The organism is Streptomyces sp. NPDC013157, from assembly GCF_042899865.1.
In the GTDB taxonomy this organism is placed as follows: Bacteria; Actinomycetota; Actinomycetes; order Streptomycetales; family Streptomycetaceae; genus Streptomyces.
On sequence record NZ_JBIBAK010000015.1, the window covers coordinates 56,150 to 113,820 of the forward strand.

General features: G+C 72.9%; 36 protein-coding genes (2 of these 36 running past the window's edge). 23 read left to right on the forward strand and 13 right to left on the reverse strand.

Annotated elements, in window-relative coordinates:
• The 11 genes from ACFY6U_RS36095 to ACFY6U_RS36145 form a co-directional block, all read left to right on the forward strand.
• Positions 1-810, forward strand: the 3' portion of a protein-coding gene (locus tag ACFY6U_RS36095; protein WP_390045106.1) for an MFS transporter. The gene continues 486 nt to the left of window position 1, outside the view; the window shows 810 of its 1,296 coding nt (coding positions 487-1,296); its start codon lies off the left edge, out of view; the stop codon is at positions 808-810.
• A gap of 34 nt (positions 811-844) precedes the next feature.
• Positions 845-1,600 carry an SDR family NAD(P)-dependent oxidoreductase gene (locus ACFY6U_RS36100; RefSeq protein WP_390045108.1) on the forward strand — a complete coding sequence of 252 codons (756 nt, stop codon included), beginning with the start codon at positions 845-847 and terminating at the stop codon, positions 1,598-1,600.
• A gap of 52 nt (positions 1,601-1,652) precedes the next feature.
• On the forward strand, positions 1,653-1,955 hold the full coding sequence (locus ACFY6U_RS36105) for a YciI family protein (RefSeq protein WP_390045110.1): 303 nt from the start codon (positions 1,653-1,655) through the stop codon (positions 1,953-1,955).
• Positions 1,956-2,070: 115 nt separating this feature from the next.
• Positions 2,071-3,414: a PLP-dependent aminotransferase family protein gene (locus tag ACFY6U_RS36110; protein WP_390045112.1), complete on the forward strand. Its 1,344-nt coding sequence runs from the start codon at positions 2,071-2,073 to the stop codon at positions 3,412-3,414.
• On the forward strand, positions 3,411-4,676 hold the full coding sequence (locus ACFY6U_RS36115; protein ID WP_390045114.1) for an ATP-grasp domain-containing protein: 1,266 nt from the start codon (positions 3,411-3,413) through the stop codon (positions 4,674-4,676). Before ACFY6U_RS36110 ends, ACFY6U_RS36115 begins: the two co-directional genes overlap by 4 nt.
• 141 nt (positions 4,677-4,817) lie before the next feature.
• The gene (locus tag ACFY6U_RS36120) at positions 4,818-5,927 is read left to right on the forward strand and encodes an LLM class flavin-dependent oxidoreductase (RefSeq protein WP_390045116.1); all 1,110 of its coding nucleotides are present in this window, start codon (positions 4,818-4,820) and stop codon (positions 5,925-5,927) included.
• A 110-nt stretch (positions 5,928-6,037) separates the two neighbouring features.
• Positions 6,038-6,514: a flavin reductase family protein gene (locus tag ACFY6U_RS36125; protein WP_390045118.1), complete on the forward strand. Its 477-nt coding sequence runs from the start codon at positions 6,038-6,040 to the stop codon at positions 6,512-6,514.
• Positions 6,515-7,068: 554 nt separating this feature from the next.
• Positions 7,069-7,998, forward strand: coding sequence for a ScbA/BarX family gamma-butyrolactone biosynthesis protein (locus tag ACFY6U_RS36130; protein ID WP_351499429.1), 930 nt, complete (start codon positions 7,069-7,071; stop codon positions 7,996-7,998).
• Between the two features lie 247 nt (positions 7,999-8,245).
• Positions 8,246-10,555, forward strand: coding sequence for a hypothetical protein (locus ACFY6U_RS36135; protein ID WP_390045120.1), 2,310 nt, complete (start codon positions 8,246-8,248; stop codon positions 10,553-10,555).
• A gap of 119 nt (positions 10,556-10,674) precedes the next feature.
• On the forward strand, positions 10,675-11,649 hold the full coding sequence (locus ACFY6U_RS36140; protein ID WP_390045122.1) for an alpha/beta hydrolase family protein: 975 nt from the start codon (positions 10,675-10,677) through the stop codon (positions 11,647-11,649).
• A gap of 160 nt (positions 11,650-11,809) precedes the next feature.
• Positions 11,810-12,904, forward strand: a complete 1,095-nt coding sequence (locus ACFY6U_RS36145) for a helix-turn-helix domain-containing protein (protein ID WP_390045124.1) — start codon at positions 11,810-11,812, stop codon at positions 12,902-12,904.
• A 61-nt stretch (positions 12,905-12,965) separates the two neighbouring features.
• On the opposite strand, the gene ACFY6U_RS36150 is transcribed toward ACFY6U_RS36145, so the two are convergent.
• The 5 genes from ACFY6U_RS36150 to ACFY6U_RS36170 all read right to left on the reverse strand — a co-directional run bounded on the left by ACFY6U_RS36150 (position 12,966) and on the right by ACFY6U_RS36170 (position 19,348).
• Complete coding sequence (locus ACFY6U_RS36150; protein WP_390045126.1) at positions 12,966-13,715, reverse strand: D-Ala-D-Ala carboxypeptidase family metallohydrolase; 750 nt, start codon at positions 13,713-13,715, stop codon at positions 12,966-12,968.
• A 25-nt stretch (positions 13,716-13,740) separates the two neighbouring features.
• Complete coding sequence (locus ACFY6U_RS36155; protein ID WP_390045128.1) at positions 13,741-14,166, reverse strand: hypothetical protein; 426 nt, start codon at positions 14,164-14,166, stop codon at positions 13,741-13,743.
• A 24-nt stretch (positions 14,167-14,190) separates the two neighbouring features.
• On the reverse strand, positions 14,191-15,903 hold the full coding sequence (locus tag ACFY6U_RS36160) for a GH25 family lysozyme (RefSeq protein ID WP_390045130.1): 1,713 nt from the start codon (positions 15,901-15,903) through the stop codon (positions 14,191-14,193).
• Positions 15,904-16,161: 258 nt separating this feature from the next.
• Positions 16,162-18,954, reverse strand: a complete 2,793-nt coding sequence (locus ACFY6U_RS36165; RefSeq protein WP_390045132.1) for a tetratricopeptide repeat protein — start codon at positions 18,952-18,954, stop codon at positions 16,162-16,164.
• Entirely contained in the window at positions 18,941-19,348 is a 408-nt protein-coding gene (locus ACFY6U_RS36170; RefSeq protein WP_390045134.1) for a hypothetical protein, read from the reverse strand. Before ACFY6U_RS36170 ends, ACFY6U_RS36165 begins: the two co-directional genes overlap by 14 nt.
• A gap of 670 nt (positions 19,349-20,018) precedes the next feature.
• Here ACFY6U_RS36170 and ACFY6U_RS36175 point away from each other — a divergent pair.
• Both ACFY6U_RS36175 and ACFY6U_RS36180 read left to right on the forward strand, forming a co-directional pair.
• The gene (locus tag ACFY6U_RS36175; RefSeq protein ID WP_390045136.1) at positions 20,019-21,905 is read left to right on the forward strand and encodes a hypothetical protein; all 1,887 of its coding nucleotides are present in this window, start codon (positions 20,019-20,021) and stop codon (positions 21,903-21,905) included.
• Positions 21,906-22,059: 154 nt separating this feature from the next.
• The gene (locus ACFY6U_RS36180) at positions 22,060-22,860 is read left to right on the forward strand and encodes a hypothetical protein (RefSeq protein ID WP_390045138.1); all 801 of its coding nucleotides are present in this window, start codon (positions 22,060-22,062) and stop codon (positions 22,858-22,860) included.
• Between the two features lie 90 nt (positions 22,861-22,950).
• Here ACFY6U_RS36180 and ACFY6U_RS36185 read toward each other — a convergent pair whose 3' ends face one another.
• Positions 22,951-24,576 carry a protease pro-enzyme activation domain-containing protein gene (locus ACFY6U_RS36185; RefSeq protein ID WP_390045140.1) on the reverse strand — a complete coding sequence of 542 codons (1,626 nt, stop codon included), beginning with the start codon at positions 24,574-24,576 and terminating at the stop codon, positions 22,951-22,953.
• Positions 24,577-24,703: 127 nt separating this feature from the next.
• Entirely contained in the window at positions 24,704-27,778 is a 3,075-nt protein-coding gene (locus tag ACFY6U_RS36190) for an AAA family ATPase (RefSeq protein WP_390045142.1), read from the reverse strand.
• 195 nt (positions 27,779-27,973) lie between these two features.
• Between ACFY6U_RS36190 and ACFY6U_RS36195 the strand changes: the two genes are divergently transcribed.
• Positions 27,974-29,293 (forward strand): alpha/beta hydrolase, encoded by a 1,320-nt coding sequence (locus tag ACFY6U_RS36195; RefSeq protein WP_390045144.1) that lies wholly within the window; start codon positions 27,974-27,976, stop codon positions 29,291-29,293.
• Between the two features lie 92 nt (positions 29,294-29,385).
• Positions 29,386-29,997: a DJ-1/PfpI family protein gene (locus ACFY6U_RS36200; protein WP_390045478.1), complete on the forward strand. Its 612-nt coding sequence runs from the start codon at positions 29,386-29,388 to the stop codon at positions 29,995-29,997.
• Positions 29,998-30,018: 21 nt separating this feature from the next.
• Here ACFY6U_RS36200 and ACFY6U_RS36205 read toward each other — a convergent pair whose 3' ends face one another.
• Positions 30,019-31,767: a dolichyl-phosphate-mannose--protein mannosyltransferase gene (locus tag ACFY6U_RS36205; protein ID WP_390045145.1), complete on the reverse strand. Its 1,749-nt coding sequence runs from the start codon at positions 31,765-31,767 to the stop codon at positions 30,019-30,021.
• A gap of 253 nt (positions 31,768-32,020) precedes the next feature.
• Here ACFY6U_RS36205 and ACFY6U_RS36210 point away from each other — a divergent pair, with 253 nt between their 5' ends.
• The 3 genes from ACFY6U_RS36210 to fxsT (ACFY6U_RS36220) are packed head-to-tail and all read left to right on the forward strand — an operon-like array spanning position 32,021 to position 39,164.
• Entirely contained in the window at positions 32,021-33,475 is a 1,455-nt protein-coding gene (locus ACFY6U_RS36210) for a hypothetical protein (protein ID WP_390045480.1), read from the forward strand.
• Positions 33,472-34,572, forward strand: a complete 1,101-nt coding sequence (locus tag ACFY6U_RS36215) for an AAA family ATPase (RefSeq protein ID WP_390045147.1) — start codon at positions 33,472-33,474, stop codon at positions 34,570-34,572. The genes ACFY6U_RS36210 and ACFY6U_RS36215 overlap by 4 nt, the downstream gene beginning before the upstream one ends.
• Complete coding sequence (fxsT, locus tag ACFY6U_RS36220; protein WP_390045149.1) at positions 34,572-39,164, forward strand: FxSxx-COOH system tetratricopeptide repeat protein; 4,593 nt, start codon at positions 34,572-34,574, stop codon at positions 39,162-39,164. The genes ACFY6U_RS36215 and fxsT (ACFY6U_RS36220) overlap by 1 nt, the downstream gene beginning before the upstream one ends.
• Before the next feature lie 66 nt (positions 39,165-39,230).
• Here fxsT (ACFY6U_RS36220) and ACFY6U_RS36225 read toward each other — a convergent pair whose 3' ends face one another.
• Positions 39,231-40,559 carry a cation:proton antiporter gene (locus ACFY6U_RS36225; RefSeq protein ID WP_390045151.1) on the reverse strand — a complete coding sequence of 443 codons (1,329 nt, stop codon included), beginning with the start codon at positions 40,557-40,559 and terminating at the stop codon, positions 39,231-39,233.
• A 294-nt stretch (positions 40,560-40,853) separates the two neighbouring features.
• Between ACFY6U_RS36225 and ACFY6U_RS36230 the strand changes: the two genes are divergently transcribed.
• The 4 genes from ACFY6U_RS36230 (at position 40,854) to ACFY6U_RS36245 (ending at position 45,089) form a co-directional block, all read left to right on the forward strand.
• Positions 40,854-41,912 (forward strand): hypothetical protein, encoded by a 1,059-nt coding sequence (locus tag ACFY6U_RS36230; RefSeq protein WP_390045152.1) that lies wholly within the window; start codon positions 40,854-40,856, stop codon positions 41,910-41,912.
• Complete coding sequence (locus ACFY6U_RS36235) at positions 41,909-43,000, forward strand: caspase family protein (protein WP_390045154.1); 1,092 nt, start codon at positions 41,909-41,911, stop codon at positions 42,998-43,000. The genes ACFY6U_RS36230 and ACFY6U_RS36235 overlap by 4 nt, the downstream gene beginning before the upstream one ends.
• Positions 43,001-43,090: 90 nt before the next feature.
• A complete protein-coding gene (locus ACFY6U_RS36240; protein ID WP_390045156.1) occupies positions 43,091-43,270 on the forward strand; it encodes a hypothetical protein in 180 nt (59 codons plus the stop codon).
• A gap of 22 nt (positions 43,271-43,292) precedes the next feature.
• Entirely contained in the window at positions 43,293-45,089 is a 1,797-nt protein-coding gene (locus ACFY6U_RS36245; protein WP_390045158.1) for an HEXXH motif domain-containing protein, read from the forward strand.
• A gap of 131 nt (positions 45,090-45,220) precedes the next feature.
• Here the strand turns inward: ACFY6U_RS36245 and ACFY6U_RS36250 are convergent, their stop codons facing one another.
• Together ACFY6U_RS36250 and ACFY6U_RS36255 are read right to left on the reverse strand one after the other, a co-directional pair.
• Positions 45,221-45,475: an FG-GAP-like repeat-containing protein gene (locus tag ACFY6U_RS36250; protein ID WP_390045159.1), complete on the reverse strand. Its 255-nt coding sequence runs from the start codon at positions 45,473-45,475 to the stop codon at positions 45,221-45,223.
• Positions 45,476-45,501: 26 nt separating this feature from the next.
• The gene (locus ACFY6U_RS36255; RefSeq protein WP_390045161.1) at positions 45,502-50,325 is read right to left on the reverse strand and encodes a family 43 glycosylhydrolase; all 4,824 of its coding nucleotides are present in this window, start codon (positions 50,323-50,325) and stop codon (positions 45,502-45,504) included.
• Between the two features lie 528 nt (positions 50,326-50,853).
• Between ACFY6U_RS36255 and ACFY6U_RS36260 the strand changes: the two genes are divergently transcribed.
• Complete coding sequence (locus ACFY6U_RS36260) at positions 50,854-51,789, forward strand: anti-sigma factor RsbA family regulatory protein (RefSeq protein ID WP_390045163.1); 936 nt, start codon at positions 50,854-50,856, stop codon at positions 51,787-51,789.
• 23 nt (positions 51,790-51,812) lie between these two features.
• On the opposite strand, the gene fxsT (ACFY6U_RS36265) is transcribed toward ACFY6U_RS36260, so the two are convergent.
• The gene (gene fxsT, locus ACFY6U_RS36265) at positions 51,813-56,567 is read right to left on the reverse strand and encodes an FxSxx-COOH system tetratricopeptide repeat protein (RefSeq protein WP_390045165.1); all 4,755 of its coding nucleotides are present in this window, start codon (positions 56,565-56,567) and stop codon (positions 51,813-51,815) included.
• 167 nt (positions 56,568-56,734) lie between these two features.
• On the reverse strand, positions 56,735-57,671 hold the 3' end of the coding sequence (gene fxsBH, locus ACFY6U_RS36270) for a radical SAM/SPASM protein FxsBH, inactivated beta-hydroxylase extension form (RefSeq protein WP_390045482.1). 1,178 nt of this gene lie beyond the right edge of the window; only the last 937 of its 2,115 coding nucleotides appear in the window; its start codon lies beyond the right edge, outside the window; the stop codon is at positions 56,735-56,737.

A 57,671-nucleotide genomic window follows, 5' to 3' on the forward strand; every position in this document is an offset into this window, starting at 1 on the left:
GTCTGGGCGGTCTCCAGCCTCGTCTACGCGGCCCTGGTCTTCGCGGTGCCCGCCGACCCGCGGCCCGCGCGGGACGCCGACCGGCCCGCCGGGGCCGCGGCCGCCCTGAAGTCGGCCGCGCGCGGCATCGCCGAACCCTTCCGCACCCCCGTCCTGGTCGCCTTCCTCCTGCTGACCTTCCTGCTGGCCTGCATCTACCTCCAGGTCAACTCCGCGCTGCCGCTGGACATGCGGGACAGCGGGCTGACCACCGGGGACATCGGGTTCGTGTTCGCCGTCAACGCCGTACTGTCGGTCCTGCTGCTGCCGCTCGTGCCCCGCCTGGTCGGCCGGCTGCGCGCCCACGTGCCGCTGGTCCTGGCCGCCGGGTTCATGGCGCTCGGCTTCGGGGCCAACGTCCTCGCCGACGGCATGGTGACCTTCACCCTCGCCACCGTCCTCTGGACCCTCGGCGAGGTGCTGTGGGCCCCCATGTCCGCGACCTTCATCGCCGACCGGGCTCCCGCCGGACGCACCAGTACCTACCAGGGCTCGTACTTCTTCGCCTGGAACGCCGCGTTCGTCGTCGGCAGCCCCGCCGGACTCGCCTTCGCCCACGCCCACGGCTACGGACCGCTGTGGCTGTCCGTCCTCGGCCTGGGCCTGGCCGTGGCGCTCGGCTTCGCACTGCTGCCGAGGCTGACCGGCTTCGCGGCCGGGACCGCCCCCGAGTCCGAGTCCGAGTCCGAGACCGAGTCCGAGACCGAATCCGACGCCGTCCCGTCGGGCGCCGTCCCGTCGGAGGCCGTCCCGACGAGCGACCTCCGCTGAAGAAATCCCGACCACAGAGACAAGGTGATCCCACATGTCCGCACCCACCCCCCGCACCGCACTCCTCGTCGGAGCCGCCGGCGGCATCCTCACGGAGGTCTCGCGCAAGCTCGCCGAAGAGGGTCACACGCTCGTCCTGTTCGACCGGGACGCGGAGGCCGTGGGCCGGCTCGCGACGGAGCTGGGGCAGATCACGAAGGTCGAGGCCGTCGTCGGTGACATCACCGACATCCCGGCGGCGGAACGCCAACTGACCGACATCGTCGACCGGTTCGCCCCGTCGATCCTCGTCAACGGCGTCGGCGGCGACACCCGGGTCATCGGCTACGCCGACCTCACCACCGACCACTTCGACCAGTCGTTCCTGGAGAACGTGGTCAGCAGCTGGATAGCGGTCAAGGTGTGCGCCCCGCGCATGGCCGCCGACGGCTACGGCCGCATCGTCAACTTCGCCTCGGCGGGCGGCCGTACGTACAGCCACTTCAACAACGCCGCGTACGTCGGGGCCAAGGCCGCCGTCATCGGCATGACCAAGCAGATGGCGTACGAACTCGCCCCGACCGGGGTCGTCGTCAACGTCGTCGCCCACGGTCCCGTCGCCACCGAGCGGGTCGCGGGGGCGTTCGAGCGGCGCGACCCCGCGCAGCGGGCGGCCGTCCTGGCCAAGCTGCCGATGGGCCGCTACGGCACCGTCGCCGAGGCCGTCGGCAGCGTGCTCCACCTCTGCTCGGAGAGCGCCGGCTACTCGACCGGGTCCGTCATCGACATCAACGGCGGCCTCTACATGTGAGCCCCGCCCCCGTCTCCACCCCCGCCCCCACATCGTGACAACGGAGGTTTCCATGGCGCAGTTCGTCGTCGAGTTCGAGTACAACGTCGACCGTGCGGGCCGCGAGCACCTGCACCCCGCCCACACCGACTACCTGCGGGCCCTCACCGACAGCGGCGTACTGCTGCTCGGCGGGCCGCTCCAGGACACCAACGGCGGTCTGCTGGTCTACGAGGCCGAGGACCGGGACGCGCTGCAGCGGATCCTGGACGCCGAGCCCTACGTCACGGGCGGCATCGTCCGCCGCATCCGCATCCGGCAGTGGGCCCCCGGCAAGGGGTCCTGGGTCGCGGGGCAGTCCCGGACGGCGGCCTGAGCCCGACGGCCTTCCGCCCCCCCCCGCCGACCCCACCCGTTCCCGCCCTCCCCGGGGGCTGCGCTCCCAGACCCCCGCGTTCGCTAAGCGACCTTCCCCGAAAGGACCGACTGACGTGCTTCTGACGCCAGTGCCGCAAGCCGCCACACCTCTGCGCCGTGAAGCGCTGCACGCCGGCATCGTCGACCCCGACATGGACTCGATGCGCCTGCTCAGCGAGACGGCAATGAGGTTCCCCGAAGCGTTGTCGTTCTCGTCGGGGGCGCCCCACGACGGTACCCACGACCTCGCGAGGCTCTCCTACTACGTCGACCGCTACATCGCGCACCTGCGGGAGAAGGGGGTGCCCGAACAGCGCATCACCCGGCTGCACTTCCAGTACGGACCCGTCAACGGGTTCATCCAGGAAGAAGTCGCGCGGATGCTCGCCAAGGACGAGGACATCGTTGTCTCGCCCGAGGCCGTCATGATCACGCACGGCTTCCAGGAGGCGGCGCTGGTCGCCCTGCGGGGGCTGTTCCGGTCGCCCGACGACGTGCTGCTGTCCGTGTCCCCGGCGTACGTCGGCATCCGCGGCGCCGCCCGCATGCTGGACATCCCGGTCAAGGGCGTCACCGAGGGGCCCAACGGGCTCGAACCGGAGGCCGTGGCCGCCGCGGTGCGCGCCGTGCGCGCCGAGGGCAAGCGGCCCGCCGCGCTCTACCTGGTCCCCGACTTCTCCAACCCGTCCGGCACGGTCGTACCTCTGGAGGCGCGGCGGCGGCTGCTCGCGCTGGCCGCCGAGGAGGGGTTCACCATCCTGGAGGACAACCCCTACGGGTTGTTCGCGAGCGCCGAGGAGCGGCTGCCCACGCTGAAGTCGCTGGACACCCGGGGGGACGTCGTCTACCTCGGTTCCTTCGCCAAGTCCGCCTTCCCCGGCGCCCGGCTCGGCTATCTGGTCGGCGACCGCGAGGTGGTCGGCGAGGACGGCGTCCGGCGCACCCTCGCCCAGGAACTCTCCAAGGCCAAGGCGATGTTCACAGTGGGCTCGTCGTCGCTCTCCCAGGCGGCGATCGGCGGCATCCTCGTCGACGCCGGCCACGACCTGCGCGCCGCCACCCGCGATCTGGCCGCCGTCTACCAGAAGCGGCTCGCCGCCACCCTCGACGCCCTCGCCGAGCACTTCCCGCCCGAGCGGTACGCCGAGCACGGCGTGCGCTGGAACCGGCCGCGCGGCGGATTCTTCCTGGTCGTCGAGGTGCCCTTCGAGGCCGACCTGGCCGCCATGGAACGGTCGGCGCGCGACTACGCCGTCAGCTGGGCGCCGATGAGCATGTTCCACCTCGAAGGCGGCGGCGAACGCGCCCTGCGCCTCGGCTTCAGCAACCTCACCCCCGCCGCGATCCGCGAGGGCATCGCCCGCCTGGCCCGCTTCATCGAGGACGAGTCCACGTCCACCCCGGAGGCCGTCTCATGAACAGGACACCCACCCGCCCCGTCGCCGTCGTCGTCGACGGCTACTCCGCCGGCAACTTCTACCCCGCCGCCTTCGCCGCGTACGGCACGGACGTCGTCCACGTCCAGTCCACCCCGGCGCTGATCCCGACGATGGCGCCGCCGGACCTCACCGCGTACACGGAGAACATCGCCGGCCACGGCGACGAGTCCGCCCTTGCCGAGCGGTTGCGCGCCCTGCACCCCGTGTGCGTGATCGCCGGGCAGGAGTCGTCGGTGCCGCTCGCCGACCGGCTGAGCGAGGCGGTCGGTGTCCCCTCCAACGGCTCGGCGCTGTCACCGGCCCGCCGTGACAAGTACGAGATGATCGAGACGCTGCGCCGGGCCGGGGTGCGCTGCGCGCGGCAGTTCAAGACCGACGACCCGGACGCGGCGGTGAACTGGGCCGAGGAACACGGCAGTTACCCGGTCGTCGTCAAGCCGCTCAGCTCGGCGGCCTCCGACGGTGTCGTCGTCTGCGACGGCCCCGACGCGGTGCGCGCCGCGGCCCGGACCGTGCTCGACGCGCCGAACATGTTCGGCCTCGCCAACACCGAGATCCTCGTGCAGTCCTATCTCAAGGGCACCGAGTACATCGTCGACACGGTCAGCTGCGGCGGCGAGCGGTACGTCTGCGGCGTCTGGGAGTACGAGAAGACGCTGCTGCCGTCCGGGAAGAACATCTACAACCGCGACCTCCTCGCCGACCCGGACGACAACCCGGTGGTCGCGGCGCTCACCGGGTACGTCGACGAGGTCCTCGCCGCGCTCGGCGTCGCCTGGGGACCCGCCCACGCCGAGGTCATCGTCACCGACGAGGGCCCCGTCCTGGTCGAGATCGGCACCCGGCTCAACGGCAACATCAACGCCCCCTTCCACGACCTGTGCCTCGGCCACAACCAGGCCGCGCTCACCGCGCAGGCGTACACCCGGCCCGACGAGTTCCGCGCCGAGCGCGCCGGCCGGACGTACGCCCGGCTGCAGCCCGCCGTCGTCTACAACACCCCGACCGAGCTGGACGGTGTCGTGGAGTCCGTCGACGAGACGGCCGTCGCGGAGATCCGGTCCCTGGAGAGCGTGTTCTTCGCGGCCGTCAAGTTCGGCCCCGGCGCCCGCATCAAGCCCACGGTCGACCTGCTGACCAGCTCCCTGCGGGTGTTCCTCACCGCACCGGACGAGGCGACCCTGGCGGCCGACTACGAGAAGGTCCGCTCGCTGAAGGACGCGGTGTACCGCGTCGCCTGACCGTCGCCCTGCTCCCTCTGTTCCTCGCACCTCTCCCGCGCACATCCCGCGCGCACATCCCGCGCACCTCTCCCGCGCACATCCCGCGCGCACTTCTCGCGCGCACGACTCACTTCCCGTCACTTCCCGGAGGCTTCTGTCATGCACAGCCGTATCGGTCTCTTCCTGTCCCCCGTCCACGAGACCGGCCAGGACCCGCACCTGGCGATCCGCCGCAACCTGGACCTCGTCGAGTACGTCGACGACCTCAACTTCGACGAGGCGTGGTTCGGTGAGCACCACACCCTGGGCTGGGGGCTGGTCGGGGCGCCCGAGACGCTGATAGCCGCCGCCTCGCAGCGCACCACCCAGATCAAGCTGGCCCACGGTGTCGTACCGCTCTCCGGCCACCACCCCTTCCACGTGGCGAGCCGCGCCGTCCACCTCGACCACCTCACGCGCGGCCGTTACATCCTGGGCGTCGGCCCGGGCGTGCCCTTCGACGCGAAGATGTTCGGCCTGGAGCAGCCGGTGCAGCGCCGCCGCCTGGAGGAGGCCCTGCCGACGGTCCTGGAACTCGTCAACGGCGACGAGCGGATCACCCAGCAGACCGACTGGTTCGACCTGCGCGACGCCAAGCTCCAGCTGCCCCGGTTCAGTCCGCAGGGCATCGAGGTCGCCGTCGCCACCTCCGGGACCTCGCAGTCCAGCCCGCGCCTGATCGGCCGGTACGGGCTGAGCATGACGTCGTTCGCGCTCCCCTTCGCGCTGCTCACGCCGGGCGCGCCCGCCCACATCAACCTCGCCCACCAGTGGAAGTACGCGGAGGAGGCCGCCGCCGAGCACGGGCAGACCCTGGACCGCGACAAGTGGCGCATCGCGCTGCCGGTGCACGTGGCCGAGACCCGCGAGGAGGCGTACGCGGACGTCCGTGAGGGGTACGACCGCTGGCTGTTCGAGTACTTCGGCAAGGCGGCCGGGCGTGACGTCCTCAGCCCCGACGTGCCGCGCGAGAAGGCACTGGAGGCCCGGGTCGAGGCGGGCGGCGCGCTCGTCGGCTCGGTGGACGACGTGGTCGCCGGCATCGAGCGGCTGCACGAGATCACCGGCGGCTTCGGCACGCTGCTCGTCTACGTCGCCGACTGGACGTCCTGGGAGAAGACCAACCGCAGCATGCAGCTGCTGGCCCGGCACGTCGCGCCGCGCATCACCGGTTCGGCGGTGCGCCCGCAGGAGGCGGTGGACTTCGCGATCGCCAGCCGCGGGAAGTAGCCGGGCCGACGGGCCCGACGAGGCAGGCGCGCCCCTCACGTCACTCACGTCGCGTCCGGCCGGGCCGTCTCGCCGGCCCGGCCGGGCATCCACCCGATCGGAAAGAACTCATGCTGGAGCAACGCTCGTTCCGCGACATACTCGGCCGGTTCACCACGGGGGTGGTACTGGTCACCGCAGACACGACCGAGGGCCCCAAGGGCATGGCCGTGAACTCCTTCACCTCCGTCTCGCTGACCCCGCCGCTGGTCGCCCTGTGCGCCGCGGACACCTCCTCCACCTGGCCGGCCATCCGCGACACCGGTTCCTTCGCGGTGACGATCCTCGGCGACCGGCACGCGGAACTGTGCCGCCTGTTCAGCACGAAGGGCGCCGACCGCTTCGCCGCCGGCGACTGGTCGACGACCCGTGCCGGGCACCCCATCCCGGCCGACGGCCTCGCCTGGCTGGACTGCCGTATCACCGCGGTCCATCCGGCGGGCGACCACGAACTGGTCATCGCCGAGGCTCTGGAGGGGTCCCTGAGCGAACAGGCGGACCCCCTGGTGTTCCACGCCGGCCGCTTCACGGCCCTGGCAGTGGCCTGAGCCGGACGAACACCGACGCGATTCGGGTCGATTCGCCTCGGTTCTCCGACGCGGGGTACGTGTCCGGCCGCCCGGCCGGGTCCGGGCCTCGGCCCGCGGCCCGCGGCCCGGTCCGGCTCCTGGCGCGGCGACCCGGCGACCGGCCCGGGGCCCGGCTCAGGTCCTGGTCTCCGTCCGGGTTCCGGTTCCGGCTGGGACGGCCCGGTTCGGTTCCGCCGCGGCCCCGTGGTCCGGCGGCCGGTGCCGGCCTCCGAGCCGGCTCGGAGCCCGGCTTCGTGCCCGGCCCCGCGGCCCGGTGTGGTTCCGGTCCCGGGCCGGCGGTCCAGGGATCTGGCGGTGTCCGGCGATCCGGGTCGGTGCGGGACCCGGCCGACGGCCGCCCGTCACCGCCCGACTCCTCCCGTCCACCGGGCCGAGGCCACCGGAGTCCTCGGCCCGACCCGGCCCGGTCCGGTCCGCCCGGCAGGGCATCCGCACCGCTTCCGGTCCGTGCCCCCGCGTCGACGCCCACGAGAAAGGCAACCTGCGTGTCCTTCACCGATCCCACACTTACCGTGCCTCTGCCGCCGGATGCCCTGGACGAGGCCGACCTTCACTTCGTGCGGACCGCCCCACGCCATCTCGTCGACCGCAGCGCGGTGGCCGAGGTGCTGATCACGGACTGGCGGCGGCTGGGCCCCGACGCCTTCCGGCTGGGCGCGCAGTGGCCGCGCGGGCACCACTTCTACGTGCCCATCGCCGGTGCCTGGTACGACCCCCTGCTCGCCGCGGAGTCGCTGCGGCAGGCGTCCGTCCTGGTCGGGCAGACGTACTACGGAGTCCCGGCGGACCACGGCTTCACCATCGCAGAACTGGAGTTCGAGGTGGTGCCGGGTGTCATCCTGCTCGGCACCCGCCCCGCCGAGGTGCGCCTCGACGTCGCGGTCATGGACCTGCGGCATCACCACGGCACCCCGAGCGCGCTCACCCTGGAGGCCGACCTGCTGCGCGGCGGCGACTTCGCTGGCGCCGGGCGGCTGACCCTGCACACGAAGGCGCCCCGCGACCCCGCCGCAGGGGAGGGCGGCGGGTACCCGCCCCTGCCCGACCCCGTTCCGCCGGCGATCGTGGGGCGGCTCGACGAACGCGACGTCGTCCTCGGCGTCCCCGGCTCCGCCGGTGCCCGCCGGGGGCTGGCCTGGGACCTGCGGATCGACCCCGGTCACCCGGTCCTCTTCGACCATCCCACCGACGAAATCCCCGGGATGGTCCTCCTGGAGGCGGCCCGCCAGGCCGTCCAGGCGGCCTGCGCCCCGTACCGTGTCCTCCCGGTGGAACTGCGCAGCGCCTTCCACTTCCCCCTGTCCCTGTCCGCTCCCTGCCGTATCTCCGCGACCCGGCTGCCCGCCCAGGACGCGAGCGAGGACGCCGCCGTCCGGGTCACCGCCTGGCAGTCCGGCCGCCTGGCCTTCGACAGCCTGGTGGTGGCGAGCCTGTGCGACTGAGCACGGGCCCGGGCGCTACCGGCGGCGGGGCGCGGCCGGGTGGGTGACCGCCTTCGCCGTCGGCGGCCACCGGTCCGGTACCGCTCACGGCCCGTCGGGTCTCCTGAAGAGGCGCCCGACGGGTCTTTGCCGTCGTGCGCCCGCTCGGTGTCCGCGACGTCGGCCCGGCGCTGAACTCGCGACGGCCCCGTGTTACGTTGCGCCCCATCGATCGTGAGGGTTGTGTGGGGGGCCTTTCATGAAATCCGTGCGGTTCTTGCCGTCCGTCGCCGTCTCCGTCGCCGGGACGCTGGTCCTCGGGGCGACCGCCGTGACCGTCGTCGGTCCCGGTGCGGGGGACTCGTACGCAGCGTCGGACGTGGCGCTGCCGATCGCGCACTTCGCGCACCTGGTCGTGGACGCCCCGCACGGGCACCTGTACATCAGCGGCGGCGCCGGTACCGACGGCATCCTCGTCACCGATCTCGACGGCGGCGACCCGACGACGATCAGCGGTGAGCCGGGGGCGACCGGGCTCGCCCTGTCCGCCGACGGATCCGTGCTGTACGCGGCTCTCCCGGGCGAGGACGCCATCGCGGCGATCAGTACGGCGGACCTGACCGAGTCGGCCCGCTACGGCACGGGCGCCGGTACCCGCCCGGACTCGCTGGCCGTCGCCGGGGGCACTCTCTGGTTCGGGTACGGCGCCGCGGGTGCCGGCGGCATCGGTTCCGTCGACGTGGCCGGGGCGGTGCACCTCGGGCGGGATCCGGGAGGTTGGGCGGCGGCGCCGACGCTGGCGACGACCCCGGTGCCCTCCGGCGCCCTCGCGGCCGCCGTGCAGACGGGCGACACCTCCGCCGTCGTCACGTACGCGGCCGAGGGCGGCGCGCTGACCCGCCGGGCGGCGAAGTCGCTGCCCGTGCCCGACCTGAGCGACCTCGCGGTCACGGCGGACGGGCAGCATCTGGCGATCCCGTCGTTCCACGGCGGCGTCGCCAACCGGTACCGCACCTCGGACCTGGCGGTGGACGGGCAGTTCGCCACCGCGGTGTACGGCAGGGCCGTCGCCGTGGCCCCGGACGGGACCATGGCCGGTGGCGACCGCGCACTCACCACGTTCCCGGAAACCGGCGAGGGCCGGTACACCGAGTACTACTACGCCCGCGAGCTGAACTCCGCCGCGCACGGTGTCGCCTGGGCGCCGGACGAGAGCCGGGTCTACGGCGTGGCCGTCGACGGCTCCGGGGGAACGCCGACGCTCCACATCTCCCGCGACCCGGAAACCGCGCCGGTCATGCTCTACGGAGGCCCGACCACCCCGCTCGCCCCCGGCGAGACCTACTCGTTCGCGGTGTCGCCCGATTCGCCCCTCGCCCTCGGCGCCGGCGAGTCCGTGCTCCCCGGCACCGTCCGCGTCACGCGCTACGACGACGCCGATCCGGACGGAGTGCCCGTCCCGGACCCGACGGCCACCCCGGCCCGCCCCCCGGTCGACTTCTTCGGTACCTACCAGGTCTCCGGCACCGCTCCCCGCACCGGCACCCTGGGCTTCCGGGTCGACTACTCCGGCGGCGGCCACTACGGCCCGGCCACCCGGACCTTCGACGTCCCCGTCGCCAAGTACGCGCCCACCATGACGCTGACCGGGCCGGACACCGCGGGCCGGGCCGCGCCGCTGACCGTCACCGGGCGGCTCGGCTGGCCGCACGCACACGTGGACACCGGTGCCGTGCACGTCGTCAGGACCGACCCGGCCCACCCCTCGGGCTACTCGCTGGGCACCGTGCCCGTCGCCGCCGACGGCACCTTCGCCCTCCACGACACCCCGCAGACCGGCGGCACGAACACCTACTCCTTCAGCTACGACGGCGGCTCCTCCTACCTCCCGGTCACCGCGGCGCGCACGGTCCAGGTGTCCCGGGCCACCCCGGCCCTGACCGTGGCGACCGACGCGAAGTCGTACCGCTCCGGCGCGACCGTCAAGGTCACCGCGCACCTGGGGACCACGTACAACTCCCGCAGCCTGACGCTGTACGCCCAGCCCGCGGGGAAGCCGCGGACGGTCCTCAAGAGCGGCGGGGCCGACGCGCACGGGAACCTCGTCGCGTCCTACAAGATCACCCGCAACACCGTCTTCACCGCGGCCTTCGCGGGCGACTACCGCTACGCACCGCGCACGGTGACCACCGGCGCGACCCTCACCCCGACGGTCCGGACGAAGCTGCAGAACGCGCTCGGGACCACCCGCATCGGATCCACCGCCTACCAGGTCTTCTACAAGTCCGAAGTCACCATGGGCTTCGAGCTCCAGGTCACCCCCCGGCAGTCCGGAGGCTGCGCGTCGGTGTACGTCGAGCACTACTCCTCGGGCGCCTGGCACCAGGCCGCCTCGCAGAAGTGCGTGGGCCTGTACTCCGACGGCTGGTACGGCTACAGCCGCGCGCTGAAGCTCTTCACGAGCAACGACCGGTACCGCGTCCACGGTCTCTACGCGCCGCCGGCCGGGGGCGCGCAGACCGGCGGTGCGCAGAGCGGGTGGACCTACTTCACCGTCCGGCCGGGCACCGTGAAGTAGCCCCGCCGACGCGGCTCGTCCGGTGTCGCTTGACAAAACGGGACGCTGTTCCGGATAGTAATCGGGACAGCGTTCCGTTTCGCCTGCCTGTGACCGGACGCAGAAGGGAACCGCTCATCATGAGTGCATCCACCGACATCGCCACCGACACCACCGCCGGCTTCGGCGCGCCCGCTCCCGTCCTGTCGTACAGCCCGGTGACCCTGTCCGTGCCCGGACGGCCCGTGGACCTCCAGGTCCGTGTCTCCGTGCCCGCGACCGGGGCCGGCCTGCCCGTCGTCCTGCTCTCCCACGGGCACGGCGGCTCCAACAACCTCTCCTCGCTGAACGGGTACGCCCCCCTCGCCAACCTCTGGGCGGCCGCCGGATTCGCCGTCGTCCAGCCCACCCACCTCAGCTCCCGGACCCTGGCCCGGCAACTCGCCGACGCCCCCGGAGCCCCGTTCTTCTGGCGCTCGCGCGCCGAGGACATGAGCCGCATCCTCGACCGGCTCGACGAGATCGAGAAGACCGTGCCGCAGCTCGCCGGGCGCCTCGACCACGACCGGATCGCGGTCGCCGGACACTCCCTCGGCGGCCACACCGCGAGCCTCCTGCTGGGTGCCCGGACCACCGACCCCGACACCGGGGCGGAAGCGGACCTGCGCGAGCCCCGGATCAAGGCGGGCGTGCTGCTGGCCGCACCCGGCAGGGGCGGCGACGTCCTCAACGGGTGGATGGCCGAGAAGGTGCCGTTCTTCCGCGCCACCGACTTCTCCACGATGACCGCGCCCACCCTGGTCGTCGCCGGTGACAAGGACGGGTCCCCGCACTTCACCGACATCGGCCCCGGCTGGCATGCCGACCCCTACCACCTCGCCCCCGCCCCCAAGACCCTGCTCACCCTCTTCGGCGCCGAGCACCTGCTCGGCGGCATATCGGGATACGACGCCGACGAAACCACCGACGAGAACCCCGAGCGCGTCGCCGCCCTCGCCCACCTCACCTCGGCGTACCTGCGCACCCAGCTCCAGTCCGACCCCTACGCCTGGCAGGCGGCGTGCGAGACGTGGACGACCGGAACCGCTCCGGCCGGAGGGGTCGAGTGCAAGTAGGCCGTGCGGGGGAGCGGCGGGTTTGTTTGACGGCTTGTCAAATTCCTTGACTGAAAAGGTCATTGTCGGTCGCATCAGGGCAACGGAAGAACGTACGCGCTCCATTTCCGCGGTGTAGCTTCTACCCGTCAGTAGAGGCTTGAGCAACGGGGGACGACGCGTGGTTGCCTCTCCGCATACCGAGAAGTTCGCCGCCCGTCTTCGGATGCTGAAGGACCGCAGCGGCCGGGGATACGACCGCCTCGGCAAGGAGGCGGGCGTCAGCGGTTCCAGCCTGCATCGGTACTGCTCCGGCCTCAGCGTCCCGGTGGACTACCGCGTGGTGCACGCCTTTGCCAAGGTGTGCGGCGCCGGCCCGGAGGAACTCCGCGAACTCCACAGGCTGTGGGCCCTGGCGGACACCGACCGGGACGCGCCGGCCGCCGCGGCCGAGGCGAGCGAGCCGGAGAGCGTGCAGGCGGGCGCCGTACCCGGCGACCTTCCCCCGCCGGAGACCGAGGTCACCGCGTCGGAGGCCGAGGTCACCGCGTCGGAGACCGGGCGGCCGCGGCGGTTCCGGGTGCCCGAGAAGCTGTCCCCGCGTGTCGCGGTGCTGGCCGCCGTGGTCGCGGTGGTGCTGGTGGCCGGCTTCGTGTGGCTGCCCGGCAGCACTCCTGACGGTGCCGCGCCGGCGTCCGGTGACAGGCTGCTGGACTCCCCGGCATGCAAGACCGTGAGCATGGGGCAGCACGACGCCTGTGTGCGCGAGGTCCAGACCCTGCTCACGCGGGCGAAGGGCAAGCTCGCCGTCGACGGCGACTTCGGGCCGGAGACCCTGCGCAGAGTGACTGCGTTCCAGGTCCTGGCCGGGCTGCCGGCCACCAACGTGGTCGACGACGCCACCAAGAAGGCTCTCTACGCGCACCAGGTGAGCATGACCACCTGGCCGCCGGCCAGGGTGGCGAAGCGGATCCGCGAGGTGTTCGTCGAGGATCCCGGCACCGCCGTGGCCGTCGCCCGCTGCGCGTCGTTCCTCGACCCGCTGTACGTACTGCCGAACACCAACGGCAGCCGCAACTGGGGCGTCTTCCAGATCTCCGACGCCCGGCTGCAGGACCTCGACGGCACCCCGCTGCGGGCGTTCGACCCGGACTGGAACATCAGGGCCGCCCACCGGCTGTGGAGCGTCCGGCACGACTTCCACGACTGGCCCTCCTGCGAGGCGGCGCTGAAGAGCACACCCGACAGCACACCCAAGAGCACACCGACGGGCTGAAGCCCGGAGCTCCGGGTACCGAAGCGGCGGTACCCGGAGCTCCGCTCCTCCGGAAGCGGCGTCAGACCGTGCCGTCCTCCCACCACCAGTCACGGCCGAGGTCGGCCCTGCTGTCGACGTGCTGGTGGTCGACGGTGTACGTCTCCAGCCCGGAGAACCCGCAGGTCTCCGCCTTCTGGTAGACGGTCTTGGTGGCCACCCCGGGCACGTCGAGGTCGGCCGCCGTGCCGTACAGGTGCATGCTGTCGCTGGCCCCGCCGATCTCGGCGTTGTGCGCGATGCTGCGGAAGCCGGAGTTGACCGTGATCGGCTTGTCGCCGAGCTTCTTGCGCAGCGCCTCCAGCTTGTACATGCAGCGCCGGACGTTCTCCTTCACCTGGGAGGCGCTCAGCTTGCCGCCGTTGAAAGTGCCGTCCGACTGGTTCACGAACTCGCTCCAGTTGAAGTGGAGCGTGGAGCCGTCCGACTGCTCCAGGGAGTTGAGCTTCGCCTGGGTGTTGGGGCCGACCTCGGCGTCGACGCTGAGACCGTACGCCGCCTGGAACCGGCGTACGGCCGCCGCGGTACCGGAGCCGAAGTCCCCGTCGATGCTCACCCGGCTGTGGCCGGCGCTGTCCGCCGCCCAGCCCGCTATCCGGATCTGCAGTTCGGTCACGTCGGCGCCGGTGGCGCCCTGGGTCAGGGTGCGTGACCAGGAATAGGCCTGAGCGGTGCCCGAGAACAGCAGCTGGCCGAAGGCGATGCCGGCGCCGGCGGCCAGTGTGCCGCGCAGCATGGTGCGGCGGTCCAGGGGACGGGAGGAGGAGGTCATGGTCGTCCTTTCGAATGCGAAGAGGTCAGTAGGCGATCTGGAACGTCACGTTCTGGGCGTCGATGTCGTAGGCGTGCACGCGCAGGACGAAGTGGGTGCCGTCCTTGACGTCGGTGGCGACGGTTCCCCACTCGGTACCGTGCGTGGTGTAGGCGTCACCGTTGTTGCACTTGCTGGTGTGGTCGACGAACACCACGCAAGCGTCCAGGTACACGCCGGGCTCGTCCGTGATGAGGCGCAGGTTGATGTCGTTGCACCGCGAGGACGTGGTGTAGGTGCCGTACTCCCTGGCGGCCGCTTGGTAGTGGTACGTCAGGGTCTTCGCGCCGCCGTAGCAGCTGGTGGCGGCGGCCGAGGCGGCCGACGTCTGTGCCGAGGCGGGCACGGCGCCCACGCCCAGCAGGGCGGCCGCGGTGCACAGGGCCGAGGCGAGCGTTCTGTTGCGGATCATGGTGGTCTCCGTACGGCCGGCGGGTCAGAAGGCGATCTGCATGACGGCGTCGTCGCCCTCCAGGGGCACGCCGTTGGGCACCGTGAACTTGGTGCCGTCCAGCACGTCGGTGGCGATGGTCGTCCAGCTCCGGCCGACCTTGGTCCAGCGGTTGCAGGTACCGGTCTTCGCGAACTTCACGCAGGCGTTCACGTAGTCCGCGGTGCCGCCGGTGACGCGCATGTTGATGTCGTTGCAGCGGCTGGTGGTCCAGTAGGGCCCGAAGTCGACGACGTCCCCGTAGCGCACCGTGACCGCCCCGCCGTAGCAGGTCGTCGCGGCCGGGGCCACCGACGCCGCGGTGGTGAGGCCGGTGGTGAGGCCCGTGGTGAGGCCGGTGGTGCGGTTGGCCAGCCGGTCCAGGTCGGCCTGGGTGCCGTTGAACACGTCCGCGGTCGCCGGGGCCTTGATGCCCGGGAACAGCGCGGCGTCGGTGTACTGCCACAACCCCCAGGTCGTCGAGCCGTTCGGCAGCGGCGGCTGGGTGATCGACTGGCGGTAGTCCGCGAGTTGCATCGGATACCGGGCGAAGGCGGTCGTCGACCCCAGGCAGTCGTCCAGGAAGGACTTCTGGGTGTAGATGATCGGAGTACGTCCGAAGGCCGCCTCCACCTTGTCGAGCCAGGCCTTGGCGTCCGCCACCGTGCCGTAGGTGGGACAGCGTCCGGTGCCGTCGTCCATGCGCTCCAGGTCGAACACCGGCGGCAGGTCGCCCGCGCGCTGCCCGGTGTAGCCGGTCGCCCGCACCGCGGCGATGAACCGGTCGGCCTGCGCGCCGCCCGTGTCGGGCGCGCTGCCCGTGTAGAAGTGGTAGGGCGCGACGGCGAGTCCCGCGGCCCTGGCCGCCGGCAGGTCGGTGGCGAGGTACTCGTCGGTGACGTTCAGGCCGCGGGTGGCCTTGACCGTCGCGAACTCGACGCCCGAGGCCCGTACGGCCTTCCAGTCGATCGGCGCACCGCCCGGGTGCTGGTACTTGGCCGTGTCCAGACCGTCGACCGGGTAGCCGGCCGGGCGCGGCGGTGTGCAGTACGCATGACGGCTCGACCAGTCCACCAGCTTCGCCCAGGTGTTGGGGCCCACGACGCCGTCGGCGCTGAGGCCCGCACAGTGCTGGAGCTCGACGACCCGGCCCTCGGTGCCGCCCCCGAAGTCGCCGTCGATCGTCAGCGGCGGGTAGTGGAAGGGCTCCATGGCCAGGTTCAGCCGGCACTGCAGTTCCTTGACCTCGACGCCGTTCGCGCCCTCGCGCAGGGTCGGGCGCGTGTCGGTGTGACCGCACACGGTCGCCTGCGCCGTGGCCGACGTGCCCTGGGTCGCGCAGGTGCGCGGCTGTGCGGCCCAGGTGTTCAGTGCGGCCCAGGTCTGCGGCCCGAGCACACCGTCCACGCTCAGCCCGGCACACGCCTGGAACTCCTTGACCCGCGTCTCCGTCGCCGGACCGAACGAACCGTCCGCCGCGATCGGCGTGTACCGGCTCGGCTTCGTCGCGAGATCGAGTTCGCACTGCGCCTCGACCGTCGGGTCCCCCGTCGATCCCCGCTGCAGCGTGGGCTGTTCGCTCGTGTGCCCGCAGACCGCGACCGCGGTGGCGGTGGTGGTCGCCGCGGACTGCGCCGCGTGCACCGCCGTGGGTCCGTACAGGGGCAGGACCGCTGCCACGGCGAGGGTCAGACCCCGCAGTAGCGTCCTCCGTCCCATCTGTGTTCCCCCTCTGTGAGTGGCCGGGAGCTCCCGGCGGGGGACATGCTGGCAGCGCCCGTCCCGAACTCCGGCCCCCTCGCCCCGGATCGGGACGCCGGGACGGTCGCGCGCCGGTGACCTGCGGGGACGGAGTGCCGCTGGGACGGGCATGGGACACGGCGGGATGTGACGGGCTGCGGAGGGAGTGGGTACATCGCGCAACTGCGTGGACGACGGGCGGAGACGACCCGGGCCGGGGGATGAGTGGGGCGCGGCTCAGGCGGTCGGACGGCGGTACCGGTTCCGCAGGGCGGTGCGGACCGGGCCCGGGCGGAGGGTGGTCTTCGCCAGGTGGAAGAGAGCGTCGTTGAGCTGCTCCGCTTCCTGGTCGTCCCGCCGCACGATCCCGATCACGCTCGTCAACGACCAGAACATGTCGGTGACGCGCCACGCCTGCCGTTGCGCGGTGGCGACCGCCAACAGGATGACGCTCGCCCGGCCGCGCGTGTCGTTCTCCGGCAGACCGGACAGCACCCAGTGGTACGCGGCCATGGTCCGCTCGGCCCGTGGCGCGTCCCGGGCGGGCAGGCCCAGGTCGCCCAGTGCCCTCCGCTCGCACCAGGTGTCGTCCAGTTCGCGGTAGCGGCCGATCGCCGCGGCGGAGGCTTCCAGGGCCCGCGCCCGCCGGCGCCCGCTGCGCAGCGTCGTCGCGAGGCGTTCCAGTGCCTCGGCCTCCTTGTGCAGGTCACCACAGGCCTGGAACAGCGCGATCTCCCGTTCGTGCACCTCGGCGGCCTCGGTGAACCGGCCGGCCGCGCACAGGGCGCTGCCGAGGTCGCGGAGCACGCCGGTCAACTGGGTCTCCTCGTCGCGCTCCTCGTGGATGGCCGCCGCCCTGCGGTGGGCCGTGACGGCCTCGTCGTACCGGCCGAGCCGCTGGAGCCTGTCGGCCAGGGCTCTCAGGGCCAGGGCCTCCAGCGGGCGGTCGCAGACCTTGTGGCAGATGGCGACGACCTTCTCGTAGTTGTCCACCGCCTCCTCCGGGTCCATGTCGCTCACCCTCCACAGGTGCTGCATGGCGATGGCCTGGTGGTGTTCGTCGCCGCGCTCCTGGTAGACCGCGAGGGCGCGGCGGTAGCAGGCGACGGCGTCGTCCGACCTCTTCAACGCGAGCAACGTGTCCCCGAGCCCCAGGAGGTTGAGGCCCTCGGCATGCCAGTCACCGGTCTCGGTGAAGTGCCGTACGGCCTCGGTGAGCAGGCCGGCGGCCTCCTCGTGCTCCTGGCGGTCGCGCAGCGTGTCGGCAAGGCCCACGAGCGCCCGGCCGATCAGGTCCCGGTCGCCGAGTTCCTCGCAGAGGGCCAGGCTCTCGGTATGGGCCTTGACGGCCTCCTCGAACCGCTCGGCGCGGCGGAGCGAGGTGCCGAGCACCCGCAGCGCCGTGATCTGGCGCTTCCGGTCGGCGCGGGCCCGTGCGATGTCCAGGCTCCTGGTGGCGGCCTCCACCGCCTCGGGCAGCCGTCCGCAGTCGCCGAGGGCCTGGCTGAGGTGCTCCAGGGCGGTTGCCTCACAGCAGGTGTGACCGATCGTGCGTGCGCTGTCGACGGCGTGCTGCGCGGCCGTCACCGCCTCGCCGGCGTACCTGCGCCGTTCCAGCAGGAACAGACGTATGTGCTCCTCCAGGTCCAGCACCGCATGCGGGTGTCCGGTGGCCGCGGCCCGGGTGACGAGGGCCACCAGGTTCGCCCGTTCCGCCTCCAGCCACTGCACGGCGTGCGCGCGGTCCGGGAAGTCACCCGGCAGGGGCCCGTCGTCGTGGGTGTGCCGATGCGCGTCGGCCGCGCGCGCGAGCTTCCCGCAGTGCGTCAGCAGCCGGGTGAAGGCGGCGTCCCGCCACTTGGCGCTGTCCTTCTCGACCAGCGCGGCCGCGTAGACACGGAGCAGGTCGTGCATCCGCCAGCGTCCCGAGAGCACCGGCTGCTCCGCCAGCAGCCCGGCGCGGGCGAGCGCGGCCAGGGAGTCCCGGGTCCGGCCCCGGGACCGTCCCGCGAGTGCCGCCGCGGCGTCCGTGCCGATGTCCGGACCGGGGCTGAGGGCGAGTTGCCGGAACAGTTGGCGGTGGGGCGGTGGCAGCCGCTGGTACGAGAGGTGGAACGCCGCCTGGACCGCCGTCGTGTGCCCGCCGTCCTCGAAGCTCAGCACGTCGAGGCGGGTCCGGGCGTCGGCCAGGTCGGCGGCGAGGGCGGCGATGGACCGGCCCGCGTCGGTGGTGAGCAGGCAGGCGGCGATCCGCAGGGCGAGCGGATGGTGGCCGCAGTGTCCGGCGAGCTCGGCCAGCGCGTCGGCCTCCCGCCGCGGACGCGGATCGTCGGGCCGGGCGTGCCGCAGTGCCTCGGCGATCAGGTCGGCGGCGCCCTGCGGCGTCAGTTCGTCCAGGCCGATCAGCCGCGGCTGGAAGCCGGGGCTGGTGAGCAGGTGACGGGAGGTCACCAGCAGCCGGTGCGCGGAGCGGGCGGGGACGAGCCGCTCGATCTGTGCGGCGTCGGCCGCGTCGTCGGCGATGAGCAGGACCGCCCTGTCCTCGTCGGCGAGCCGGTTCAGCGCGGCCTGGCAGAGACCCGTCTGCTCGTCCGGTGTCCTCGCGTCCTCCACGCACAGCGCCCGTGCCAGCGCGCCGACCGCCTCGTCCGCGCCGACCGGCCCGGCCGGGTCGTAGCCCCGCAGGTGCAGGAAGACCGCGCCGCCCGGGAACCAGCCCCGGGCCACGGCCCGGTGGGCGACATGGAGGGCCAGGGCGGTCTTGCCGATGCCGGGGAGCCCGGACAGCAACGAGACGACGGCGTCGGGCCGGCCGCGGGACACGGGGGCGAGCAGCGCCAGTACGGCCTCGGCCTCCTTCTCCCGGCCGGCCAGCCGCGTCGGCTCCGCCGGGAGGTGCAGCACCGGTGACCGGTGCTCGGCGCCGGACGCGCAGACCTGGTTTCCGCTGCCGCTGATCTGGATGACATGACCGTGCCCGGAGGCCGCGGCGGCCTGTGCCTGCGCGGCCCTGCGCCTACCGGTCACCACGCCCGGGACCTGCCGTGCCGTCGTCCCCGCCGACCTGGGTGACCCGGGACCTGCCCGCCGCCCTGACGCGCTGGGCCAGCCTTCCGGGGCGTTCCGCGGGGACGCCGGGCCCGGGGTGCCGGTGCCCCGCGACCTGCGTGACCCGGGCGTCGTCCGACGCCGTGGCTTCCTGCCGCACGGCCCCGGCTTCCTCGGCCCCCGCCCCCGCCCACCACCCGGCCGCCGCCCCGACCAGCGTGGCCACCGTAGTCGCGAACGCCGTCGCCACCACCCACCGGTCGGCCTCCTCGCGGGGCAGAAACCCGAACGACGCGGCTCGCGCCGCCCACAGACAGCCCACGAACGACCCGGCCCCCGCGCACACCGCAACAACCCAACGCCCTGCGCGTTGCATACGTCCCCCCTTGCCTCGACGCGTGCTGCCAGAGGTACAGCGGGGAACGCCCCATCGGGGGCAGAACATGGAAAGCGAGGACAGAGGCGTCTTCTTGGGGTATATCGCTCGGTGGGTGTGGGTGTGGGTGTGGGTGTGGGTGTGGGTGTGGGTGTGGGTGGTGTTGGCGGGGTGGGTGCAGGTGGTCTTGGCGCGTGCGGGTGCGGGTGCGGACGGTGGGTGGGTGGCGGTGAGAGGTGGGGGATGGTGGGTGGTGGCGGGATGGTGGGTGGCGGTGAGAGGTGGGGGATGGCGGGTGGTGGCGGGATGGTGGTGGGACGGTGGGTGGCGGTGAGAGGTGGGGGATGGTGGGTGGTGGGGTCGGTGGCGGTGGTGGGTGATGGCCGCCGGGGTCGTCTGCGGCGGCGTCGTGGCCGGGCGCGCAGTTCCCCGCGCCCCTGTGGGGCACGGCACGGCAGCGCCCGGAAGGGGCGCGGGGAACTGCGCGACCAGCCCCCACGGACCCGCGGACGACCGCGGCGGCCACGGCGGTGCGAGGTGGCGGTGAGGCCCGCGCGGACCCAACGGCCCTTGCCGCCGCAGCGGTTCGCAGGCGTGATCTCCCTCCCCCTCGGGTAGCAACGTCCTGCTTCGCAGCCGTGTGCGGGGACGTGTGGAGGGGGATCACAGGGTGTCGGACGACGGCCCGCCGGACGGCTGGGAGGCGCACGAGCGTCGACTGTGGGAGGCGTACCGGCGGGGCGAGTGGTGCGAGGACGTGCCGGTGGTGCGGGCCGAGGCCCTGCGGTGGCTGCTGGTCGCCGCGCCGCGCCCCGTGCCCGGGCGGCTGGCCCGGCTCCGGCTCCGCGGTGCCCGGATCACCGGCACCCTGGATCTGGCAGAGGCGGCCGTCCGGGGCGCAATCCGTCTCGACTCCTGCCGCTTCGACGACGTGCCCTGCTTCGACGGCGGGCAGTTCGGTGTGCTGCAGCTGAAGGACTGCGCCCTGCCGGGGCTGAGCGCGGCCGGGGCGCGGGTGGGCCAGGAGTGCGAGTTCGTGGGCTGCGCCTTCGACGGCACCCTGAACCTCCGCTCCCTGACCGTCGGTACGCATCTGCTGCTCGACCGCTCGACGGTGCACGCGCCCGACGGCACCGCGGCCGTCGACGCGCAGTCGCTCGCCGTCGAGGAACACTTCTCGGCGACCGGCCTGGTGTGCACCGGCCCCGTCCGGCTCATGAGCTCCCGGGTGCAGGACACCCTCGGCTTCCGCGGTGCCCGGCTCCAGGGCGACCGGGCCTGCCTCCAGGCTCCCGAACTGACCGTGGGCGGCGGCCTCTACCTCGACCGGGGGTTCTCCAGCGACGGGGGGATCAACCTCTACGGCGCCTCGGTGGGCGGTTCGCTGCACCTGGAGGACGCCACCCTCACCGGCCCGGACGCGCAGGGCGCAGAACCCGCCCTGCAGCTGCTCTGCGCATCGGTCGGCGGCGACATACAGGCCGGCTCGGGGCTCGCCGTGCGGGGGAGCGTCGACATGCGCGACACCTCGGTGCGGGGCAGCGTCGTGCTACGGCGGGCCCGGCTGCACCATCCGGCCGGCACCGCGCTCAGGGCCCACCGGCTGCACGTCGGCGGCGACCTCGACTGCCGGGACGGCTTCGTCTCGCAGGGCACCGTGGACCTCTGCGACGCCCGGGTCGGCGGCTCGGCCCTCTTCGAGGGCGCCGAGCTGACCGGCCGCGCCGGGGCCGCCGCCCTGCGAGCCAACGGCATAGAGGTGGGGGCGGAGTTCAACTGCTGCGACGGGCTGACCGCACACGGCCGGATCTCCCTCAGCAGCATCACCGTACGGGCCAGGCTCTGTTTCGAGAACGCCCTGCTGGACGTCCCGGCGGGGGAGCGCGCCCTGATCTGCCGGCGGTCCGCGGCCGCCGAGCTGACCCTGAAGCCCCGCGAGACACCGCACGGCATCGTCGACCTCAGCCACACCCGGGTCGGCGTGCTCCGCGACGACCCGGCCGGCTGGCCCCGCTCGCTGGTCCTGGAGGGCCTCGCCTACGACAGCACCAAGCCGGCACTGCCCGGGCGCCGTCGGCTGACCTGGCTCGACCGCGACCCGGCCGGCTTCGCACCGCAGCCCTACGAGCAACTGGCCGCCAACTACCGGCGCCACGGCCGGGACGCCGACGCCCGCCTCGTCCTGCTCGCCAAACAGCGCCGCAGGCGGGCCACCCTGGCCTGGCCCGCCCGGATCTGGAGCCTCCTGCAGGATCTCACCGTCGGCTACGGCTACCGGCCGCTGCGCGCGGTGCTGCTGCTCGCCGTCTTCTTCACCGTCGGCACCGTGCTGTTCGCGACCTGGCCGCCGCTGCCCTACGGCGACGGCACACCCCCGGACTTCCAGTCGGCCGTGTACACCCTCGACCTGCTGCTTCCGGTGGTCGACTTCGGGCAGGAGCGGTCGTACAGCTCCCACGGCGCCATGCAGTGGGTGGTGGTCGTCCTGGTCAGCGTGGGCTGGGTCCTCGCGTCCACGGTCGTGGCGGGGGCCAACCGCGTCCTGCGCAGATCCTGATCCCCGAAAGAGCGGTGGCACCCGGCCGCCCGCTGTGAACACAGTGGGAACAACGGGGCAACCATGGCGGTCCCTCACATGTCCAGCAGACGTGACACAGCATCAGGACTCGCCGTACGGAGGCGGCGAGCCGTCGATCCCGAAGGGGGATCCCATGCGCATCCGCCCGGCCGTCGCCGCCGTATCCCTTGCCACCGGCCTCTCCGCCCTGACCGCGTCGGTGCTCCCGGCAGCCGCCCAGGCGGCGGACCGGGCCGCGCCCAGTGACACGGTGTTCTCGCACGTCGTCGTCAACGGCGGCAAGGACATCGTCCTCGGCCTCACCACCAAGAAGACCGTCACCATCACCTGGACGGCCACGGACCCGGACGGTGTCGCCGCCTCCTGGGCCTACCTGTGGCACGGCCCGAACACCGACGACGAGGACGGCATGCTGCCGCAGTACCCGCCGACGGGCACGTGCACGGTGTCGGCCACCGACCCCACCACCTCCACCTGCGCGGTGAGCATCGCCGTGGACGCCGCGCGGGACCTCGACCACAACGGTCTCGCCGGTACCTGGAAGGTGCTCGCCGGGGCCAAGGACCGCACCGACGACTGGACGGAGATCGACGAGGCCGGCACGGCCCGGGTCAAGCGGCTGGCCAAGGTGACGGTGAACGCCTCGCCCGAGCCGGTGAAGAAGGGCAGAACCGTCACCGTCACCGGCAAACTGAGCCGGGCGAACTGGGAGAGCGGCAGCTACACCGGCTACCAGGGGCAGTCCGTCAAGCTGCAGTTCCGCAAGAAGGGCAGCAGCACCTACACCACCCTGAAGACCGTCACCAGCGGCAGCGCCGGAGCCCTGCGGACCACCACCAAGGCCAAGACCGACGGGTACTTCCGGTTCGTCTTCGCCGGTACCGCCACCACCGGTCCGGCCACGGCGGCCGGCGACTTTGTCGACGTCAGGTGAGAACGGCGGCAGGGGAGAACGGCTGCCCCCGCGTGGGCCGGGAAGTGGTCCCGGTCCACGCGGGGGCGGTTCGCCGTCCGGCGGGTGGCGTCAGCCGAGGAGCTTCGTCGCCAGCGTCGAGGCGTTGTACGAGCCCCAGCCGGTGGTGAAGTCCCAGCCGGTGGCCGCGGAGTAGGCGCCGTTGCTGCCGCTGGTGATGTCGTGGAACCCGGTGCCGCTCGCCGCGTAGAGAGCGGGGTTGGCGAAGCCGAGGTTGGCCTTGCCGGCCGTCGCGGCCTGCTGGTTGTAGAGGGCCGCGAACGCCGCCCACTCGGGGGCCGCGGCGCTGGTGCCGCCGACCGAGGACCAGGAGCCCTGCGAGTAGATGGAGACCCCGGGGCTCGGGTTGGCGTGCGCCGAGACGTCCGGGACCTGGCGGTAGCCGCCGCCCGCGCTCTTCTGGACGGTCGTCTGCCAGCTCGGGATCTTGAAGACGGAGGACTTGCCGCCACCGCCGCCGGACCAGGCCACCTCCTTGCTGAAGGCGTTGGCGGAGGTGACGGTCAGCTTGGTGCCGCCGACGCCCGTGACGTACGGGTCGCTGGCCGGGTAGTCGACGGAGGTGCCGCCGTCGCCCGCGTCGTCGGAGCCGTCGTCACCGGAGGCCGCGTAGAAGCCGAGGCCCTCGGCGGCGCCCGCCTTGAAGACCGCGTCCACCGCGTTGATGTTGGAGGTGGTGCGGGCGGACTCGGCCGCGCCCCAGCTGATCGAGGTGGTCGGGATGCCGCTGTCGACGATGGCCTGGTACGTGTCGACCTCGCCGGCGTCCGAGTTGGGGCCCTCGAAGACCGTCACGTTCGCCTTCGGGGCGATCGCGTGCAGGACCTCGATGTCCAGCTCGACCTCGACCTGGCCGTCGCCGAGCGCACCGGAGCCGCCGTCGACCTTGGACACGGTCGGGGTGGGCGAGCCGAGGCTGTAGTTGGTGTCGTACTTGGTGATGTTGGACTGCTGGAAGCCGTCGAACTCCAGCAGCGCGATCTTCTGGCCGCTGCCGGTGTACGTGCCGGAGACGTTGTAGCCGCCCTTGAGCTGGGCCGGGGTGTAGCCGCCGCCGGGGCCGTTGTGCGGGGAGACGGTGTGCGGGGTCGCCTGGTGGTGCAGCTGGACGCGGTTGTTGAGGCCGGCCACGTCGCTGACGATGGCGGCGAGGGAGGACGGGAGCGTCGGCGCGCTGTCGTTGGCGTAGAAGGAGCGGCCCGTCGCGGCGTCCTTCCAGGTCGACAGCCGGGTGCCGAACGCCTTCTGCAGCTGGGCGGCGGTGCCGCTGGCGTCGACCAGCAGGTTGCCGGAGTGCACCTTGCCGACGGTGACGCCCTGCGCCCGCAGGTAGTCCTTGAGCTGCCTGACCTCGGCGTCGGTCCGGCCGAACCGGGCCGCGAACTGGCCCTTCGTCAGGTAGTGGCCGTAGGCGGCCGAGTGCGGGTCGCTGACCTTCGCGATGAAGGTGTCGAGGGCGCTGCCGCCTCGGGGCGTCAGGCTGATCGCCACCGATATGCGCTTGCCCGAGGCGACCTCGCCGGTGCGGGACGCGTCGTGCTTCAGGCCGGGCAGGACGTCCCCGGCGACGGCGGCACGGGCGGTGTGCGGGGCGTCGGCCGCGTAGGCGGCGGGGACGACCGCCGTGATCAGCGCCGGCGCGGCGACCAGACCGAGCAGTTTCAGGCGTGACTTCACCGAAGTTCCTCCGGAGGGTGGGGGGTGGGGAGTGTTCCGGAAGCGGAACGGGATCACCGTAGGAACTCCGGTCCCACCCCCGTAAGCGGGGGAACCCTTGCGTTCTGTGTTAACTGCCCATGTCACGTCAACGGCGTGTGTCGAGCGGACGGGGGAGCCGGGCCCGCGCGGCCTGACTTACCGTCACCGACTGTGCGGTGGGTGCGGGTCGGTCGTCGTCGCCGGTGTCCACCGCCGCGCCGGCGGCGATGACGGCGACCGCCATCGCGTGCGCCAGCGCGGTGCGGGAGCGGACACCGACCTTGCGGTAGACCCGGGACAGCGCGCCCTCGACCGTCTTGACACTGATGAACAGCTCGGCGGCGACCTCCCTGTTGGTCGCCCCGCCGCCGACCAGTTCGGCGATCCTCGCCTCCGTGGGCGTGAGGTCGGGCCCGGCCGCGCCCGCCTCGCCGCCGCGTTCCCCGGCCGCCAGCCGGGCCAGTTCGTCCCTCGCCCGGGCCGCGAGCGGGGCCGCGCCGATCCGGGTCGCCGTCTCCAGGGCCTCGGCGAGGGCTGCGCGGGCCGCGTTCCGGCGGCGAGCGCGGCGCTCGACCGCGCCGAGCGCGATCAGGGTGCGTACCAGTTCGACGGGGAGCGGCAGCGGGCGCAGCCGGTCGACGGCGGTACGCAGCCGTACCGCGCCCTCCCGGGCCCGGCCGATCCCCGCCTCGCGCAGCCCCTCCGCCCGGTCCAGCGCCGCCAGGACGCTGCCGGGCGCCCCGTCCGGCACCCGGGCGCGGGCGTCGTGGAGCACCGCCCCGGCCGCCTCCGTCTCGCCGAGCACGACCAGGGCCTCGGCCAGGTCGCCGTACCAGTGCAGCAGCGGCGGGTCGGCGGCGCACATGGCCTCGCCGAGTTCCTTGACGCGTTGCAGCGCCTCGACGGCGGCCGCCGCCCCGCGCGGATCGCCGCCGAGGAGTTCGGCCTGCCCGAGGACGGCGAGGGCGCGCAGCAGGAACAGCCGGTCGCCGTCGGCCTCCGAGGCGCGGACCGCCCGTGCGGCCAGCTGCCGGGCCTCCTCGGGGGTGCCGCCGGTGGTAGCGGCGAGGGCCGCCGCGTAGAGCGCCGGAGCCGCCTCGGCCAGGGCGCGCGAGCAGCGGGCCGCGGTGCGCAGCGCCTCCCGGCAGTGCCCGGCGCGCACCTGGATCCGGGTCAGCGCCACCAGGGTCGCGACGGTCTCCTCGGCTCCCGCCGGTTCGCCGGTCGCGGCGAGCAGCGCGACGACCTGGTCGCGGGCCTCGGTCACCCGGTCGGAGTCCAGGGCGAGGATCGCCCGCATCCGGATCAGCCGCCTGCTCTCCGGGCCGCCGAAGCGCTCCGCTGGGAGCGCCGCGACGTGCTGTGTGTCGACTGCGGCGTCGTTGGGGCTGGTCGCGCCCGCGCGGTGGCAGCCGCATATCGGATACGGCCCCGCGCCCCTTCGGGGTGCTGCCGGGCTCGGGTGGACTTCGGGTGCGGCGTCGTTGGGGCTGGTCGCGCCCGCGCGGTGGCAGCCGCATATCGGATACGGCCCCGCGCCCCTTCGGGGTGCTGCCAGCAGGGTCAGGGCCTCTGTCAGTGCGGCGTCGGCGCTGGCCGGGTCGCCGGCCAGGGACTGCACCCGGGCCAGGGTGGCGAGCGCGTCGATTCTGGTCCCGGTGTCGCCCGCCGCGGCCGCCCGCCGGGCGTGCGCGGCCGCCTCGGTCAACTCCCCGCACAGCAGGCCCCGGACGGCGGCCCAGTGGTGCAGCCGGGCCTCGGAGCGCGGATCGCCGGCCGCGTCGCGCAGGCCGTCCGCGATCAGGTCCTCGGCGCCCTCCAGCGCCTGCCCGGCGCCGCGCAGCAGCACCAGCCGGGCCTGCACCCGCTGGGCCGCCGAGCCGGACCGCGCGAGCACCGCCCCGGCGGCCTCGCCCGCCTCCTCCGTGCGCCCGGCGTCGCAGGCGTACTCGGCCGCGGCCAGCAGCCGTTCGGCACGTTCCGCCGGGTGGGCGGCCGGGGTGCGGCGGGCGGCGAGGGCGGCCAGTTCGAAGGCGGTGCCGGGGGCGCCGTCATGGCGCGCGGAGCCGGCCGCCGCCATCAGGGTGCGGGCCGTGTCCTCGTCCTCGTACGGGTGGGCGAGCGCGAGATGGCGGGCCCGCTCCACCGGCTCGGGCACCGCGCGGAGCAGCAGAGCGTGCGCCTGCCGCCGCCCGTGCTCGGAGGCGTCGGCGTGGACGGCCGCCCGCAGCACGGGGTGGTGGAAACGTACGACCCCGTCGGCGTCGGCCGTCGCGATGCCGAGCCGTTCCGCCTCCGCGAGGTCCGCGGCCGGGGCCGGGAGCCCGGCGGCGCGCAGCAGGGTGAGGCTGGGGCGGGCGGCGGCGCTCGCGACGAGGAGGGTGCGCCGCACCGGCTCCGGCAGTGCGCGGGCCCGCTCCAGCAGGCGGGTGCGCAGCCCGGGGGGCACCGGCGGCAGCGGGCCGAACCCGGCGGACGGCGGGGCGGTCCGGGCGGCGCGGCCCAACTCCCGTGCGTAGAAGGGGTTTCCGGCGGCGGTCCGCTGGATCGCCCGGAGCAGTGCCGGGGGCAGGTCGGCGCCGAGGTCGGTGCGGACCAGGTGGGCGGTCTCGCCGTCCGTCAGGGGCGGCACCGGGAGTTCGACGGTGCCCGGCGGGCAGCAGTGCAGCCGCTCGGGCCGGCCGCCGTCCGGCACCCGCTCGGCGGCGAGCATCCGGACTCCGGGGTCGTCGAGCCGGCGTACGGCGAAGGCGAGGACCTCGGCGGTCGGCCCGTCGAGCCACTGCAGGCCGTCGACGACCAGCAGGACGGGACCCGCGGCGGCCAGGGCGCGCAGTGCGTCGAGGACGGCGACGCGCACGGCGAGCAGGCCGCGGTCGTCCGCCGGTCCGCCGCCGCGCAGCAGGGCCGCCCGCAGCGCCGCCCGGGGCTCCGGCGGCAGGTTGTCCAGGTGGCTGTCCGGGATCCGCGCGAACAGGTCGACGAGCCCGGCGAAGGGCAGCCGGGCGTCCGCCTCGGCGGGCGAGCAGTGCAGGACGGTCCCGGCGGCCGGGTCCGCCGCGAGGGCCGCCACGAGCGCGGACTTGCCGATGCCGGCGGGACCGTGGAGGAGCAGTCCGGGGCGGGCCGCCGCCTGGACCCGGGCGGCGTCGAGCAGCGCTCGGCGCCCGGTCAGTTGCATGTGTTCATGACAACCTTCGGTGATCGGTGTGTCAATGACGTCCGTCACTTCACGGCGGCGGCCCCGTCGCCCGACATGGCGTAACAGGTCATGTCTTCTTCCTGAATCCCTCGTTACGGAACGCGGAAGGCTCTTCCGCCCTCCTCCTGTGCGGAAGCAACGGAGCACGGGCAGGGAAAACAGGGACTGAGTGACATGGGTTTGACCAGTCGAACGACCGTATACGCGCTGGCGGCGCTGTCCGCCCTGTGTGTGGCGCTGCTGGTCTGGCTGTGGCCGCGGCTCGCCAGGCCGGGGCTGTGGCAGGTGCTGGGGCGGCTCGGGGCCGTCGCGGTGACACAGGTGACGATCGTCGCGGCGTTCGCCTGCGCGGTGAACTCGTCGTACCAGTTCTTCGGCTCCTGGAACGAGCTGTTCGGGAACGTCGACACCGCTCCGGTCGGCGTGACCCAGGCGGCCGGCGGGAACGGCGGCGGCTCGGTGAACGGCATAAGCAGCGTCCACGGGGCGTCGCTCGTGCAGCCCGCCGGGGACCAGCAGCTGAGCAGGGTCAGCGGATTGCCCGACGGGCCGGCGGCGGCCGTCGGCCGGGTGGAGTCCGTGAAGATCATCGGCCGGCGCACCGGCGTGGTCGACCCGGCCTTCGTCTACCTCCCGCCGCAGTACTTCCAGAAGGCGTACCACCGCATGCGGTTCCCGGTGATCGTCGCGCTCAGCGGCTACCCGGGCAGCATCTACAACCTCGCCCAGCACCTGCGGGTCTCCCAGACCGCGGGCGAACTCCAGCGCAAGGGCCAGATGCAGCCGACGATCATCGTGATGATCCGGCCCACCATCGCCCCGCCGCGCGACACCGAGTGCGTGGACGTCCCCGGCGGACCGCAGACCGAGACGTTCCTGGCCAAGGACCTCCCGGACGCCGTCAAGTCCGTCTACCGGGCCGGCCACGACGCCAGCTCCTGGGGCGTCATGGGGTACTCGTCCGGCGGCAGTTGCGCCCTTCAGCTCACGATGCGCGACCCCGGCGTCTACACCACGGCCGCCGCCCTGTCGCCCGACTACCGGGTCAAGGACGACCCCACCACGGGCAACCTCTTCGGCAGCGGTCCCGGCCGCCAGGCCCGGATCGACGGCCACGACCTGATGTGGCGCCTGAAGCACCTGCCCGCGCCCCAGGTGTCGGTCCTGGTCGCCAACAGCAAGCACGGTGAGAAGGGCTACGCGCAGACCGAGGCCTTCATCAAGGCCGTCAAGGCGCCCATGCGGGTCGTCTCCATCCTCCCCGAGAACGGCAGCCACAACTTCCCCACCTGGGTACGGGAGATGCCCGCCGCCCTGAAGTGGATGAACGGGCAGCTGACCTTCCCCCAGGACGTCGTGCCCCGGCACCACGCCAGGAAGCCGGTGACCGAGGCGGCGGGCACACCCACCCCCGGCCCCACTCCCGCCCACGGCCACCGCTCGCTGCGCGCGGAGGGCCCGGAGCCCAGCCCCACGGCCACGGCCCACCGCTGACCGGCCGGGTCACGGCACCGCGGCGGCCGTGGCGGAGCCCGTAGAGTGGGCAGCCGGTGCCGGACCGGTGGAGCAGGGAGTGGGGAGTGGCGATGCAGGTAGCCGTGGTCACCTTCGACGGGTTCAACGAACTGGACTCCTTCATCGCCGCCGCGCTCGTCAACCGGTGCCGCAAGAACGGGCTGGAGGCGTTCATCACGACGCCCACCCCCGTCGTCACGTCCATGAACGGCGTCGAGGTGACCGGGCAGCGGCCGCTGGAGTTCGTGGCCGAGGCCGACGTCGTGCTGGTCGGCAGCGGGGTGCGGACCCGGGACGTCGTCGCCGACGACCGGCTGGTCTCCCGGCTGCCGCTCGACCCCGGGCGCCAGCTGATCGGCGCACAGTGCTCCGGCGCCCTGGTGCTGGCCCGGCTCGGTCTGCTGGACGGCAGGCCCGCGTGCACGGACACGGTCAGCCGGCCCTTCGTCGAGGCCCGCGGGGTCACCGTGCTGGACGCGCCGTTCCACAGCGAGGGGAACATCGCCACGGCCGGCGGCTGCATGGCCTCGCAGTACCTCGGCGCCTGGGTGATCTCCCGGACCCTCGGCGACGAGGCCGTGCGCGAGGTCATCGGCTACACGGCACCCGTCGGCGAGAAGCAGGAGACCGTCGACCGCGTCCTGCGCGCCGTCCGCACGGGCGAGGCCGCCGCACTGCGCTGAGCGCCGCAGCGGGCCCGGGCCTCAGATCCAGGTGTCGAGCCACATCCTGGACTGCCAGCCGCCGTAGGGAATCGTCTGCCCGGTGTAGATCGGGTAGAAGTAGACGAAGTTCCAGGCGATGAGGAGCACCAGTACCCCGGCCGCCACCGCGCCCCGCAGCCGCCGCCGCTCCGTCGCACCCGGCGGCCCGAGCAGGGCCCCGATCATCATCGCCACGGCCAGGCACAGGTACGGCACGAAGACCACGGCGTAGAAGGAGAACACCGTACGGTCCTGGTACAGGAACCAGGGGAGGTAACCGGCCGCCACCGCGCAGAGGATCGCACCGGCCCGCCAGTCGCGGCGCAGGGCCCACCGGTAGAGCAGGTAGGCGAGGGCGAAGCAGGCCGACCACCACAGCATCGGGGTGCCGAGGGCGAGGACCGTGCGGGTGCAGGCGGTCGCGGTGGAGCAGCCGTCCTGGCCGGGCTGCGGGGAGTCGTAGGCGAACAGCACGGGACGGCCGAGGACCAGCCAGCTCCACGGGTTGGACTGGTACTTGTGCGGCGTGTGCAGGCCCACGTTGAACTGGTACACCAGGTACTCGTAGTGCCAGAAGCTGCGCAGCGGGGCCGGTATCCACGACCAGGTGCCGCCGCGGCCGTCCGCCCAGTGCCGGCCCCAGCCGTCGTCGGACAGGAACCAGCCGGTCCAGGAGAGCAGGTACGTCAGGAGCGCGGTCGGGACGAGGGAGAGGACCGACCGGCCGAGGTCCCGGCGCAGGACCGCCCGGTACGGGTGGCGGGCCCCGGCGACGCGGCGGGCGCCGACGTCCCACAGCAGCGTCAGGACCACGAAGAACACCAGGACGTACAGGCCGTTCCACTTCGTCGAGGCCGCGAGGCCGAGCAGCACGCCGGCCGCGAGGCGCCAGGGCCGCCGGCCCGTCCCGGCCCGGTCGCCGGTGTCCGCGTCCGGGCGCACCCGGCCCGCCGCGTCGGCCGGCAGCGCTGCCGCCAGCCGGGCCCGGAACCGGTCCCGGTCGATCAGCAGGCAGCCGAACGCCGCCAGCACGAAGAACATGACGACGAGGTCGAGCAGCGCGGTGCGGCTCATCACCAGGTGCAGGCCGTCGATCGCCATCAGCGCCCCGGCCAGGCAGCCCAGGAACGTCGAACGGAACAGGCGGCGGCCGATCCGGCACAGCATGAACACCGACAGGGTGCCCAGGGCCGCCGTCATGAAGCGCCAGCCGACCGGGTCGAGGCCGAACAGCCACTCGCCGACGGCGATCACCCACTTGCCGGTCGGCGGGTGCGCGACGAAGGAGCCGGTGTCCGAGAGCGAGATCACCTGGGGGTGCGCCAGGATCTGCGGGTCGGCGATCTTGCGGTCCGGCCACGTGCCCTCGTAACCGAGGTGCAGCAGTGCCCAGGCGTCCTTGGCGTAGTACGTCTCGTCGAAGACGAGGTCCCGTGGCCGGCCGAGGTGCCAGAAACGCAGGACGCCGGCCAGGACGGCGACGAGCAGTGGCCCCAGCCACTCCGTCGCCCTCGCGAGCCGCCGCGCCCGGGCCGGGCCGAGGCCCAGGAGCTGCCAGAGCCGGGCGGTGGGCTCGGGGAAGGGCGGGACCAGGCGTTCCCGGACACCGGCGGGCGGACCCGTGCGGGTGCCGGTGCGCGGAGGCCCGGCGTAACCGAACCGGCGCAGCCGGGCCGGCCACGCCGGGGACTCCGGCGCCGGACGTATGCCGTCGAGGTCGTGGGAACGCGTCGCGCTGCTGTTCGTCACCGGACGACCTTAGGCCGTGGCCGCATCCGGCCGCGAAGCGGTGGCCGGGCAGCGGGTTCCGTGCCTGTGATTGACCGTACCGGGGTGGCCACGTGTAAGGCCTGGGCCATACCCTGGACCCAGGGCTACGGCACCCGGACTGCCCTGCAACGGAAGGGACTTGGGGGGCACAGGAGCCGTGAACGGGGGACGCTTGTTCAGTGTGAGAAACGGCGGTCATGCGGCGGGGTTCGAGCATGAGCTGGTAGACCAGATGTGCGCGGTGTCGGGACTCGATGCACCGGGAGGGCGCGATCTCTTGATCGACATGCTGTCGGGCCGGTTACCCGAGTTGGCCAACGTACGGCGACACGACCGGAAGCGGCACGACATCCTGGAGATAGCCCGAGCCTGCTGGCAACAGCCTGCGGGACTGTCGGTGTTGGTGGACACCCTCCAGGTGTACGACCCCGGGTCGATTCCCGTGCTGAGGATCGTCGAGCTCGTCTCCGGCTCGCCGGTTCTGGCGGTCCTGCCCGATGCCGAACTCCGCAGGGCCCGCACGCTGCTGGGCCGGTTACCGTATCCCGACGCGCAGGGCCTGCTGTACGCGGCGGCCGGCGACCTTCCGCTCCCGGTGCACCCGGTCACCTCCCTCCAGGAGGCCTTCGACTTCCTCGCCGGGGCCAACGCCCGCCCCGACGGCCTGCTTCCCGTGCTGGTCCTGGTGGAGCACGCGATCGCGGCGGGCACGGCGGCCGACGCCGACCGGCAGGTCGTCGACGGCCTGCGCGGCTGGATCGACGATCAGAGCACCCGACTCGACCTGGTGAAACCTCTCGAAGCGCTCCGCTCGCAGATAGCGCGCGGAGCGGCGGAACCGGCTCCCGCCTGTCTCGTTGTCCAGTTGAGCAGACACGGGATGAGTTCGGACGAGTACCTGCTGTCCCACTGGCGCCAGCGGCGGCCCGGCTCGTGGCGGCCGGAGCGAGGAGAGGACCGGATCGTGGCCTTGGACGACGTCGAGGCCGCGGTGGAGCAGCTGGTGGAGAGCGTCGAGGAGGACTGGGGCGAGCAACCCGGCCGGCCGGTCCTCGAGTTCGTACTGCCGCTCCACCTGCTGAACCGTCCCATGGAATGGCTGCCGACCGCCTCGCACTCGCCCTCCGCGACCGCCCTGTGCCTGGACTACCCGGTGGCGCTGCGGAGCCTGGAGCGGATGCGGGCCCGCCGGTACCACCGGCGCTGGCGCAACCGCTGGCAGCAGCTGGCGGCCGGTCCCCGGATCGTCTGCCACTGGGACACGACGGGGGAGCGCGGCCACGACCCCGAGCAGTGGAACAGTGCCCTCGCCGCCGACGAGCGGCTCGTGTCGGTCGCGCTCACCGGGCCCCCGCTGCCCGGACCCGGCGGCCGCCAGACCACGCTCGAAGCCGCGCTGCAGGCCGGGGTGCCGTTGGCGGTCTGGGACCGCCGGCCGACGCCCCCGGGCGACTTCCGGAAACGGGTCGACAGACTGCTGAAGGGAACGGTCGCCGAACTGCCGCAGCGCGTGAAGAAGCTGCGCAGCGAGGCGGCCACCGCAGCCGCCCCGCAACGCGATGCGCACGCAGGACGTCACCTCGCGGTGCTCCTGGACAACCCGAACCGGATGGTGGACTGGTCCGAATACCCGGCGTCGGATCCCGGCGGTGTGCGCGGCGGACACGACGACGAGGGGACCTCATGAACGGCGTCCAGCACCCGGTGGAGAACAGCCGCAACGGCGGCCCGGTCAGCCGCAGTTGGTGGATCTACCGGGGCACCGGGCAGCCGCTGCCCGACATCCGCCTGGCCGACGTGCTGCCTCCGCCGCCCGGCTGGCGGACCTTCGACGGCGGCCCGGTGCTGCCGCCCGTACCGGCCGAGAGCGCCGAGACCGACCGCCGGCTCGGCAGCGTGGGCCGCACCACCTCCCGGCAGAACCCGCACGACATCGACATGATCAACACGGCCCTGCTGCTGCGCAGGCCGCTGCTGGTGACCGGCCGGCCCGGCATCGGGAAGTCCACGCTGGCCTACCTGGTCGCCCGCGAACTGGGCCTGGGCCGCGTCCTGCACTGGGGGATCACCTCGCGCAGCACCCTGCGCTCCGGACTGTACGAGTACGACGCCATCGGCCGGGCCCAGGCCTCCCTGGGGCGGCGACCGGCAGCCGTCCCCGACGGCGAGGGCACCGCCGAGGCGCCGCCGGACGGCGGCACCGGCGCCCGGATCGGGGACTTCGTGCGGCTGGGCCCGCTGGGCACCGCCCTGCTCCCGTACGAGCTGCCCCGCGTCCTGCTCATCGACGAACTGGACAAGAGCGACATCGACCTGCCCAGCGACCTCCTCCACGTGCTGGAGAACGGTTCGTACGACATCCCGGAACTGGTCCGCGCCCGTCATCACGAGGGCCGGGCACGGGTGTTCACCGACGACCCGGACACCACGGTCACGGTGACGGACGGCCGGGTACGGTGCCGGGCCTTCCCGTTCGTCGTCATCACCAGCAACGGCGAACGGCAGTTCCCGCCGGCCTTCCTGCGCCGCTGCGTCCGGCTGGACGTCTCCCCGCCCCGCGAGGACCAGCTGGCCACCATGATCGCCGCGCACTTCCGGGACCAGGAGGGCCGGCACGACGACATGATCCGGGCGTTCGTGGAACGCAGCCGGCAGAACGGCGGACTGGCGACCGACCAGTTGCTCAACGCCATCTTCCTGCGGACGGCCGGGGTCCGGGAGGACGACGAGTCCTGGGGCGAGCTGCTGGAGGCCCTCTGGCGCGAGCTGTCGGGGGCGCCCTGATGGGTGACGACCCGCGTCGTCCGGAGGCCTTCGAAGTGGCGGAGGGCCTCTGGCTGCACGCGTACCAGACGCTGGCGGCCCGGCTGCCGGCGTCGGACCGCCCGCCCCAGCCCCGGCCGACCGCGCTGTCGGGGCTCTCCGGGCTGCCCGAACCGCTCGACAGGCCGCCGGTGTCCGGTGGGACGGGCGGCCGTACGACGGGTGGGACGGGCGGCGGTACGACAGCCGGGACCGGTGGCGGTACGGCGAACGGGACCGCCGGAGGTACGGCGGGCGGGGCCGCCGGTACGGCGAACGGGACCGGAGGCGGCAGGTCGGCGGAGACCGGGGACGGCACGACGGACGGGACCGCCGACGGCGCGGTGCGGGAGCCGTCCGGTGACCTGGCCGAGGTGCTGTTCCTGCCGTTGCCGCCCGCCGGAGCGGAGGGGGCCGGACCCGGTTCCGCGCCGGAGCGGGCGACCCGGTGGCTCCGTGCCGAGGCGGTCGTACCGGCCGAGCCGGCCGAGGCCGTGCCGGACCTGCGGGACGCGACGGGGATCACCCGTGCGCTGCGAGTGCTGAAGCAGCTGGTGCCCTCGGCGTCCGAGGTCGAGCTGGACGAGGAGACCACCGCCGAACGCGCCGCCGAAGACGGCCTGTGGGTGCCCTACACCCGGTCGGCGGACGAGCGCCGCTTCGATCTGGTGCTGGTGGTGGACGACCACCCGACCATGGTGATCTGGGAGCAGACGGTCGCCGAGTTCACCGCCGTGGCGGAACGGCTGGGCGCCTTCCGCGACGTACGGGTGCGCCGGCTCGGCCTGCGCGAGACCCCGCGGGGGCCGGAGGCGGTGCTGCGCGGGCCGTATCCGGACCACGACGTCCTCGGCGTCCCCGGCGAACTGGTGGACCGCACCGGCCGCCGGATCATCCTCGTCCTCACCGACGGCCTGGGACCGCTGTGGCGGACCGGGGCCGGCCGGCAGGCGCTGGAGCTCTGGGCGGCGGCCGGGCCGGCGGCGGTGGTGCATCTGCTCTCCCAGCGGGACTGGCACCGCACCGCGCTCACCCCCCGGCCCGCACGGCTGCGCAGCCCCCGCGCGGGGGCCCGCACCAACGAACTGGCCGTGGACTTCCCGGCCGAGTGGCGCGACCCCTTCGATCCGCCGCCCGGCACCTGGACGGCGGCGGTCCCGGTCCTGGAGCTGGACGCCCGGTGGCTGGGCCGCTGGGCCGGTCTGGTGGCCGGTGCGGAGCCCGGCTGGGTCGAGGCCCCGGTGCTGTTACTGGGCGCGCCCGATGTGCCCGAGGAGGATGCCGACGAGCCGCCGGCCGTCGTCCCGCCACCCTCGGTACAGGAGCGCATCCGGCGCTTCCGCAGCCATGCCACCCCCACCGCCTTCCGGCTGGCCACGCATCTGGCCGCCGCGATCCTGGAGCCCCGCCTGGTGCGGGACGTCCAGCGCAGGCTGGTGCCCGAGGCGCAGCCGGCCCATCTGGCCGAGCTCTTCCTGAGCGGCCTGCTGGAGCAGCCGACGCCCGCCGGTGCGCGGAGCGCCACCGCGCCCGCGCCGCTGGAGTTCGTCGACGGGGCGCGCGAGGCGCTGCTGGCGGGCGCGATGCGTGCGGACACCGCCCGGGTGGTGAGCTCGGTGTCCGAGTTCTACGGCGACCGGTTCGAGGCGGCCCGCGGGCTGCACGGCGCGCTGCTCGCCCCTGACGAGGAGCCGGTTCCACAAGTGACGGCGGAGAGTCTGCCGTTCGTGCGTGTCGAGCTGGCCGTGCTGCGCGCCCTGTCCGGGCCCTACCTGCTGCGCGCCCGCCGGGTCGGCGCGGCGTTGGAAGGGGCTCCTTCGGGTGCGTCGATCACTGAGAATTCGCGGCAAATGAGCCACGATATCCGTAATAAAGATGTTGTAAATTCAGACTTGGGCGGCCTGGACATGACCGACACCACTGCCAGTGAGCACCAGCATGCAGCGGGAGAATCCGCGAGCGGGACTCCAGTGCGGGAGATTCCCGTTCCGAGCACCGACGGGCTGCCGGGCGCCGACCTCTCGTCACCCGGCAGGACGGTCCCCGGGCCGGCCGCACCCCAGTCGCGCTCGGCCCCGCAGCGCGCCTCCGTACCGGTGGTCTGGGGCAACGTGCCACCGAACAACCCCAATTTCACCGGGCGGGAGGAACTCCTCGCGCAGGTGCACGAGCAGTTGCTGACGGGCGACACCTCGGCGGTGCTGCCGCACACCCTGCACGGCATGGGCGGGGTCGGGAAGTCCCAGATCGCCATCGAATACGTCTACCGGCACTCCTCCGAATACGACGTCATCTGGTGGATCCCGTCCGAACAGCCGACGATGATCCTGACCGCGCTCACCGAACTCGCCCACCGGCTCGGTCTGAACGTGGGCGCGGAAGCCAACAGGGCGGTCCCGGCGGTCCGCGAGGCGCTGCGCCGCGGGGAGCCCTTCGGCCGATGGCTCCTGGTCTTCGACAACGCCGAGAACGTCGAGGCCGTACGCCCCTACTTCCCGACCGGCGGCACCGGGAAGATCCTCATCACCTCGCGGAACCAGGAATGGGACCGGGTGGCCAGGACCCTCTCCGTGGACGTCTTCACCCGCGAGGAGAGCAAGGCCCTGCTCCGCCGGCGGGCCCGTGACCTGAGCGACTCCGACGCCGACCGACTCGCCGAGGAGCTGGGCGACCTGCCGCTCGCCATCGAGCAGGCCGCGGCCTGGCAGGCCGTCACCGGTATGGCCGTGTCCGAGTATCTGGGGCTGATCAGGGAGAAGATCGCCGAGCTGATGCTCGAACTGGTCCCCTCGCCGGACTACCCCATGTCGGTGGCCGCCGCCTGGGACGTCTCGCTGCGCCAGCTCGAACAGCGCAACCCCGCCGCGCTCCAGCTCCTCCAGGTCTGCTCCTTCTTCGCTCCCGAGCCGATCTCGCGCGCCCTCTTCAACAACTCGCGCAGCACCATCTCCCCGGAGCTCGACGAGGCCCTGCGCCACCCGATCAGGCTCGGCCGGGCCATCCGCGAGATCAACGTCTACGCCCTGGCGCGTATCGAGCACCGGCACGACACCATCCAGCTGCACCGTCTGGTCCAGGCGGTCCTGGTCAACCGCATGTCCCCGCAGCAGCAGGCGGACATGCGGCACGGCGCGCACCTGCTCCTCGCCGACGCCAACCCCAACAGTCCCGGCTCCAGGGAACTGTGGCCGCGCTACCAGCAGTTGCTGCCGCACATCGTGGTGTCGCGGGCCGTGGAGTGCGACTCGCCCTGGGTGCGCAGCCTGATCCGGGACGCCGTGGACTTCCTCTACATCTGGGGCGACCACGACGGCGCGGTCGCCATGGCGCGCGAGGCGGTCCAGCTGTGGACCGGGAAGTTCGGCGCCGAGGACCAGCAGACGCTGGAGATGGCGAAGACGCTGGCCTTCCTGCTGCGTACGATCGGTGAGTACGAGGAAGCCGCCGCCATGATGCAGCGCACCGCGGACACGTACATCCGGATCGCCGGCGAGGACGACGAAGGCACCCTCGACGCCCTCATCCAGCTGACCAGCGGACTGCGGCTGCGGGCCGAGATGGCCCAGGCCCTGGAGATCAACCGATCGGTCTACTCGCGCGCTCTGCGGGCCTTCGGCGACGACGACCCGGCCACCCTCCGCGCGGCCCACAGCCTGGGCGTCGGCCTGCGCCTGATGGGCCTCTACCAGGAGGCCCGGGAATACGACACGGAGACGGCCCGGCTGCGTGCCCTCGCCCTCGGCGAGAACCACCTCGACACGCTGAACACCCTGAGCGCGCTGTCCCTCGACATCCGGGAGACCGGTGACTACCTGGGATCCGTGGTCCACCAGGAGGACGTCTACGCCCGTTACGTCGCCGCCTACGGCGAGGACAACCCCGCCACCATCAGCTGCGCCCGGGTGCTCGCGGTGTGCCGGCGGCGCGCCGGCGACCACGACGGGGCGGTGCAGCTCAGCGAACTGGCGATGGCGCGGTTCGAGACCCGCTACGGCGCGGACCACCCGGACACCATCGCCTGCGCGGCCAACCTGGTCGTCGACCTCCGGCAGGACGGCCAGCTGAGGCGTTCGGCGGAACTGGGTGAGGCGACCGTCTCGCGCTACGAGGCCAAACTCGGCGCCACCCATCCCTACACCCTGTCGGCCCGTACGAACGTGGCCATCACCCTGCGCCACCTGGGGGAGCTCGACGCCGCCGGGGAACACCTGGACAAGGCGCTCGGCGGCATGCGCGAGTCGCTGACCGACGAGCACATCCTCACCGTGACCACGGCCCTCGGCATGGCCAACCACCACAGCGCGCTCGGGCGCCACACGGAGGCCCTGGAAGCGGACCGGCAGAGCCTGGACATCCTTCGGCGGACACTCGGCCCGGACCACCCGACCACCCTGGCCTGCGCCAACAACGTGGCCCTGGACCTGCGCGCGCTGGACCGCGTGGACGAGGCGACGGTGCTGCACACCGACACCCTGACCCGGTTCCGCCGGACGCTGGGCGAGAGCCACCCGGCGACCGTCGCCGCCGCCAGCAGCCAGCGGGCCGAGGCGGACATCGCTCCGGTGCCGTTCTAGCCAAGGGCTGCCGGTCGGGCCCTGGGCGCCCGACCGGCTCGGCCCGGCGGAGTCACGGCAGCGGAGTCACGGCTGTGGCGTCGGCTCGGCGTCCACGGCCTGCCCGGTGTCCGGCGTCTGCTCGCCACCGGGGTCCGCCTCGGTGCCGGCGCGTTCGGCCGGTGAGGTGCCCTCCGGGCGGTGGAGCGGGCCGATCAGCGGTCCGGCGGCGGCCGTGGTGAGCAGCGCCATCACCACCAGCAGCGCATACAGCCGGGGTCCGATCACCCCGGCCTGCAACCCCACGTTGAGCACGATGAGTTCGGTGAGCCCTCGGGTGTTGAGCAGCACACCGATCAGCAGGGAGTCACGCCAGGGCAGCCGGGCGGCGCCCCGGGCCGACAGGGCGCCGGCGGCCACCTTGCCCGCCACCGCGGCGACGCATATCACCAGCAGGAGCAGCAGGTCGGAGGCGTGCAGCCCGGTGAGCTGGACCGACATCCCGGAGATCGCGAAGAACACCGGAAGCAGCAGGCCGCCGGTCTCCTGGAGCGGGCGCAGCACCTGGCTGTCCGGAGCGCCGTCGGACTGGCGGGGCATGATGATCCCGGCCAGCAGCGCACCGAAGATCACATGCAGTCCGAGCGCGCTGGTGACCCAGGCCGAGGCCAGCGCCAGGGCGGCGGCGACCGGGACGTGATTGGTCATCAGGGCGCCGGACCGGTTCATCCACCACTTGAGCACCGGCCGCACCACCACGAACATCGCCAGCACGTAGGCCGCCAGGAGCGCCACCTTGACGGTCCAGCCGCCCAGTGAGCCGTCCTCGCCGCCGATCAGGGCGACGGCCAGTACCGGCCAGCTCAACGCGTCGATGACACCGGCGGCCGCCATCGCGATCGTGGCGGGCCTGGTGCCGGCCAGCCCCTGGTCCCTGATGATGCTGGCCAGCACGGGCACCGCCGTGATGGACAGGGCGACCGCCATATACAGGGTGAATGTCGCGTCGACCGGATGCCCGCCGTTGGCGGAATGGAAACCTCCGGGATAGAGCAGAACGATGCCCGCCCCGATCAGCATGGGAATCGCGAACCCGCTCAGCGAGACGGCGGTCACCGCGCCGCGATTGCGCAGCTGGCCGAGGTCGAGTTCATAACCGACCGCGAAGAGGAAGAGCACCAGCGCGACTTGGGCCACGGAAGTCAGAATTGGCTTGATCTGGTCCGGGAAGATGGTTTCATACACCCCTCCGGGGGCCAGTCCCAGCAGACTGGGGCCGAGGGCGATGCCGGCGAATAACTGCCCGATGACCGGCGGCTGGCGGAGCTTGCGGGCCGCCGCTCCCAAGAGCGAGGAGAGCGCGATCACCACCGCGAGAGCTGCGACGACGTGAGTGACAGTGGAGTCGATGCTCACCGGCATCCCCCTTCGGCAAGTGCCTCACCCTGTGGTGTTGTTCACGCGCAGTATAGCCGGTGTGGGGGCAACTGATCTATTCTTGCATGCGTTTGGAATATGCCGTCAGAGGGCGGGGGGTCGACGGTGGCAACGGTCTTATTCGTACACGGCACCGGCGTACGCGAGCCGGGATTCAGCGGAACCGTGGAGACCGTACGGCAAGGATTGCGGCCGTTACGGCCCGAAGTCCGTATATCTTCCTGTTATTGGGGGGGAACTGCCGGATCGGTACTGCATTCGAACGGTATTTCCGTGCCGGGGTACGCGACGGGGCGTGAATTGCCGGGAGCGGTCGCCCCCGGCGCACCGGGAGAGGACCTCGACGAGGACGTCGAATTCTGGGGCCTCCTCTATCTGGACCCGCTGCTCGAACTGCGCCTGCTCACCGCGGAAACCACCGGGAGAGCCGAGTCGGCCCCCGGCACCCGGCCGCCGGGCGAGGTCCTCTCGGCGGCGGCTCCGGCGCTCACCGCGGACGACCGGTTGCGCCGACTGCTGGACGCGGCGGGCCTCGCGGAGGACTTCGCCGCCGCCGTGTCCGCCGTGCTGACCGCCGACGACTGCCGCCGTTTCCTCCGTGCCCCGGCCGAGGGCACCGGCCCGGCCGAACTGGCCCGGGCCTTCGTGGCCGAGGCGGTACGCCGCCGGACCGAGCGGCAGGGACCGGCGACGGCCCTCGACGGCACCGCCCGCGACGAGGCGGTCGCCCGGATCGCCGGCCTGCTCCCCGGCCCCTCCGCGACCGGGGACGAGCCCGGCACACACCGCGGCCCCGTGACCCGGCGGATCAAGCGGCTGACGGGACGGCTGGCCCTCGGCCTGGCCTCCGCCCAGGCGGTCAGACGGCGTTCGGCGCTCACCGACGCGGCCCATCCGGCCGCCGGGGACGTGCTGCTCTACCTGGCCCGCGGCGGCCCGATCCGCGAGTTCGTCGCGGCGGCCGTCGCGGAGGCGGAGCCGCCGGTGGTCCTGCTCGCGCACAGCCTCGGCGGGATAGCCGCGCTGGACCTGCTGGTGCTGCGGCCGCTGCCGCAGGTCGAGCTGCTGGTGACCGTCGGCTCGCAGGCGCCGTTCCTGTATGAACTCGGGGCCCTGCCCAGCCTGGAGCCGGGCAGCCCGCTGCCCGCCCACGTACCGCGCTGGCTGAACGTCTACGACCGGCGGGACCTGCTCAGCTACCTCGGCGCCGGCGTCTTCCCCGGCCGGGTCCGGGACATCGCCCTCGACAGCCGCCAACCCTTCCCGCTCTCCCACAGCGCCTACTGGAGCAACCCCGAGCTGTACCGCGTCCTGGCCGAGGAGCTGCCGTGACCGCCGCCCGCCCGGACCGGACCCACGCCGTCGTCGTCGGTGTGGAACGCTATGCCGCCGGCCCGTCCTGGGACCTGCCGGGTCCGGCGGCCGACGCCCGCCGCTTCACCGCCTGGCTGCGCGGCCGCGGCGTGCCCGCGGCCCACATCTCCCTGCTGCTGGGCGCCCTGCCCGGGACCGGCGGGCCCGAGGTGGACGTGACCGCCGGCAGCGCCGGTCGGGAGGCCGTGCAGGAGGTGCTGACGCGCCGGCTGCCCGCGCTGGAGGGCGACCTGCTGTTCGTCGTCTGGGGCGGCCACGGGGTCACCGATCCGCAGGGACACCGAAGGCTCTTCTACGCCGACGCCACGGCCGACGACAAGCGCAACCTCGACCTGGACGCCTGGCTGACCACCCTCACCACCGACGCGCTGCCCGGCTTCCGGCGCCAGATCTGGCTGGTGGACTCCTGCCAGACCTTCGTCGAGGACCTCGGCTTCGTCCGCTCACTGCCCGGCGAACTCCCGTCCCGCGGCGACCGGTTGCCGGGCCGGGAGCAGTTCGTGCTGCTGGCCTCGGGACCGGGACAGCGAGCGGCCAACGATCCCGTGCGGCGGACCGGGGCGTTCTCCCGGGCCGTGCTGGCCGTACTGGAGGCCGCGGACGACGAGAACTGGCCACCGGACATGGGTACGGTGGCGGACACCGTGATCGGACGGTTCACCGAGGGGGGACAGCGGCCCACCTCGCTCTGGTACCGGTCCGGGGCCGGCGACGTACGCCACTACGACTTCCCGGCCACCCGGCGCCGGGCGGAACCGGTACCGGACTCGGCCCTGGCCGAACTGATCGCCCTGCTCGCGGGGTGGCCCGGCATGGCCGACCGCGACCAGCGGCAGCTCGTCATCGACATGCTGCCGGTCGACCTGGGCGGTGCCATCCCCAGACTGGGTGCGGCACGGGCCGACATCATCAGCATCGTGCGTACCTGCCGTCTGCACCCGGGCGGCCTGGCCGCCCTCGTCGAAGTACTCGCCATGATCGATCCGGGCTCGCTCGCGCGGCGCGACCTGAAGGACTGGGCGGCCCGCTGGCTGACGCCCGAATAGGAGGCTGACCGGCCTGATCACGGCCTTCACGGCACCTGGAGCATGCGTCATCATGAAGTCAACGGGAGGACGTCCTCAGGGGGATGGCACATGAACACGCCCACGGAATCCGTGTGGTCCGAACTGCCCGATCTCAGCGAGACCACCCTTGCCGGCCTACGGGTCCAGAGCACGGACGTCTACGCGCGTGCACTGGACCGGTTGCTGCGGCAGGTCGAGCGGCCGCGGGTCAACTTCGCCGGTGACGGACCGCCCAAGCGGGCCGACTGACGACCGTCGTGGAAGGAGCCGTGTGCAGCCGGACGGACGCTCCGCACTCGCCCATGCCGCTCACCACGTCGTTCCCACGGCGTGTTTCGACGATCTGGCCGCGGGCCGGGGCGGTCCGGAGACCGTTCGTTTCCTGTGGAGCACCGAGTACAGCAGGCGCCTGCTGCTGCTGAGGGCCCTGCTCGACACCGCCGCCGCGACCCCCGGAGCGCTGGGCCCGCTGCCGCCCGTGGACGCCGCGTGGGACATCCTCACGGCGGCCCAGCAGCGCGCCCCGCGCGCGTTCGGGGAACTGCTGCTGCACCCGCAGATCGGCACCTGGCTGGGGCACGGCCTGCGCCGGCTCAGGCACACGGCCTGGGGCGACGGGCCGCTCTGGACCGACCTCGGCCATCTGCACGCGGTGTGCGCGGTCGCCGCGCTGCGCGCCGGGCTGCCCCTGCGCACCACCGTGCCGTTGCGGGACGGCACCGCGATGTTCCCCGCCCTCGGACTGGCCCGCCTGCCGGGCCGCCCACGGTGGGGGACGGCGGAGGTGGCGGTGGAGGCGGGGCGGCTGCGGGTCGACCCGCACGGTGCCGGCGTGGGCCCGCCCGAGCCGCCCGGAGGCCCCGACGGCGACGCCCCCGGCTGGCAGGGGCTGCGCAGCCTGCGGGCCGGGCCGGCGGAGCGGCCGGTGACCGTCTGGCTGGACGACATCGACCCGTACCGGGACCTGAGTGAGCCCCTGCCCCCGCAGCGCCTCGGCAAGGACGAACTCGCCCGCTGGCAGGAGCGGTTCGGTCTCGCCGTGGACCTGCTCGGGGCCAGCGATCCGGGCATGGCCGCCGCCATGGCGGAGGGACTGCGCACGGTCGCCGAGGTCCGGTCGGCACACACCTGGACGGTTGCCAGCGCCTCCTCCGGCGACGCCTTCGGCGGCCTGCTCTCCTCGCTGCCCCCGGACCCGGTCAGTTTCGCGGTCACCCTCGTCCACGAGTTCCAGCACACCAAACTGGGCGCGCTGCTCCACCTGCTGACGCTGGAGCGGGACGGCGGGGCCGAACGGCACTACGCCCCCTGGCGCAACGACCCGCGCCCGCTGAGCGGCCTGCTCCAGGGCGCCTACGCCTTCCTGGGCATCACCGACTTCTGGTGCAGGTACCTGGACCACGTACCGCCGGCCGCGCGCCAGGAGGCGGAGTTCGAGTTCGCGCTGCGCCGGCGGCAGACCCAGGAGGCGGTACAGACCCTGCGCGCCGACCCCGGCCTGACCGCGCACGGGCGCCGTTTCCTGCGGGGCATGGCAGCGCGGTTGCCGGCCTGGTGGTCGGACCCCCGGGTCCGTCCGGACGTCGCCGCGCTGGCCGAGCTGGCGGCCACCGACCACCGCACCGGCTGGCGGCTCCGGCACCTGGCCCCCGCCCCGGACGACGTCCGCGCCCTGGCCAGGGCCTTCACCGCCGGTGCCGCGGCCGACGGGCCCATCGCCGCGTCCGCCGTCGTCCCCGATCCCGTCGCGCCCTGGTCCCAGGCCCGCAACGGACTGATCCGGCAGCGCCTCGCCGTGCCGGACGCCGGCGACTGGCCCGTACCGTCCGCCGCCGACCGTGCCCTGGTCGCCGGGGACCCCGACGCCTCCGACGCCTACGCCCGCCTGCTGGCGGGCGACCCCGAGGACGCCGACGCGTGGACCGGCCTCGTCCTCGCCCTCGCCGAGCGCCCGCTGCTGCAGCGTCCGGAGCTGCCGCGCGCGGTGCACCGCGAACTCCGCCTGACCGGCACGGCCGCCGACCCGCGCGACGTCGCGCGCTGGCTGGCGGCCGGCCCCGCCGTCTGAGAACAGTGTCGACACCGCGCCCGCCCGGAGCACGGTCTCGATGGCGGCCGACGGGGAGCCGACCGCCATCGAGCCGGGCGGGGACTGCAGCGGGGCGATCTCCCTGGCCGTGTCCTGACGGCCTGGCGTGATCAGCCGCACGAGCCGGTGAAGACGTCCACCGCGTCGTCGCTGCTGCTCGCCACCAGCAGGCCCTCGGTGCCGTCTGACGTCACGTCGGCGGCGGCCGCCTCGTAGGCGCCGCCCGCCGACAGTTCGGTCAGTTCGGTCAGCTCGCTCAGCGAGCCGCCCGAGGTGCCGGTGTAGACCGAGACCGAGTTGCCGTTGAGGGACGACACCAGGACGTCCGGGCGGTCGTCGCCGTTGACGTCGGCCGAGTTCGGCACGGGAACCCACGGGCGCCGCCTGTGAGTCACGTGTTGTCGGACCGTGGTTTCCCGGAGTTCCGTGGCCGGAGGGGTACGGCGACGGTGGCCGTCCCTCCGTCGTCGTCGCTGACGGTGACCACCGGCCGCTGCCCGCCGGGCCTCCGGTACAGGTGCTCGGCACGGCAGACGGAGCCGCGGACCTTGCCCTGCGTCGGGCGGGTGCCGTCCTTCCAGTCGACGACGCAGGTGTGGGTGTCGGAGGCGCCCGGGTCGGTGAAGCGGACGGTGACGGTCACCCGCCGGTCGCCGTGGCCGTGCGCGTCGGTGATGGTCGGCGGGGCGTTGGAGACGGCCACGGTCGTGGTGTCGGTGCTGCGGCCGCCGGTCAGGGTGAGGGTGAAGGTGCCGTTGTCGGTGCAGGTGACGGTGGTGGCGGCCGATCCGGGGTCCGCGATCGTGCAGGGGGCACCCGCGGGGAGGGTCCACTTGCCGGGACCGGCCCCCGACACCGTGCCGGCGAGTGGGATCGCGTCCCCTTCCGGCCCGTCGGCGTCCGGACCCGCGTGCACGACGGTCACCGGATCGATGCTCGTCAGCGTCGGGACGACGGGCTTGATCAACCCGTCCGCGTCGAACTCCAGCTTGTCGACGGTGGTTTCGCGGTGGGTGCCGTCGCCGCCGGGGATGGCGAACCGGTGGTAGGCGATGTACCAGTCGTCGGTGTTCGGGACGTGTACGACGCTGTGGTGGCCGGTGCCCTTGATGCCCAGGGAGAGGTCCTTGGAGAGGATCACGCCCCGCTTGGTCCAGGGGCCGGTGGGGGAGGGCCCGGTGGCGTAGGCGACGCGGTAGTTCTCGTCCCGGGTGTCGTTCTCGGACCACATGAAGTAGTAGATCCCGTTGCGCTTGATGACGAACGAGCCCTCGTTGTAGCCGCTCGGCGTGATGTCCCTGACCTTCGCCGTGTCGATGGATGTCATGTCGGCGTTCAGCGGGACCACGTAGGCGTGGCCGTTGCCGAAGTAGAGGTACGACTGCCCGTCGTCGTCCGTGAAGACGGCCGGGTCGATCATCTGGCCGCTGAAGTCACCGGACTTGAGGAGGGGTTTGCCGAGGGCGTCCTTGAACGGCCCGGTCGGTGAGTCGGCCACCGCCACCCCGATGTTCGCGTCGGCGCAGAAGTAGAAGTAGTACGTGCCGTCCTTCTCGGTGATCGTCGGCGCCCAGGCCCTGCTGTCCGCCCAGCTGACGTCGGGACCCAGGTCGAGGATGACGCCGTGGTCCGTCCAGTGGACGAGGTCGGTGGAGGAGTACGCCTTGAACTGGGTGCCGCTCCAGCCGTCGTAGCCGTCGGTGGTCGGGTAGAGGTAGAAGGTGTCGCCGAAGCGGACGATGTTCGGGTCGGCGTTGAGCCCCGGCAGCACCGGGCTCTTCATGATGAGAGCCGAGACCGTCCAGGTGCGCTTCCTGCCGTCGGAGCCCGTCACCTCGTAGGTCACCGGCTTGCTGAAGTCCTGCACGCTCCCGGAGGCCGGGCTGATCGCGGCGCCGTGGGCGAGGGTGAACTCCGGTGCCAGAGAGGTGAGATCGGTGCCCCCGGTCATCGGCAGCGTGATCCTGCTGTCCGCGTCGTCGACGATGGCGTCGACCTTCAGACCGGTCTGGGCCGCCTTGGCGATCCCGGCAGTGTTGCCGCTGAGCTCCATCACCTCGGCGGCCGAGAGGGCCCGGTCGTAGATGCGGAAGTCGTCGACCTCACCGCCGAAGTACGGGTCGGCCGAGTACAGGGAGCGGCCGATGTAGCCGGTGTAGTCCTTGCTCGCGTCGTACAGCTCGGACGGCTTGACGGTGGTCGTCGTGCGGGCGGCCTGGATGCCGTCGACGTAGAGGACCATCGTGCCGGTCGCGCCGTCCAGGGTGACGGTGACGTGCTTCCACTCGCCGGGCGTGAGCTGCGAGTCGGCCGTCAGCCTGGACTCGGCCGACCAACTGGCTTTCGTGATGGCCGAGTAGAGGCTGGAGCCGCCGTTGGACGGGGTCGCGAAGAGATACCTGTCGCTGTCGGGGCCCAGCCCGAACAGCCACTGGAAGCTGTCGCCGCCCTTCCACTTGGCGTACGTCGACACGGTCACGCTGTCGGCGTTCTCCAGCACCCCGTTCGGGATCTTCACGTACGGCGAACTCGTCGCGTCCCCCGACATCTTGAAGGAGCCGCCCTTCACCCCCGTACCGAACGCGGGCGTGCGGACGTACGTGCCGTGGTAGCCGTGCCCGCTGGAGTCGACGGCGATGTTGCCGCCGGTGTCGTCGAAGTCGTAGTGCAGCAGCAGGTCGGCCGGGACGTCGGGACCCTCCTCCGACACGGTGACCTCGGCCTGGACCGGGATGGCGGTGCCGTCCGGGAGGCTGCCGGTGACGGTGAAGGTGCCGGGCTGCGCGTACGCGGACGCCGGGACGCCGTCCCAGGTGACGGCCACGGGCCGGTCGACGCCGTCGGCGTAGGTCGCGATGACGGTGGCGGGGAGGACCGGGGCCTGCCCTGTCCTCGTCTTCACCCTCACGCTCGCCACGCTCTCCACCGACTGGTCCGGCTGGTAGGCGCGGAGGAGCCGGTCGTACTCGGCCTGGGTGACCGGGAGCACGGTGCCGTGGCGGGGCCTGGCGGGCAGGTCGTAGTCGGCGACCGGGCTCCAGACCCCGGAGTCGAGATCGTCGGTCTCGAACGGGACGTATCCGCGCCCGCCGAACTCGTCGAGGAACGCGTACCACTTGTCCTCCGTGTTCGACTTGAACACCAACGGTCCCTCGGCCGCGCTCATGGCCCCCTTGCCGATGCCCTCCGCGACCGGGGTCCAGTCGGTGCTGAGGACCGAGTCGCTCTTCTCCTCGAAGATGAACTTGCTGTTGGGGGTCGAGGAGGTGTTGTTCCGCTCGTCCTTGGAGAGCCGGTAGTAGGTCCCGTCCTTCTGGATCATCGTGGAGTCGATGACCGACCAGCCGCGGTCGATCCACACCCTGGGCTCGCTGAAGGTGTAGAAGTCCCGGGTGGTGGCGTACATCATGCGGTTGTACGTGTCGCCGGAGTGCGCCTCGTCGTCGTACAGCTTCGACGCCCAGAAGACGACGTACTCGCCGAGCTTCGCGTCGTAGAACGCCTCGGGCGCCCAGGTGTTGCCCGCGCTGTCCGGGGCGACCTTCACCAGCCGCTGGTCCGTCCAGTGCACGAGGTCGGTGGACTCCCAGACCATGATGGACCTGCTGCCGGTGCGCTGGGCGGCGTCCCAGTCGCCGTTGCCGTAGATCCTGAGGTCGGTGGCGATCTGGTAGAACTTGTCGCCCTCGGGGGAGCGGATGATGAACGGGTCGCGCAGGCCCTTCTCGCCGAGCGTGGAGGTCAGGACGGGCTTCCCGTCGTTCAACTCCCGCCAGTTCAGCGGGTCGTTCCCCTTGCTGAGGGCCGCGTAGAGCTGCTCGCCGTCGGCGGTGCCCTCGCCGGTGAAGTAGCTGAACATGTAGCCCTTGAGGGCTTCCCTGGCGGGGAGTTCGGGGACCCGGGCGGTGAAGGTGCGGGTGCTGTGCGCCTCGCCCCTGGTGACGGTCGCGGTCAGGTCGACCGTCGTGGCTCCGGCGCCGTGCGCGGGACGGTGGACCGTGCCGTCGGCGGCGATGACGTCCGGGTCGGCGGAGGACCAGGTGACGGCGGTGCCGTAGGGGCCGTCGGCGGGCAGGGTGAGGTTGCCGCGGACGTCGTCGACGTTGTGGACGGTGAGGGCGCCGGCGGCCTGCTCGGCGGCGGTGGCGTCGTCGAAGTCGGCGCGGACGGTGATGTCGAAGGTCCTGGTGTCGGTGACCGTGCCCTTGGTGAGGGTCGCGGTGAGCGTGGCACGGGCGTCGGGGGAGCCGGCGGCGGGCCGGGTCACCTTGCCGGAATCCGACACGGCCTCGGGGTTGTCGCTGGACCAGCTGATGGCCGACCCGCCCGCCGTACCGGTCTTCGGCAGGTCCAGGTCGGCGGTCACGGCACCGGTGTCACCGAGGCTGAGGGCCGCCTTGTCGTCGGCGACGCCCTGGGTGTCGACGGGCAGGGCGAGCTGCCCGACCTCGGAGCCGTCGAGGGCGCGGTCGTATACGCGGAAGTCGCGGATGCGGCCCTTGAAGAGCTTGTCGCCGGAGTAGACCGACTTTCCGATGTAGTTGGCGACGGTGCTGCCCGACCCGATGGCGCCGGGGGTGATGGTGACCGAGGTGTTGCGGCCGACCTCGACGCCGTCCTCGTAGAGCACGCCCGTGGTGCCGGTCTGGGTGTAGGCGATGTGCTTCCACACCGCGCGGGTGAGGTTGTGGGAGTCGGACGGCCTGGTCGTCTGCTCGGTCGACCAGTTGCCGGTGGCGAGGGAGGTGCGGAAGGAGTTGCCGGTGGTGAAGAGGTAGCCGTTGCCGCTGCTGCCGCTGGAGTTGCCGAAGCCGTAGAGGAAGTACGGGGTGGACTGGGCGGAGTCGATCCGCACGTCCATGGACACCGTGATGGCGTCCATGCCCTTCATGACGTCGTCCGGGACCTTGACGTAGGTGCCGGAGCCGTCGAAGCCGAGGCCCTGGCCGGAGGCCGACCAGTCGGCGGTGCCGTCGAGGGTGCCGTCACGGCCGTTGCCGGAGGCGTCGGGGACGGTGGTGCCGGTGTCGGCGTCCAGGGGGTACCAGAGGGCGAGGCCGTCGGTGAGAGCGGCGGGATCGGCGACGGCCTCGGTGGTGGCCCGGGCCGGAAGGGCGGGGCCGAGGAGTGCCAGGAGGGTAGAGGCGGCGGTCAGTCCGGCGAGCTGCCCCGCCCGGCGTCTCGCGCGGCCGCGCAGGCGTGAGGTGTGCGTCATGTGCGGCTCCCTGCCAAGTCCTCAGCGGTTACACGGAGATGACATTGCGTTGCGAGAGTGTCAAACGATGTCCACGGGGCCGTCAAGAGTTTTCGAACAACGTCCGACTGGCCGAACGTCCTGTCCGGCCCCCGCCTCGGTGGCCCCGCCAACTTTGCTGCCCCGCACGAGGCTTGGACCTGCCATGTGCGGGGCAGAGCCCTCCTACCGGACAGCAGGCACCGGTCAGGGCTCGGCAAGAGGAGGGCGTCATGGACGGTCGGATCCGCGTACGCGTTGTTCGTCGGCCCGCTCCCCGCGGGCAGGAGATCGACCGCAGGACGCCTTCCGGGCGCATCCTGCCGTACTAGTGCGGGTGTGCGGGCGGGCGGTACGCGCCGGCCGCACCCGCACCCGCACCCGCGCCCCGCGCCCGTGGCCGCGCGGGCCGGTTTGGACCGGCGGCCACGGGGCACGTGTGTGAGCCGGCGGCAGGAAGGCGGGCACCGTGACCATCCGGGAGCCGGTACGGCGTGCGGCGACGCCGTCATGACCGGCGCGCCCGGCCCCTTCGCCCACCCCGCCCTGTTCTACGCCGACGAGGGCGAGTACCTGGCCGGGACGGTGTCCTTCGTCCGGGCCGCACTGGCCGCCGGCGATCCGGTGGCCGTCGCCGTGCCCGGCGAGAACCTCCGCCTCATCCAGGACGCGCTGGGCGCCGACGCCGGGCCGGTGCGCTTCCTCGACATGCGGGAGGCCGGCCGCAACCCGGGGCGGATCATCCCCGGCGTCCTGCACGCCTTCGCCGACGCACAGCCGCCCGGCCGCCGCGTCCGCATCATCGGCGAACCCGTCTGGCCCGGCCGCACCACCGCCGAGTACCCGGCCTGCGTCCAGCACGAGGCCCTGATCAACGCGGCCTTCCGGGGCCGTACGGCGACCGTCCTGTGCCCGTACGACACCCGGCGCCTCGACCCGCAGGCCATCGCCGACGCCCACGCCACCCACCCCACGCTGCGGCAGGCCGGCGGCGGACCGGACCAGGACAGCCACGCCTACGCCCCCGCCGACGCCCTCGCCCGCTACAACGAACCCCTGCCGCCGCCGCCCGACGCCGTCCCGGCGGTCTGCTTCGAGCCGGGCTCCCTCTCCGAGGCCCGCCACCTCGCCGCCGCCGAGGCCGCCCGGCTCGGCCTGACCGGCGGCCGGCTTGCCGACCTGACGCTCGCCGTCGCCGAGCTGGCCACCAACAGCGTGGTGCACGGCGGGGGTTCGGGCACGCTCGCGGTGTGGGCCGAGGACGGCGTCGTGGTGTGCGAGGTCCGCGACAAGGGTCACCTCTCCGACCCCCTGGCCGGCCGCCGCCCGGCCTCCCGCGACCGCTCCGGCGGCCGCGGCCTGCTCCTCGTCAACGTCGTGGCCGACCTGGTCCGCCTGCACACCGGGCCGGAGGGGACGACGGTGCGGTGCTGGTTCGCGCGCTGAGCGGCGGGGACCGACCCCGGGGCTCACACGCCCAGCGGCTCCAGGACCCGGTACACTCGCCGTTCCTCCAGCGCGAAGCGGGTGATGCCGTTGTTCTCGCCGAGCTGCCGGCGCAGCCCCTGCAGCCTCCCGACCGCTTCGTCGCGCAGCGCGCGGGCCTCATCCGGGCGGCCGAGGGCGGTCAGGGTGAGGGCGCCGTTGCTGACGACGGCGAGGGTTTCGGGATGCCGGGCGCCGAGGTCGGCGCGGAGCGCGTCGGCGCTGCGCTGCTCCCGCTCCCAGGCCTCCTCCGGGCGGCCGGTCTCGGCGAGCACGATCGCGTAGTTGGCGGAGCAGAACCGGGTGTGCGGGTGGTGGGCGCCGAGTACGGCGGTCATGCGGTCGAGCACCTTCAGGAAGACCTCCTCGGCCTGCGCACTGTCACCGCAACCCCAGTGGAAGACAGCGAGGTTGTTCATCGCGGCCTGCGTGTAGGGGTGGGCCTCGCCCGGCGTCTTCACGTACTCGGCGAGCACTTTCCGGGCGACGTCGCGCGCGCCTTCCCGGTCCTCGGCCGCGAACAGGTCGGCGGCGAGGTTCAGTTCGCAGGCGAGCGAGTCCGGGGTGGGCGCGGTGTGCTGTGCCCGGTACTGCTCCAGGGTCGCGGAGGTCAGCCGCCGCGCGTCCTCCAGCTCGCCGGCCCTGCGCAGCGACACCGCGAGCGACAGCGCGCACCGCAGGGTGCCCGGGAAGTCCTTGCCGAGCACGCGCTTGTGCTGGTCGTACGCGCGGGACAGCACGGCCACGGACTCGGTGTACTCGCCGACCTCGCGCAGGTCGCGGCCGAGGTTCTCGGCGGACGAGAGCGTGTAGATGTGCTCGGCGCCGTGCACCTGGGTGCGGCGGGCGAGGGTGAGCTCGTCGATCTGCCGGGCGTCCCGGTACCTGCCGGCCATGCGCAGTGCCAGGGCGAGGTTGCCGGCCGCGTTCAGGGTGCGCGGGTGGGCCTCGTAGAGGAGGTCGCTGAAGCCGTCGTGCGCTTCCTTCGCCAGCTCCACGGCCCTGGTGTACTCACCGAGCGCCGCGAGGTCGCTGGAGAGGCCGGAGGCGGTGATCAACGTGTGCGGGTGCCGGTCGCCGAGCAGCCGGCGCTGCCGCCCCAGCACGTCGTCGTCCAGCTCCCGCGCCTCGACGTACAGCCCCTGGGAACGCAGCACGTGGGCGAGCTGGCAGCGCAGGTACAGGTACTGCTCGTCGTCCTCGCCGAGGGGTTCCCTCCAGTGGCCGAGGAGTTCCTCGGCGAGTTGCCGCGCCCGCGGGAACTCGCCGCGCTTCCACAGGTAGCGGACGCGGTCGATCAGCAGCCGGCGCGGTTCCGCCTCGGTGCAGTTGCGGAGGTCGGAGGCACCGAGATGCGGCCAGATGATGTCGAACCGCGGCCAGTTCTGCATGTCGTCGACGGGCTCGTCGCCCTTGGGACGGGCCTCTTCGAGGATTTCGTGCACCGTGTGCCGGGCGATGCGCCGCTCATCCTCCGACATCTGGGAGCGGACCACCGCCTGCACGAGCCGGTGCACCTGGATCGAGCAGGAGATCTGGTCGACCTTGGCGAGGGCGAGCCGGCCGATCTCCCGTACCAGCCGACCGATCAGCAGGCTCTCCGTCAGGGTGGGGTCGAAGGGGCGCAGCGCGGCGAGCATCTCGTCGCTGCCGTAGAGCAGTCCGGAGGCGATCGGCTCCGCGGCGAGGAACGCGCACAGCTGCAGCAGCCGTACCGAGGCGGGCGACCGCTCCTTCAGCCGCTCGATGGAGACGTTCCAGGTGGCGGCCACCGTATCGGGGTAGTCGGCGGGCTGGTTGAGCCCCATCACCGCGGCCGTCTCCTCGGTGAGGCGGCGCAGGTACTCGGCCGTCGGCATGGCGGTCTCGGCCAGCCAGGCCCCGGCCTGCTCCACCGCGAGCGGCAGGTCGCCCACGGCGTCCGCGACCTGGTCGGCCTCCTCCGGGGTCAGGCCCGGGGCGCGCCGGGACAGGTGCTCGACGCTCTCCTGCCGTGGGAAGACGTCCACCTGCAGCGTCTCGCCCGTGTCCGACCACGCCTGGTTCCGCGAGGTGATGAGGATGTGCCCGACGCCGGTGCTGGGCATGTACCCGGCGAGGCCGTCCGGGTCGTCGGCGTTGTCGAAGACCAGGATCCACCGCTGGGTGGGGTTGCCCCGGGAGAGCATGCGGACGGTTTCCTTGCCGACCAGCGCCATGTCCTCGCCGCCGGGCGCGCCGATGCGGGAACCGAGTTCGGCGAGCGAGGCCACCACGCTCTCGACGCTTTCGGCCGGCACCCACCACACCAGGTCGTAATCGGCGCTGAACCGGTGCACGTACTCCAGCGCGATCTGCGTCTTGCCGACCCCGCCCGTCCCGAACAGCGCCTGGTGCTGGGGCAGTACGGCGGTCGTGCCGCTGCGCAGCTGCTCCCGCAGCCTTTCGATGATGTAACCCCGGCCGGTGAAGGTGCTGTTGCGCTGCGGCACGTTCCAGTGATCCGGTTCGTGGCCGGGGAACCGGGGCGCCGCCGGTCCGCCCTTCGGCACCTGTCCGGGCAGCCCGAGCGCGCCGAGCAGCGCGTCCTCGCAACCCGCTTCGTCGAGTCCGTGCAGGTCGATGACGAGATCGGTCCGGTCCCGGTACGACTCCGGCAGCCGGACCTCGTCGACCTGCACCGGCACCTGTGATCCCGGTGCCCCGCTGTCGGCCGCACGGTCCAGCAGGCTCCCGGTGTGCCGGGAGCCGTACAGTGCCTTGGACCACAGCACCAGGGTGCGGGTGCCGGGAATGGCGGGGCTGCCGGGCGCCCCGGCGGCCACGTCGTGCGGCGTGACGGTGCAGCCCGCCCGCTTCAGCAGCGACTCGATCCAGTCGGCCCACATCCGGTTCTCCGCCGCGTACACGATCGCCACCCGCGCCCCGTCGGCCTGCGGCCGGCGCCGGGTGAACGCGTCCCGGCTGCGCAGCCGCGCCTGTTCCGGGATCTGCGGCAGCGCGGTGACCTCGTCGTCGGTCACGGCCGCGGTGAGCCGTTCGAAGGCGGCCAGCAGCGACTTGGGATCGCCCTTCCTGTCCCCGACGACGGCGAGGGTCTCCTCGTACGCGTAGTACGGCTTGTACGGTATTTCGACGCTGCCCCAGTAGGCGGTGACCTCGTCGGCGCTCAGCCGCTCCCCGTCCGGGCCCTTCGGCAGCCCGGCGAACTTCAGCCGGGCCACCGCGCGGCCCGCCTCGACCTTGTCCTTCTCGCCGTCGTCGACGCGCATCGGTACGGGCAGCACCCGGATCCGCCGCTCGCGGTGCTCGTCGGCGACGCTGTGCGCGACCTCGGCGGCGCCGTCGATGGACTGGTCGCTGAGGGTGAAGCAGTCCACGAGGACGTCGGGCATCTGGCGGGTGCAGATGTCCGCGGTGTCCGACAGGCCGGTGCGCGAGTCGATCAGGACGTAGTCGTACCGCCCTTTCATGTTGTCGCGCATCGCCTCCAGGAACATGCCGCCGTCGAGGCGGTCGTAGAAGTTGTCCCACTCCAGGGAGGAGGCCGTGCCGGTGCAGGCGCGGAACCGGCGGCCCGCGGAGAGGAAGTCGAGCGAGCCGCCGGGCCCGAAGGCGAGTCCCTGGCGTTCCGGGGAGAGCGAGACGGCGTGCTGCTCCACGTCCGCGAACTCCAGGTGCCACGGGCCCGTGCGGCTGATTCCGTCGGTCGCCGCCCAGGCGTAGTCCTGCAGGATGTCGATGACGCCGCCGGTGGCGGTGAGCACGTCGGGGTCCAGGAACGGATGGAAGAAACGATGGAGCCCCGGGGCCTCCAGGTCCCAGTCCACGGCGAGGACCCGCTTGCCGTTGGCGGCGAGGATCCACGCCGTGTTGGCCAGCGCCATCGTCCGTCCGATGCCGCCCTTGTACGAGTAGAAGGTGATGATGCGTCCGTCCCCTGCGGCCGTCATGTCTCTCCTCCGGGGTCGTCTCCCGCGTCCGGGCCGGACGGCAGGTAGGGGTCCGCCGGACGGGGTGCGGGGAAGTGCGGGCCCGGCGGCAGCCGGACCTCCGCGCCGCTCGAGTTCCTCGGCGGTGGTCCCGTCGCCGAAGGCGGCCATGGCCGGCCGGATGCGCCGGGGGCCGGTGCCGTGTGATCCGAAGGCGCTTGGGGTGTTCTCGTACTCCCGGGGGCGCCCGGGCGGCAGCCGGGTCTCATGGGCCGCCTGCACGATGCGCTCGGCGAGGCCGAACACGGTCTCCTCGTACTCGTCGCGCAGCCGGCCGAGCTTGATCAGTCCGTAGATCCCTCTGCTGCGGCCGCGTCCGCCGGACGAGAGGTCCTCGATACCGATGTGCCTCACGGAGTCCGGAAGTTCGTGTCTTTCGACGCGTGTCCACAGGACGGGCACGATGGCCGGGGCGGTGGCCGTCCCGGTGGTCCCGGCGTTCTGCATCCGCTCGTGGAACGCGTACCACTCGCGGCCGCACTTCTCGCTGGAGAAGTAGTGCGGCGAGAACAGCGGCACGAACACCCGGCAGACGGCGAGGTTCTCGCTCAGCTTCTCGGGCCGGCCCTCCCCGGAGCGCGTCTCCCGGTCCATGAAGCCGGCCGGGGAACCCGCGGGCAGGCCGATGAGCGCCCTGACGTGGTTGCACAGGTCGTCGAACAGGACGCGCACCCAGTGGTCCGGGTCGCCGCCGTCCGGGCCCCACCGCGGGGTGTGGGCGTACGACAGGAAGAAACAGGGCCGGTTGCCCGCAACCCGATCCTGCACCCGTTCGCCTGTACCCACGCATCCCCCTGTCCGCTGACAGGCCGTCGCCTGTTCCCGCCGACGGTGCCCCACGGCCGGAACCAACAATGTGCCCGACCGCACGTCATACGGTTGGTTGCTTTCAGGACAAAGGATGGCCATATCTGGACATGTGGATCCTTACCTGTTCAGGCAGGACGGTCCGCCCACTGCGCCCACATGCGCGCCACCAGCACGGCGCCGGTCAGCGTCAGCTCGTTCTCCGGCAGCAGGGTGAGTGCGGTGAGGGCCGCCGCCGCCCTCTCGTACGCCTCCCGGCCGAGTTCCTCGTCCGCCAGATCCAGCAGGGAGCCAGCGGGGCTGCCAGGCCGATGCAGGTCGGCCGTCTCGCGCAACGCCGTGAGGCGGGCCCGGCGGCCGACGCGCGGGAGGTCCCGGGCGAACTCCTCGGGGGTCACGTCGACCGCCACGCCCAGCGCCCCGAACCCGTGGCTGCCGAGGACCAGGCCGCCGCCCGCCGCCAGCGGGGTGAGGACGGTGGGGCGGAACGCGTCCGGGCCGGAGTGCCGGTCCGGTGCGTCCTTGGCCAGCAACTCGTAGGCGCGCGCCATCCGTTCGGCGAACTCGCCGCACTCCAGCGGCGGGGCGACGGGGCAGGGATAGCAATCGCGGTAGGGGTCGGCGTCGTCGACCAGCGGGCCGTCCTGGACCGGCAGCCGGTCGACGGGGCGCCAGCGCGTGGAGACGGGGACCTCGTCGAGGCGCACCCAGCTGCCGTCGGCCGCGTGCTCTGCGCGCACCCGGAAGGCGTCCGGCGCCACGGTGACCTCGATACGGCCGGGGGCGTCCAGGCGGTAGGTGCCCCAGGTCGGCAGGTGCAGCCGGGTGCCGGGCTGGTCCCAGGACAGCGTGGCAGGTACCCCTGCCCGCAGGGCCGCCGCGGCGGCCAGCGACATGAACCGGGCCGTGTCGGCGGGGCCGCGCAGGGACCGCCGGAGGCTGGTGCGCACATAGGGGTGCGCCAGCACCTCGTCCAGGTGCGGGGCGGTGCCGGGGTCGGCGTCCAGGGCCAGCAGCAGCCGCCAGGCCTCCGCCCAGTCCGGTTCGGACGCCAGGTGCTCCTGC

Coding starts and splice junctions, on each gene's coding strand:
- ACFY6U_RS36200 (WP_390045478.1), top strand. CDS start 29,386: ATGCAGGTAGCCGTGGTCACCTTCGACGGGTTCAACGAACTGGACTCC.
- ACFY6U_RS36260 (WP_390045163.1), top strand. CDS start 50,854: ATGACCGGCGCGCCCGGCCCCTTCGCCCACCCCGCCCTGTTCTACGCC.
- ACFY6U_RS36240 (WP_390045156.1), top strand. CDS start 43,091: ATGAACACGCCCACGGAATCCGTGTGGTCCGAACTGCCCGATCTCAGC.
- ACFY6U_RS36125 (WP_390045118.1), top strand. CDS start 6,038: ATGCTGGAGCAACGCTCGTTCCGCGACATACTCGGCCGGTTCACCACG.
- ACFY6U_RS36100 (WP_390045108.1), top strand. CDS start 845: ATGTCCGCACCCACCCCCCGCACCGCACTCCTCGTCGGAGCCGCCGGC.
- ACFY6U_RS36195 (WP_390045144.1), top strand. CDS start 27,974: ATGGGTTTGACCAGTCGAACGACCGTATACGCGCTGGCGGCGCTGTCC.
- ACFY6U_RS36140 (WP_390045122.1), top strand. CDS start 10,675: ATGAGTGCATCCACCGACATCGCCACCGACACCACCGCCGGCTTCGGC.
- ACFY6U_RS36160 (WP_390045130.1), bottom strand. CDS start 15,903: ATGGGACGGAGGACGCTACTGCGGGGTCTGACCCTCGCCGTGGCAGCG.
- ACFY6U_RS36255 (WP_390045161.1), bottom strand. CDS start 50,325: ATGACGCACACCTCACGCCTGCGCGGCCGCGCGAGACGCCGGGCGGGG.
- ACFY6U_RS36210 (WP_390045480.1), top strand. CDS start 32,021: ATGTGCGCGGTGTCGGGACTCGATGCACCGGGAGGGCGCGATCTCTTG.
- ACFY6U_RS36215 (WP_390045147.1), top strand. CDS start 33,472: ATGAACGGCGTCCAGCACCCGGTGGAGAACAGCCGCAACGGCGGCCCG.
- fxsT (WP_390045149.1), top strand. CDS start 34,572: ATGGGTGACGACCCGCGTCGTCCGGAGGCCTTCGAAGTGGCGGAGGGC.
- ACFY6U_RS36105 (WP_390045110.1), top strand. CDS start 1,653: ATGGCGCAGTTCGTCGTCGAGTTCGAGTACAACGTCGACCGTGCGGGC.
- ACFY6U_RS36115 (WP_390045114.1), top strand. CDS start 3,411: ATGAACAGGACACCCACCCGCCCCGTCGCCGTCGTCGTCGACGGCTAC.
- ACFY6U_RS36190 (WP_390045142.1), bottom strand. CDS start 27,778: ATGCAACTGACCGGGCGCCGAGCGCTGCTCGACGCCGCCCGGGTCCAG.
- ACFY6U_RS36180 (WP_390045138.1), top strand. CDS start 22,060: ATGCGCATCCGCCCGGCCGTCGCCGCCGTATCCCTTGCCACCGGCCTC.
- ACFY6U_RS36155 (WP_390045128.1), bottom strand. CDS start 14,166: ATGATCCGCAACAGAACGCTCGCCTCGGCCCTGTGCACCGCGGCCGCC.
- ACFY6U_RS36120 (WP_390045116.1), top strand. CDS start 4,818: ATGCACAGCCGTATCGGTCTCTTCCTGTCCCCCGTCCACGAGACCGGC.
- ACFY6U_RS36150 (WP_390045126.1), bottom strand. CDS start 13,715: ATGACCTCCTCCTCCCGTCCCCTGGACCGCCGCACCATGCTGCGCGGC.
- ACFY6U_RS36170 (WP_390045134.1), bottom strand. CDS start 19,348: ATGCAACGCGCAGGGCGTTGGGTTGTTGCGGTGTGCGCGGGGGCCGGG.